This is a genomic window from Stenotrophomonas sp. YIM B13575 (assembly GCF_042787595.1).
GTDB lineage: Bacteria > Pseudomonadota > Gammaproteobacteria > Xanthomonadales > Xanthomonadaceae > Stenotrophomonas > Stenotrophomonas lactitubi_B.
In genome coordinates, this window is the sequence record NZ_JBHZOP010000030.1 from 1 (window position 1) to 55,286 (window position 55,286).

Here is a 55,286-nt window from a genome sequence, read left to right on the forward strand (position 1 = left end):
CGCGGGCGGACATCTTGTAGAGCCGAGCCCATGCTCGGCTCCGCACCAGAAGCAGCCGAGCATGGGCTCGGCTCTACAGCGTGCAGCGCACCCTCGGGCATGTGGGTGCCGCCGTCAGTGCACCGGTACCAGCGTCATCGTGTGCTGTGCCTTGCCGGGCAGGAACGGGGTGGGGCGACCATGCACCCAATCCTCATGCCCCGCGCCCCAGTACGGCGACAACGGATGGCCGCTCTGCCCACCCGGCATGTGCACGATGCCGTCGGCTTCGTGGCCGGGCGAGACCACCATCCGCTGCGAGGCACCGAAGGACGGCGTCTGTACACGCGGCATGTCACGGTCGCCGGGCAGCGGATCGGCCGGCATGCACAACCAGCGACTGGCGAAGGCGGGCAGGGCGCGCGCGACCGGATGGCAGATCGCTGCGGTATTGCGCTCGCCCCAGCTGCGGTGCGCCAGCGGTCCCTGCGTGGACAGCTCCGCTTCGGTGCGACGTGCAGCATCGGCCAGCAGCGCATCCCAGCTGGTGTACGCCGGCGGCAGCAGGTTGGCGGGTCGCTGTTCCAGCATCGGCCAGGCCACGCCTTCCAGCTGCGCCAGGCGTGGTGCCAGGAAATCCTCGCCCAGCTGCGCCCGGGCCGGCGCCAGCAGCGCATCGGTCAGCGTGTCGAGCACCTGTGTACGGAACTCGCGCACCGCCCGGTAGCTGGTCGAATTGATCGCGGCGCGTCCTTCCCAATGCGCGCTCGCAGCACCCAATCGCTTCAGTGCCGGATCGTCGCTGTGCTCGATCACCTCCTGCAGCAGCACCCACCAGCGCTGCAGGAACACCGCGCGCTCGTCCAGCTGGATCGCCAGCAGGTCGTGTTCGTCGAAGCGTTCCTGGGTGGCCAGCAGATCACGGATCTGCCGTCCGCGTGCGCCGAGGTCGTAGCCGCCATTGCCAACGGTGGCCAGGGTTGCCTCGTCCACCACGCGGCTGTTGGCGGTCCACAGCCGATGGCTGGGCGGATCGATCAGGCTCGGCGCCGCGTCGCTGCGGATCGGCCAGGGCGCGCAGCGCTGGTTGGCCTGATTGTCATTGAAACCCAGTGGCGCGCAGTGCGGGCCACGGTCGGGCCGTGCGCCGATGAGGCGCCACGCGATGCGTCCGCTGCGGTCGCCGATCACCAGGTTCTGCGCGGGAATGCCGGCATGGTCGGCAATCTGCAGGGCCTGGTCGAGATCGGCGGCGCGTGCCATGTCGGCGAAGTCCATGCGCACCGCGCCCGGCAACTGCGCGACCCAGCGCAGGGCGTCGCCGCTGCCATCGGCGTGGGTGTGCAGGATTGGCCCCCACGCGGTTTCGCGTACCGGAAAACGCACGTCGGCGCCGCCAGCCACCACGATCCGTTCCTCATGCACGGTCACCGCGGCGTCGGCGGGTTCGCTGCGGAAGTCGGCGGTGTCGATGTAGCTGTTGGTGAAGCCCCACGCGACATGGCCATTGCTGCCGACAATCACCGCCGGCACGCCCGGCAGCGAGAAGCCGCTGACGTCGACCTGGCCGCCTGCGGCCTGCGGATCGGGGTAGCGCAGGCGCACACGGAACCACAGGCTGGGCGCGCGCAGGCCCAGATGCATGTCGTCGGCGACGATCGCACGGCCATCGGCGGTCAGCGCACCGGCAACGGCGAAATTGTTGCTGCCGACCGCGTCGGCATCTTCGGCAGCTGCGCCGCTCGCAGCCTTCAGTGTGTGCAGGTCCAGCTGGCTGGCGTCGGGCAGGGTGGCATTGCCGCGGGGAGCGCCGGCCAGCGGCGCGTCCCACTCGCTGCCGTCGTGCGCCAGCAGGGCGTACAGGGCCGGCGGCACCACCGCGCGGATGCGCTGCAGGGCCAGTTCGGACGGGTTGCTGGGGTCCTGCAGGTCGGCGTACATGGCCAGGCCCGCCAGCACGCTGTCGCTGGCCTGCCACGGTTGCGGCGCCTGCCGCAGCAGCAGGTAGGCCCACGGGCGTACCGCCAGGCTGTCCAGGCCCTGGTTGACCCCGTCCACATAGGCGCGCACGGCTGCAGGGTCGCTGCCCAGCGCATCCTGCAGATGGGCCTCGGTGCGCGCGCGCAGGCGGTGCACCCGCATGCGCTTGTCGGCCTCGATCGCCTTCGCCCCGAACAGCGCGGACAGTTCACCGGCGGCACTGCGCCGCATCAGGTCCATTTCGAAATAACGTTCCTGCGCATGAATACGGCCGAGCGCCCGCAGCGCATCGGCCTTGTTGCCGGCGGTGATGGTGACCACCCCCAGCGCATCGCGCTCCACGGTGACCTTGCCGGCCAGCCCGGGCAAAGGGCGCTCGCCGTCCAGCTCGGCCAGGCTGCCGCGCAGCAGCAACCACAGGACCAGTACCGCGAGCAGCACGATCGCGACCAGCGCACCCAGAATCCACCGCCACGTACGACGCATTGCAGGTCCTTCCCGAGCATGTCGACCGATTGTAGCCGCAGGCGCAACTGCGACTGATTCCGATTAGATCACCGTATTTCCAGATGGGGCACCATGGGCGCCATCGATTCACAGGAGCTCCCCCCATGAAAGGCAACCCGGACGTCATCGCCTGCCTGAAGGAACTGCTGCGCGGCGAACTCGCCGCCCGCGACCAGTACTTCATCCACTCCCGCCGCTACGAGGACCAGGGCCTGTTCGCGCTGTACGAACGCCTGAACCACGAGATGGAAGAGGAGACCCAGCATGCCGATGCGCTGCTGCGCCGGATCCTGTTCCTGGGCGGCGACCCGGACATGCGCCCGCACGCCACCGAGCCGGGCAAGACCGTGGAGGAGATGCTGCGCAAGGACCTGGACACCGAATACGCCGTTCGCAACAACCTCGCCGCCGGCATGAAGCTGTGCGAGGAGAAGGGTGACTACGTGAGCCGCGACATGCTGCTGGCGCAGTTGAAGGACACCGAGGAAGACCACGCCTGGTGGCTGGAGCAGCAGTTGGGTCTGATCAAGCGCATCGGCCTGGAGCTGTACCAGCTGAGCAAGATCGACGGCAGCGGCGCCCCGGCGCACTGACCGACGCCGCTTTCGGTAGAGCCGACCGCTGGTCGGCTGCTGTACCTGATGTAGAGCCAAGCCGTGCTTGGCTGCTTTCCGCAGAATCACAACGTCCCGTCGCCTGCCAGCACCGGAGCACCGCCAGCCAGCCTTCGCCAGCCAGCTGCTCCACCGCCCGCCAGCCGACAAACAAAGAAGCCGGGGAATGCCCCGGCTTTTTTGTGTCTGACGTCCGGGGTCGGATCCGTTTTCGAAGAAAACGGCTCTGACCCCATCGGGTGAGGCGTGCCAACCAAGGTTGGCATCTACCAGAGGCGTTGCATGGGTCGGAGCCCTTTCCGCTGGAAAGGGATCCGACCCCGCGCCTCATTCGACCGACAGCCCTTCCACCTTCTGCCAGCCGCGCGGCAGCAGGTGGCCACGGGTGGCGCGGGCGCCCAGATAGGCCTCGAGCTCGCTGAACTTCAGGCCCATGGTGCGCTGGCCGCTGCGGACCTGCAGGGTCTGCCCGGGGCTGATCGCCACGATTGCCACCACGCGCTCGGTGGCGAGCTTGGCCTTGGGGATCTCGATGATCTTGTTGCCCTTGCCCTTGTCCAGTTCCGGCAGGTCGTTGGCGGCGATCGCCAGCAGGTTGCCCGAACTGGTCACCGCGACGATGCGGTCGGTGGCCACGTTGGCCACCACCGACGGCGTAAGCACCGACGAGCCCGCCGACAGATTCAGCATCGCCTTGCCGGCCTTGTTGCGGCCGATCAGGTTCTCGAAGCGGGTGACGAAACCATAGCCGTGGGTCGAGGCCAGCACGAAGCGGGTATCCGGCTCGGCGCTGGCCAGGGTCACGAAGCTGGTGCCCGCGGCCGGTGAGAAGCGGCCGGTCAGCGGTTCACCGTTGCCGCGTGCCGAGGGCAGGGTATGCACCGGCGTGGAGTAGGCGCGGCCTTCGCTGTCCAGGAACGCGACCTGCTGGGTGCTGCGTGCACGCACTGCGCCCTGCAGGGCATCACCATCGCGATAGGACAGGGTCGAGGCGTCGATGTCGTGGCCCTTGGCCGCGCGGATCCAGCCCTTCTCGGACATCACCACCGTCATCGGCTCGCTCGGCACCAGCTCGGTCTCGTCGATGGCCTGCGCGGCCTGGCGCTGCACCAGCGGCGAACGGCGCGCGTCACCGAACTTCTTGGCATCGGCCTGCAGCTCGTCGCGGATCAGCTTCTTCAGCTTGGTCTTGCTGTCGAGGATGGCGATGATCTTGTCGCGCTCCTTGGCCAGCTCGTCCTGCTCGCCACGGATCTTCATCTCCTCCAGGCGGGCCAGCTGCTTCAGCTTGGTTTCCAGAATGTACTCGGCCTGGTCTTCGGACAGGCCGAAGCGCGCGATCAACGCCGCCTTCGGTTCGTCCTCGGTACGGATGATGTGGATCACCTCGTCCAGGTTGAGGAACGCCACCAGCAGGCCTTCCAACAGGTGCAGGCGACGCTCGACCTTCTGCAGGCGGTGCTGCAGGCGGCGGGTGACGGTGCTGCTGCGGAACGCCAGCCATTCGCTGAGCAGCGTCTTCAGGTTCTTCACCTGCGGACGGCCGTCCAGCCCGATCACGTTGAGGTTGACGCGGTAGCTGCGCTCCATGTCCGTGGTCGCGAACAGGTGGCCCATCAGCTGCTCGGCGTCGACGCGGTTCGAGCGCGGCACCAGCACCACGCGCACCGGGTTGGCGTGGTCGGACTCATCGCGGATGTCTTCCAGCCACGGCAGCTTCTTGGCGCGCATCTGCGCGGCGATCTGCTCGATCACCTTCGACGGCGACACCTGGAACGGCAGCGCGGTGACCACCACGTTGTGCGCTTCCTTGATGTAGGTCGCACGCGCACGCACGCTGCCGTTGCCGGTCTCGTACATGTTCCGCAGGTCGTTGGCCGGGGTGATGATCTCGGCGTTGGACGGGTAGTCCGGGCCCTTCACGTGCTCGCACAGGTCGCGCACGCTGGCGTCCGGATCGTCCAGCAGGTGCAGCAGCGCGCTGACGATCTCATTGAGGTTGTGCGGCGGCACATCGGTGGCCATGCCCACGGCGATGCCGGTGGTGCCGTTCAGCAGCAGATGCGGCAGGCGTGCCGGCATCCAGGTCGGCTCCTGCAGGGTGCCGTCGAAGTTCGGCGCCCAGTCGGTGGTGCCCTGGCCCAGTTCGCCCAGCAGTACTTCGGCGATCGGGGTCAGCTTGGATTCGGTGTAACGCATCGCCGCGAACGACTTCGGGTCATCGCTGGAACCGAAGTTGCCCTGGCCTTCGATCAGCGGGTAACGGTACGAGAACGGCTGCGCCATCAGCACCAGCGCTTCGTAGCACGCGCTGTCGCCATGCGGGTGGTACTTACCAATGACGTCACCGACGGTACGCGCGGACTTCTTCGGCTTGGACGCGGCATTCAGGCCCAGCTCGCTCATCGCGTAGATGATGCGGCGCTGCACGGGCTTCAGGCCGTCGCCCAGGAACGGCAGGGCGCGATCCAGGACCACGTACATCGAGTAGTCGAGGTAGGCGCGTTCGGCGTACTCGCGCAGCGGCAGTTGTTCGAAACCGTGGAACACGGGGCGGGCAAGATCGGTCATGCGGCGTTGTTACCTATGTCGGGAGGCGGTGACGGCGGTCGCCGCTCTCAATCCAGTGATTATCCGGATGCGGCGGGGGATGCCAAGCCGCGTGCAGGATCCAGGCCCGGTTCCAGGCCGTGGCCGGCCCGTGCCAGGTAGCGTCCGGGCGGTAGCCCGAAGTGTCGCCGGAACACGGTGACGAAGGCGCTGGCGCTGCTGAAGCCCAGTGCGTGGGCGATGTCGGCCACGCTGCGGCCCTCGCTGAGCTGGCGAAGCGCCTCGGCCAGCCGCGCCTGCTGGCGCCACTGGGCGAAGCTGAGGGTGGTCTCGTCGCGGAAATGGCGGGTCAGGCTGCGCGGCGACAGGCCGGCCCAATGCGCCCACTGCGCCAGGCCGCGCTCGTCGGCCGGGTCGGCCAGCAGCTGCGAGGCGATCTTCAGCAGGCGCCGGTCGCGTGGCATCGGCAGATGCATGCGCTGGCGCGGCGCGGCGCGGATCTCGTCCAGCAGCACGTTGATGATGTGCTGCCGTTCGGTGGTGCTCTCGTAGTCCTGCGGCCAGTCGCAGATGCGTTCGGCCACCGCCTGCGCCAGGCGGGAGATGCCCAGCACGCACGGATCGGCCGGCAGTTCGGCGCACAGCGGTGCGGCCAGCACCATGCCCCAGCCGCGCAGGGGGCCATCGATGTGGACCGTATGTGGTTCGGCCGGTGGCATCCAGCCCGCCGAGCCGGGCGCCAGCGACCAGGTGCCATGCGAGGTGCGGGTGGTCAGCAGGCCACGTTCAACGCAGATCAGCTGCGCGCGGACGTGGTGATGCCAGTCCACTTCGCGGGCCAGGCCCTGCGGGCTGTCGAAGCGGAAGGCGATGACCGGCGGGCCGTCATTGCGCTCGAACCAGTCCAGCGCTTCTTCACGCAGCAGGGTGGCCGGTCCAGGTTCGCCCGCCTTCACGTGGGCTGGCGGTGGCTTGAATGTGACATTCATTGGCTGGATTGTACTACCGGGCCAGTTGGGAGCGCCATTAAGGTGACGCCTTCACCTGATCCAGCCCATTGCTGCAACACAGCATTCGATGCCAGATCGAATATTTCCATTGAGAAATATTTTTTTTGGAAGAGAATGCTCCCCCATGATCTGTCCTGCAACCACTCCCCCCAGCTTCGGCCTGCTGCTGCGCCAGGTGCGCGACGGCCTGGTCCGCCAGCTCGACGCGTCCATGGCCGAAGAAGACCTCGGCATCGGCTTCACCCACTACATCGGGCTGAAGGTGCTCTCGAACATGGCGCCGTGCACGGCCAACGAACTGGCCCAGGCCATCGACCAGGTGCCCAGCGCGGTCACCCGCCTGCTGGACAAGCTGGAAGCGCTCGGTTGCGTGCGCCGCGAGCCGCATGCCCAGGACCGGCGTGCGCTGCAGATCGTATTGACCGATGAAGGCCGCGCGCTGTGGGCGCGGTTGAAGCTGCGCGGCGACGCAGTGATGGATTACGCCCTGCGTGATCTGTCCGCCGACGAACGCACCCAGCTGCTGTCCCTCCTGACCCGAATCCGCGATTCCCTGACGACCCCATGAACCCGATCCCGCATCCCACTCTCCGCCGGTCCGGGCGCGCGCTGTTGGTTTCAGCGCTGGCCCTGGCCCTGGCCGCCTGCGCCAGCAGCCGTGGCCTCACCCCGCAGGGCCACGTGCTTGACGTGGACAGCCTGCACAGCGAACGCACCCTGGCCGACAGCGACCTGAGCGCCGCCGGTTTTCCCGCCCAGGACTGGTGGAAGGCACTGGGCGATGCGCAGCTGGATGCGCTGATCGCCGAAGGCCTGGCCGGCCATCCGAGCCTGGACGCCGCCGACGCCCGCCTGCGCCAGGCACAGTCGCAGGTCGGCACCGCGCGCGCCGATCGCCTGCCCAGCCTGTCCGTGTCCGGTGGCTACACCGGCCTGCGCCTGCCCGAATCGATGGCCGGCGATGAGATCGGTGGTCATTACGCCGGCAGCAGCCAGGTCGCCTTCGATTTCAGCTACGGCATCGACCTCTGGGGTGGCAAGCGCGCCGCCTGGGAGGCCGCCGTGGACGGCGCCCACGCCGCTACCGTCGAGGCCCAGGCCGCACGCCTGAACCTGTCCACCGGCATCGCCCAGGCCTATACCGACCTGGCCTACGCCTGGCAGCTCAACGATGTTGCCGAAGAAGAACTGGCGCGCTCGCAGAAGTCGCTGGAGTTGACCCGCCAGCGTCGCAGCGCCGGCATCGACAGCGACCTGCAGGTGCGCCAGGCCGAAGCCCGCGTGCCAGCCGCACAGCAGCAGTTGCTGGCGGCACAGCAGCGCATCGACGCGGGCCGCACCGCGTTGGCCGCGCTGGTCGGCAAGGGCCCGGACCGGGGCCTGTCGATCGAACGCCCGCGGGCGATGAACCCCCTGGCCCTGCAGCTGCCGGGCGTAGTGCCCAGTGAGCTGCTCGGCCGTCGCCCCGACATCGTCGCCGCGCGCTGGCGGGTGGAAGCGGCCGACAAGCAGATCAAAGTGGCCAAGACCAGGTTCTACCCGAGCCTCAACCTGACCGCGCTGGCCGGCGTGGTCGCACCGAATGTCGGCGACCTGCTGCAGAGCAGCTCCAGCTTCGCCTATATCGGCCCGGCGCTGAGCATGCCGATCTTCGAAGGCGGCAAGCTGCGCGCCAACCTGGCCAACACCGATGCGCAGTACGACCTGGCCGTAGCGAACTACAACCAGGCGGTGCTCGATGCACTGCGCGACGTCGCCGACCAGGTCAACGCAGTGCGCTCGTTGGCGCAGCAGTCGCAGTCGCAGCAGCAGGCGGTGGATACCGCACATGCCGCGTTCGACCTGGCCCAGCAGCGCTACCGCGCCGGCATCGGCAGCTACCTGGACGTGCTGACCGCGCAGTCCATCCTGCTGCAATCGCAGCAGCAGCTGGCCGGCCTGCAGTCGCAGCAGCTGCAGAGCTCGGTGCGCCTGAGCAAGGCCCTCGGCGGTGGTTTCCAGCCCAGTGACGCCGATGCCGCACCGCTTGCCTCCCATTCCGATTCCTCGCATTCCTGAAGACGCCTGCCATGAGCCAGACCCAAGACACTGCGGCCCCCGCCGCCCCCAACCGTCGCGGCAAGCTGCTGCGCGGCCTGTTCGTGATCGTCGTGCTGCTGCTGGCGGCCCTGGCGTTGTGGTACTTCATGTTCGGCCGTTGGTTCGAAGAGACCGACGACGCCTACGTGCAGGGCAACCAGGTGCAGATCACCCCGCTGGTGGCCGGTACCGTGGTCGCCATCAACGCCGATGACGGCATGCGCGTGGAGCGCGGCCAACTGCTGGTGCAGCTGGACCCGGCCGACACGTCGGTAGCCCTGCAGCAGGCTGAAGCCAACCTGGCCAAGACCGTGCGCCAGACCCGCGGCCTGTACCGCAGCGTCGAAGGCGCGCAGGCAGACCTGAACGCGCGTCAGGTGACCCTGAAGCGCGTGCGCGACGACTTCGCACGCCGCAAGGGCCTGGCCGCCACCGGCGCCATTTCCAACGAAGAACTGGCCCACGCCCGTGATGAGCTGGCGGCTGCCGAAGCGGCCGTGGCCGGTTCGCGCGAGACCGTCGAGCGCAACCGTGCGCTGGTCGATGACACCGTGATCGCCACCCAGCCGGATGTGCAGGCGGCTGCCGCGCAGCTGCGCCAGGCCTTCCTCAACAATGCGCGTTCGGGCATCGTCGCGCCGGTCACCGGCTATGTCGCCCGTCGTTCGGTGCAGGTCGGCCAGCGCGTGCAGCCGGGCAATGCCCTGATGGCGGTGGTACCGACCGAGCAGATGTGGGTCGAGGCCAACTTCAAGGAAACCCAGCTGCGCCACATGCGCCTGGGCCAGGAAGTGGAGCTGAAGTCTGACCTGTACGCCGGTGACGTGAAGTACAAGGGCCGCATCGACAGCCTCGGCCTGGGCACCGGTTCGGCGTTCTCGCTGCTGCCGGCGCAGAACGCCAGCGGCAACTGGATCAAGATCGTGCAGCGCGTGCCGGTACGCATCGCCATCGATGCCAAGCAGCTGGCCGAACACCCGCTGCGCATCGGTCTGTCGATGAAGGCCGAAGTGAGCCTGCGCGACCAGAAGGGCGAAGTGCTGCCGAGCGCGGCCGCCAAGGGCACGGTGTTCGACACCGACGTGTACGCCAAGCAGCTGCACGATGCCGATGAGGTGATCCACACGATCATCCAGGGCAACCTGCCGCAGCAGGGCAAGGCGAGCTGAGGCCGGCCATGTCCGCACAAGCTCCAGCTGCGCCCGGCTCTCCGGGCGCACCGGCGGCGCCGGGTGCGGCCGCCGGCTTCCTGCCCCCCAGTGTGGCCCTGTGCACCGTGGGCCTGGCGATGGCCTCGTTCATGCAGGTGCTCGACACCACCATCGCCAACGTCTCGTTGCCGACCATCGCCGGTAATCTTGGCGCCAGTTCGCAGCAGGCAACGTGGGTGATCACCTCGTTCGCGGTGAGCACCGCGATCGCACTGCCGTTGACCGGCTGGCTCAGTCGTCGCTTCGGTGAGCGCAAGCTGTTCGTGTGGGCCACGCTGGCCTTCGTGATCACCTCGCTGCTGTGTGGCCTGGCCCAGAGCATGGGCATGCTGGTGCTGTCGCGCGCGCTGCAGGGCTTCGTCGCCGGCCCGATGTACCCGATCACCCAGTCGCTGCTGGTCTCGATCTATCCCAGAGAAAAGCGCGGACAGGCGCTCGCGCTGCTGGCGATGATCACCGTGGTGGCGCCGATCTGCGGGCCGATCCTCGGTGGCTGGATCACCGACAACTACAGTTGGGAATGGATCTTCCTGATCAACGTGCCGCTGGGTATCTTCGCTGCGCTGGTGGTGGGTAACCAGTTGAAGGGGCGCCCGGAACACGTCGAAAAGCCGAAGATGGACTACGTTGGCCTGGTCACCCTGGTGATCGGCGTAGGTGCATTGCAGCTGGTGCTCGACCTCGGCAACGACGAGGACTGGTTCTCGTCGATGAAGATCGTGGTGCTGGCCTGCGTGGCGGTGGTGGCGCTGACCGTGTTCCTGATCTGGGAACTGACCGACAAGGACCCGATCGTCGACCTGAAGCTGTTCCGGCACCGCAACTTCCGCGCCGGTACGCTGGCGATGGTGGTGGCCTACGCCGCGTTCTTCAGCGTGGCCCTGCTGATTCCGCAGTGGCTGCAGCGCGACATGGGCTACACCGCGATCTGGGCAGGCCTGGCGACGGCGCCGATCGGCATCCTGCCGGTGATCATGACCCCGTTCGTGGGCAAGTACGCATCGCGCTTCGACATGCGCATGCTGGCCACGATCGCGTTCGTGGTGCTGTCGATGACCAGCTTCCTGCGGTCGGGGTTCAACCTGCAGGTGGACTTCCAGCACGTGGCCGGCGTGCAGCTGATCATGGGCATTGGTGTCGCGCTGTTCTTCATGCCGGTGCTGCAGATCCTGCTGTCGGACCTGGATGGTCGCGAGATCGCGGCCGGCTCGGGCCTGGCCACGTTCCTGCGTACGCTGGGTGGCAGCTTCGCCGCGTCGCTCACCACCTGGCTGTGGGCGCGTCGCACGCAGGTGCATCACGCAGACCTGACCGAACACATCTCGGTGTATCAGCCGGGCATGCAGGACCAGGTCGCGGCGATGGGGCAGGGCGATCTGCAACATGGTGCGGCGGTGTTGAACAACATGATCAACCATCAGGCATCGCAGATGGGCTTCAACGACATCTTCTTCCTGCTGGGCTGGATCTTCCTGGCGATCATCACCTTCCTGTGGCTGGCCAAGCCGCCGTTCGGTGCAGGCGCGGGTGCCGCCGCCGGTGGCGGGCACTGATCGATCGTTGTTGTTGAAACGCAGAAACCCCGCCGGAAGGCGGGGTTTTTTTTGCAGTAGATCCACGCCATGCGTGGATGAACCGCCGCGATAACGATCGCGTTTCAAATTCCGGACATGAAAAAACCCGCTTGCGCGGGTTTGATCATTGTCTGAGTCATGGTGCCCAGGAGAGGACTCGAACCTCCACGAAGTTGCCCCCGCTAGCACCTGAAGCTAGTGCGTCTACCAATTCCGCCACCTGGGCGACTCAGGAGGAGAATTTTGCAGGAAGCTTGGATATGTGTCAACACCATTTCACACATTTTTTTCTGCACCGGCTTCCGCGTCCACATCCAGATGCAGCAGCAGGCTGCGCATCGGCGGCGAGAGTGTTTTCCAGTCGGCAAACGCGGCGCACAGCCGGCGCTGTGCCCATGCGTTGCCGAGTGCAACGGCGACGATGCCGGTGGCCCGTCGGTGCTGACGTGCGATCGTGCGAGGCGCGATGCCCACGCCGATGCCATGGCCCACCATCGTGCACAGGCCTTCGAAGGTCTTCATGCGGATGCGTACGTCGAGCGTGCGTCCGGCCTCTGCCGCCAGTTCTTCGATATAGGTCTGCAGTGCATTGCCGTCGGCCAGCGCGACGAAGGTCTCGCCCAGCACATCGCTGAAATCGAGCGAGCGCCGCGCGGCGAAGCGATGCCCGGCCGGCAGCAGCATCATCAGCGGGTCTTCCGCAACCACATGACGGCGCAGCCCATCGGCGGGGACGGCGTCGCTGATGATGCCGGCCTCTGCCTGTCCGGCACGGATCGCACGCACGACTTCAGTGCTGGTGCGTTCGTGCAGTTCGACGCGCAGGCGAGGGCGTTCGGCGAGCCATGGCGCCAGTCGCGCGGGCAGATAGTTGGTCAATGCCGCAGTGTTGGCATACAGGTGCAGGGTGCCGCGCGCGCCGTGGGCGAAGGCCTGCAGTTCGCCGCGCAGCTGTGCCTGCTGCTGCAGGATCAGGCGCGCGTGATGGGCCAGTGCAGCGCCGGCTTCGGTGAGGCTGACGCCGCGCGGGTGGCGGGTCAGCAGCGCGGTGCCGGCGTCGGTTTCAATGGCGCGCAGGCGTTCGCTGGCCGATCCCAGTGCCAGATTCGCCTCCACGGCGCCGGCGGTGATGCTGCCGGCGTCGGCTACTGCCAGGAACAGGCGCAGATCGGCAATGTCCAGGCGCATGTCGTGACCTCGCAACGTGGCCGCTGCCTTCGGAGCAGCCGAAGGGTGGGGCGGGAATGCCGCATTGTGCGCTGAAGTGCCGGCGGCTCCAATGAAGGCATGAACGAAACGATCTACTTCTATGTGTTGCTGGTGGTGGTGTTCCTGTTGGCCGGGGTGGTCAAGGGGGTGACCGGCATGGGCCTGCCGACCGTGGCGATGGGGCTGCTGGGTGGCGCGTTGTCGCCGGTTGCGGCGGCCTCGATGCTGTTCATTCCGACCTTCGTCACCAATGCCTGGCAGCTGCTGTCCGGGCCATCAGTGGGGCAGATCGTGCGGCGGCTGTGGCCGATGATGCTGGCGGTGGTGATCGCCACGCTCGGTGCCGCCGCGCTGCTGGTGCGGGTGGATCGTGATGTGTCACGGGCCGCGTTGGGCGTGGCGCTGGTGGTCTACGCCGGGTACGCGTTGCTGGCGCCGGTGTTGCGGGTGCCGGCCCGGCGCGAGCGCTGGCTCGGACCGCTGGTGGGCGCGATGTCCGGCGTGGTGACCGGTGCAACCGGCGTGTTCGTGATGCCGGCGGTGCCTTACCTGCAGTCGCTGGGGTTGCAGCGCGACGAGCTGGTGCAGGCGCTGGGCCTGGCATTCACGGTGTCCACGATCTCGCTGACCACGGGGCTTGTGCTGCATGGTGCGTTCGGTGTGCAGCAGCTCGGTCTCAGTGCGTTGGCGGTGGTGCCGTCGCTGGCCGGCATGTGGCTGGGGCAGGTGATCCGCCAGCGCATCAGTGCGCGGGTATTCCGTGCCTGCTTCCTCGGCTTCCTGTTGTTGCTGGGCCTGGAGCTGGTGCTGCGTTCGTGGTGGTGATGCTGGCTGGACGCCAGACAAGAAAAAACCCGCTTTCGCGGGTGTTTTTCATTCTCGACATGGTGCCCAGGAGAGGACTCGAACCTCCACGAAGTTGCCCCCGCTAGCACCTGAAGCTAGTGCGTCTACCAATTCCGCCACCTGGGCGTCGAGGAGGAGAATTATGCGGTGCCGTGACGGAGGTGTCAACACCCCTGTGAAATCCCTGCGACCGCAGCGTCCGGTAGATCCACGCCATGCGTGGATGGGGCGCCGCATCCGGATTACAGGCAAAAAAAATCCCCGCCGAAGCGAGGAGTTTTTTCGTTGGTGCCCAGAAGAGGACTCGAACCTCCACGGTTTTACCCGCTAGTACCTGAAACTAGTGCGTCTACCAATTCCGCCATCTGGGCGTTCCAGAGGCGCAATTGTGAAGATGAACCGGGGGGCTGTCAACGATTTCCTGAAAATTCTTAATGGGGAGGCTTCAACCGGTCTGCTGACCCGTTCTGCACGCCCGCAACGGCTACCATGGAGGGCGATGACTACCAAAAAACCAAGCAAGGGCGGGAGCAAGTCCCGCAGTGAAGCCCCCAACAAGGGCACCAAGCAGGGCACTGCCCGCAACAACAAGCCGGGCAAGCCGTTGCCGGGCTGGCTCCCCGCACTGGCCGAAGGCGGTGCACCGCTTCCAGGGCGTGGCCGCCGCAACGCAGAGACACCTGGCCCCGCGCCGGGCCGCAAGCTGCCGCCGACGGGCAAGGTGATCGACGATCCCTATGCGTCCCGCGAAGCGGAAAAGTACGAACAACCCATCGCCAGCCGCGAGGCCATCCTGGCCCTGCTGGAACGTTGCGAAGGGCCGCAGACGGCTGAAGAACTCGGCGCGCGCCTTGGCCTGACCGCACCGGACCGTGCCGAAGCGCTGTCGCGCCGGCTCGGCGCCATGGTCCGCGATGGCCAGCTGGTGCAGAACCGCCGCGGTGGCTTCGCACCCATCCAGACGTTGAACCTGGTCACCGGCGTGGTGATTGCCAATCCGGAAGGGTTCGGCTTCCTGCGCCCGGTCGAGGGCGGTGACGATCTGTTCCTGCCGCCGTATGAAATGCGCAAGGTGATGCACGGCGACAAGGTGTTGGCGCGGGTCACCGGCATCGATCATCGCGGCCGTCGCGAAGGCAGCATCGCCCGCGTGCTCGAGCGCGGCATGACGCGCCTGATCGGCCGCTTCAGCGTCGAGATGGGCATCAACTACGTGGTGCCAGACGACAAGCGCATCCAGCGCAACGTGCAGGTGCCGCCGGACCAGACCGGCGGCGCGCGCGATGGCCAGCTGGTCGTCTGCGAACTGACCCAGGCACCGGACAGCCGCCGCCCGCCGATCGGCCGCATCATCGCCGTGCTTGGTGACAAGCTGACCGCCTCGCTGGTGGTGGAGACCGCGATTCACGGCCACGAACTGCCGTTCGAGTTCCCGCAGGAGGTGCTGGACGAAGCCGCCTCGGTGCCGCTGGTGGTCGAACCAGCGATGATCGGCGACCGCGTCGACCTGCGCAGCACGCCGCTGGTCACCATCGATGGCGAGGACGCCAAGGACTTCGACGACGCGGTGTACTGCGAGCCGAACGCCGACGGTTTCCGCCTGGTGGTGGCCATTGCCGATGTCTCCAACTACGTTCGTCCCGGTACGCCGCTGGACGATGAAGCGCAGAAGCGCGCCACCTCGGTGTACTTCCCGGGCTTCGTGGTGCCGATGCTGCCGGAAACGCTGTCCAACGGCATCTGTTCGCTGATGCCGAAGGTCGACCGCATGTGCTTCGTCTGCGACATGCAGATCGACCGCGAAGGCGTCGTCACCCACTCGCGCTTCTACGAAGCGGTGATGAATTCGCACGCGCGCCTGACCTACACCCAGGTGTGGCAGGCGGTGGGCGAGGATGATGCCGGCGCCAAGGCGTTCATCGGTGACCTGCTGCCGCAGGTGCAGCGCCTGCACCAGCTGTACAAGGTGCTGTCGAAGGCGCGCAGCAAGCGTGGCGCGATCGAGTTTGAAAGCAGCGAAGTCCGCTTCGTGCTCGACAACCGCGGCGAAGTCACCCAGGCCGGCATGCTGGTGCGCAACGATGCGCACAAGCTGATCGAGGAATGCATGATCGCGGCCAACGTGGAGGCGGCCAAGTACCTGCTGTCGCGCCATGTGCCGGCGCCTTACCGCGTGCATGAGAAGCCGCCGGAGACCAAGTACGCCGATCTGCTGGAATTCCTCAAGGAGTTCAAGCTGAGTCTGCCGCCGTGGTCGAAGGTGCGCCCGGGTGATTACACCAAGCTGCTGAAGAAGATCCGCGACCGTCCCGATGCCACGCTGCTGGAATCGGTGCTGCTGCGCAGCCAGAGCCTGGCCGTGTACAGCCCCGACAACAACGGCCACTTCGGCCTGGCGCTGGAGGCGTACGCGCACTTCACCTCGCCGATCCGTCGTTACCCGGATCTGCTGGTGCACCGTGCGATCAAGCATGCGCTGTCGGGCAAGCCGCTGGACAAGTTCACCTACAACGCCCGCGAGATGGCCGCACTGGCTCTGCAGTGCTCCGAGCGTGAGCGTCGTGCCGATGAGGCCGAGCGTGAAGTCGATGAGCGTTACCGCGCGGCGTGGATGGAGAAGCACGTCGGTGGCCAGTTCGATGGCGTGATCAGCGGTGTGACCAGCTTCGGCCTGTTCGTGGAACTGGCCGACTCGAAGGTACAGGGCCTGGTGCACGTGACCCAGCTGCCGCAGGACTATTACAAGTTCGACGCGACCCGCAAGACGTTGACCGGTGAGCGCCGTGGCAGCAGTTACCGCCTGGGCGATCAGGTGCGCATCCTGGTGCTGAAGGCCAGCATGGAAGAGCGCAAGATCGACTTCCGTCTGGTCGAGCACAAGGGCGAGGAAGAGGCGGCAAGCCCGGCTCCGCTGCCCGAGCGCGGCAAGCCGGCCAAGCGCACGAAAAAGCAGTATTGAAAGGTGTGCTGACCAACGGTCGGCACCCACCTCGCCCGGTAGGTGCCAACCAACGGTCGGCACCCACCTCACCCGGTAGGTGCTAACCAACGGTCGGCACCCACCTCACCCGGTAGGTGCCAACCGTTGGTTGGCACGACGTTTCGGAGAAATCCACCATGCAGGGCCAACCCGAATACAGCGGCGGCTGCCAGTGCGGTGCGATCCGCTTCCAGGCGCGGGGCGAGCTGACCGACAGATCGATCTGCCACTGCCGGATGTGCCAGAAGGCCTTCGGCGCCTACTACGCGCCGCTGGTCTCGGTGCGCGGCGTGCAGTTCAGCTGGACCCGCGGCCAACCGCGCTATTTCCAGTCCTCCAACGTCGTGCGGCGCGGGTTCTGCGCCGACTGCGGCACGCCGTTGACCTATGAAGCCCCTGATGGCGTGGCGGTGGCCGCCGGTGCCTTCGACCAGCCTGAGCGCCTGCCGCCGACCCTCCAGTATGGCGTCGAGCGCAAGCTGCCCTTCGTCGACGGGCTGGGCAGGCTGCCGGCACGCCGCACCGAAGAGGATGTCGCCGCGCTGGAGTTCCTGGCCACGATCGTGTCCCACCAGCACCCCGACCACGACACCCCGCACTGGCCACCGCGCAGCCGTTCGGCCGAAGGGTGAACGGCGGGTAGCGCCGGGCCATGCCCGGCGAGCGCGAAGCGCGGCCGCCCCTGATGCTCTACCATAGCCACCCCCTTTCCGGTCCTGCCCGCATGAGCAAGAACAGCCAGTGGATCGTCGGCGTCAACGCCGTCGCCTCCTCCATCGAGAACGACGCCGAGAACGTCCGCGAAGTGCTGGTCGAGGCCGGTGCGAAAAACCCGCGCCTGACCGAGATCGAGGAAAACGCCCGCCGCAAGGGCATCGACGTGCGCAAGGTCAACAGCCAGGCGCTGGACGGCGTGGGCGGTTCGGTGCGCCACCAGGGCGTGGCCGCGCGTTATGCCGCCGCCCGCACCTACAACGAGAACGAGCTGGAAGGCCTGGTCACTGCTGCGGAAGGCAAGGCCCTGCTGCTGGTGCTGGACGAGGTGCAGGACCCGCACAACCTCGGTGCCTGCCTGCGCTCGGCCGCTGCGGCCGGTGCCACCGCCGTGATCATCCCCAAGGACAAGTCGGCCACGGTCAATGCCACCGTGCGCAAGACCTCGGCCGGTGCTGCCGACCGCATCCCGGTGGTGGCGGTGACCAACCTGTCGCGCTGCCTGAAGGACCTGCAGAAGCAGGGCGTGTGGATCTACGGCTTGGCCGGTGAGGCCACCGCGTCGCTGTATCAGCTGGACCTGAAGGGCAACATCGCCCTGGTGCTGGGCGGCGAAGCCGATGGCCTGCGCCGCCTGACCCGCGAGAACTGCGACGGTCTGGTCAAGATTCCGATGCCGGGCGAGATCGAGAGCCTGAACGTTTCGGTCGCCGCCGGCGTCAGCCTGTTCGAGGTCGTGCGCCAGCGCGGTTGATCAGACAACCGTCCCTGTGGAGCCGAGCCCACGCTCGGCTGCCGCGCACCGCGCGGCATCGGCATCGGGACGAAAAGCAGCCGAGCGTGGGCTCGGCTCTACAGAAGACGTCACCCCGCGCTACCGCCCAGCGCCTTGAACAGCGTCACGTCGTTGTTCAACTGGCTCTGCCGCACCCGCGCCAGTGACAGTTCTGCATCGCGCCGGGTCTGCTGCGCTTCCAGCCAGGTGCGCAGATCGGTGGCGCCCACGCGATAACGCACTTCCTGCGCGCGCTCCACTTCCACCGCTTCGTCGTAGGACGCCTGTGAGGCGGTCACCTGGCGCAGCAGCTGCTCACGTGCGGACAGGGCGTTGTCCACCTCCGACAGCGCGGTGTACAGCGTCTTGCGGAAGGTGGTGGCGGCGATCTGGTAGTTGGTACCGGCCACGTCCGTATCCAGCTGCGCACGCTGCAGGTTGAGGAAGGGCAGCGACAGGCCAGCCCCCAGCGTCGCCACCGGATTGCGCAGTACATCGCCCAGCGAGGTCGCGCTGGAACCGAGGCTGCCGGTCAGGCTCAATGCCGGGTAGTACTGGGTGGCGGTCACCCGGATCGTCTTCAGGCTGTTGCGCAACCGCAGCTCGGCCGCGCGCAGGTCGGAACGGCGGCCGAGCAGGTCGGCCGGCAGGCCTTCGGCAATGGTCGGGCTCTGCGCCTCCAGCAGGTTCTGCGGCTCGTCCTGCTGCGGCCATGGCGTGCCATCCAGCAGCACGGTCAGCGCATTGCGCACTTCCACCCGCTGCTGTTCCAGCGCGCTCTGCGCTGAACGCTGCGACTGCAGGTTCTGCAGTGCCTGGCGGACTTCCAGCCGCGAAACCGCACCGGCATCGAAGCGTGCCTGCACCAGTTCATGCGTGCGTTGCAGCCGCTCGAGGTTGGCCTGGCCGGTGGCGATGGACTGGTTGAGATAGGCCAGTGCCCAGTACTGGTTGATGACATCGCCGATCACCAGCAGGGCGGTGTTCTGCCGGTCTTCTTCGCTGGCGTCGGCTTCCCAGCGGGCGATGTCGCGCTGGGTGCGCAGGCGGCCCCACAGGTCGATTTCCCACCCCAGCGACACTCCGGTGGAATAGCTGCGGCGCCAGTCGTCAGCCTGGTCGGTGGCGCGGCTGCCACTGCCGCTGACGCCGGACGACGAAGGCTGCGGCCACAGCGCGTTGCTGGCCAGCCCGGCCTGCAGGCGTGCACGCTGCACGGCCAGGCCGGCAGCGCCGAGGTCACTGTTGGCGGTCAATGCCTGCGCGACCAGGCGGTCCAGGCGCGCATCGCCAAAGCCGGTCCACCAGCGGTCCTGGCGGATGTCGCGGGCCGGGGTGTCCAGGCCACTGCGCGGGTCGTCGGCCGGCGCGTTGAGGGTCGCATCGCCACGACCGTAGGTGGCGGCAACGCTGGGGTCCTCAACCGGATAGCGGCCTACCGAAGCGCAGGCCGAGAGTGCAAGCAGCACGGCGCCGGCAAGCAGCAGGCGCGAGGGAGCAGGGAACGGCAGTCGGGTCATCATCTTCATTCGCGGGCCAGGGCCTCCACCGGGTCGAGCTGGGCGGCACTGCGTGCCGGCAGGAAGCCGAACGCCACGCCGATCAGGGTTGAACAGGCGAAGGCGGCAATGATGGAAGCGGTGGAGAACAGCACCTGGAAATCGCTTGCGAAACGGCCGATCAACACGCCCATCAGCAGGGCCAGGCCGATGCCGAGCACGCCGCCGAGCAGGCACACCAGCACCGCTTCGATCAGGAACTGCTGGCGGATGTCGCTCTGCCGCGCACCCACCGCCATGCGCACGCCGATCTCGCGGGTACGCTCGGTCACCGAGACCAGCATGATGTTCATCACGCCGATGCCACCGACCAGCAACGCGATGGCGGCAATGGCGCCGATCAGCAGGGTCATCGTGCGCGTGGTCTGTTCGATGGTGTCGCGGATCTCGGCGCTGTTGCTGAGGAAGAAGTCCTCGGTGCCGTGGCGCATGGTCAGCAGCCGGGTGATCGCTTCCTGCGCCGCATCCATCGGTGTTTCATCGTTCACCCGCACGGTGATGCTGGAAACATGGCTCTGACCGAGCATGCGCGACATCACCGTGGTGTAGGGCACGAACACGCTCAGGCTGGTGCTGCCGCCGAAACCGAAGCTCTGCTTCTTGGCCACCCCGACCACGCGCACCGGCACGTTGCCCAGCAGGATCACCTGGCCGATCGGGTCGCTGTCGGGGAAGAACTGGGTCCTGGTGTTCTCATCGATCACCGCTACCTGGCCGAGTCCCTTCACCGCATCGGTGTCGAAGAAGCTGCCGCTGAGCAGGCTCACGCCCTTCACCCGGAAGTACTGCTCGCCAACGCCGCTGATCTGCGCGGTGGCCGACTGGTTGCGGTAGCGCGCGGTGACCGAGCTGGACACGCTGGGGGTGGCGCTGTCGACGTAGCTTTGCCGCGAAAGGGCATCGGCATCGCTGGCCTTGAGGGTCTGCACCCGCGCCGAGCGCATGTCGCCGAATCCGCGACCGGGGTAGACGTCGATGGTGTTGGTACCCAGTGCGCTGATGTTCTGCAGGATCTGCTGCTGCGAGCCATTGCCCAGCGCCACCACCGATACCACCGAAGCGATGCCGATGATGATGCCGAGCATGGTCAGGAAGGTACGCAGGCGGTGGGCGTTCATCGCCAGCAGGGCCATCCGGAACGCTTCGGTGAAGCGGTCGCGGGCAGCCAGCCAGCTGCTGCCATGGGCGACGCCCGCGCTCGGTTCGCGTTGCGCTCGGTAGCTGGGCGCGGCCGGATTGGCGCGGTCGGCAATGATCTCGCCGTCGCGGATCTCGATGATGCGCTGTGCGTGCTCGGCGACGCTCATGTCGTGGGTGACGATGATGATGGTATGGCCTTCGGCATGCAGCTCACCAAGGATGGCCATCACCTCTTCGCCGGATTTCGTATCCAGGGCGCCGGTCGGTTCGTCGGCCAGGATCACCTCGCCACCGTTCATCAACGCACGCGCGATCGACACGCGCTGCTGCTGGCCACCGGACAGCTGCCCGGGCTTGTGGTGCATGCGGTCGGCCAGGCCGAGGCGCTGCAGCAGCTGCTCGGCACGCGCGGTGCGCACCGGGCCGGGGCTGCCGGCATACACCGCTGGCACGGCCACATTGCCACGCGCGTCGAGATCGCCCAGCAGGTGGTAGCGCTGGAAGATGAAACCGAAGTGCTCGCGGCGCAGCTCGGCCAGCTCGTCGGGCGCCATTTTCCCGGTCTCGCGGCCCGCTACCTGGTAGCTGCCACGGGTCGGGCGGTCCAGGCAGCCGAGGATGTTCATCAGCGTGGACTTGCCCGAGCCGGACTGGCCGACGATGGCCACCATCTCACCAGCATGGATGTCCAGGTTGACGTCGCGCAGCACGGCGATGACGTCCTCGCCGGCCGGGAATTCGCGTCGCAGGTCGCGCAGGCGCAGCAGCGGCGCCGTCGTGCTCATCGGCGCCCCATGCCCGGGCCGCCGACCCGCATCTGCATGCCGCCGCGGTTGCCGCCACCCGCGGCTGCCGCAGCGCCGCCTTCGCCGACCACGACCCGCTCGCCTTCCTGCAGGCCGGACAGGATCTCGACGTTGGCGCCGTTGTTGATGCCGACCTTGACCTTGCGCGGCTGCGGCTGGCCCTTGTCATCGACCACCCGCACGATGCGCTCGCCGTCGCGCGACTTCGGGCCGAGTGCAACGGCCGGCACCATCAGCACGCCCTTGGCCTGCTTCAGCAGCACCGAGACCTGTGCGGTCATGTCGATGCGCAGGGTGCCATCGGGGTTTTCCACGTCGAACAACGCGTTGTAGTAGACCGCGCTGCTGGAGCTGGAACTGGACGAGCTGCTGGAACTGGACGAGCTCTCGTTGGCGATCGACGCCGGCGCCGGATTGATCTGCCGCAGCGTGGCGTGGTACTTGCGGTCCGGGTCGCCCAGCGTGGTGAAGTACACCGGCATGCCGGCCTTGATCTTGACCACGTCGGCCTCGGAGACCTCGGCGTTGACGGTCACCACGTCCAGCCGCGCCAGCATCACGATGGTCGGTGCGGTCTGGTTGGCGTTCACCGTACGGCCTTCCTCGGCCACCACCGCCACCACGGTGCCGTCCATCGGCGCGACGATGCGGGTGTAGGCCAGGTTGGCACGGGCGGTGCCCAGTTCGGTTTCGCGGCCCTTGATCTGCGCTTCGTAGGACTGCAGCTGCGCACGCGCGGTCTTCAGCTGGGCCTCGGCGGCATCATATTCCTGGCGCGAGGTGGCTTCGGCCGCCAGCATCTGCTGCTGGCGTGCGAACTCCAGTTCGGCCTGCCGCAGGGTGGCCTGCTGCACCGCGCGCTGCGCGGTCACCTGGTCCAGCGAGGCCTGGGCATTGAGTACCTGGTTCTGCTGGGTGGTGGCGTCGATCTCGGCGATCAGGTCGCCTTCCTTCACCGTATCGCCCAGCTGCACCTTCAGCGACTTGATCTGGCCGGAGGCCTGCGCACCGACGCTGACCAGCTTGTAGGCGTCGATCACGCCGGTCGCTTCCACCGTCTGCTCGATGTCGCCGCGGCTGACCGGGGTGGTTGCCAGGGCCGGTGCGGCCGGCTTGCGCAGCAGCCACCAGGCGGACACGGCGGCGATCAGGACAAGCAGGGCGATCAACATCAGGCGACCCTTGCGGGTCGCGGGCAACAGGCGGGAGATCACGTGGCGGCTTCACTCTGGGGGCCGCAGTGGCGGCGTTGGTGGGCATTGTGAAGATCGAGCGACGCTGTGCTCAATCCTCGGGGTGTGTCTCTATGTAACACTGTCTGCGAGACGGCGTATCAGCAGGTATCCCGCACTGCGGGGGATACAGTGGTACGCATTGGCCTGGATGCGGTTCAGCTGCCGACACGGGATGATTCGCGACATGGAGACTGAAAACCCGATGCACCGTTTGCTGATCGTCGATGACGACAACGATATCCGCACGCTGCTGGCCGAGCAGCTCGGCCGCGCTGGCTACCAGGTCAGCACCGCCGCCGATGGCACCAGCATGCGCCAGCTGCTGGAACGCGAGCACGTGGACCTGATCGTGCTCGACCTCAACCTGCCACGCGAAGATGGCCTGACCCTGTGCCGCGACCTTCGCGCGCGCTCGAACACGCCGGTGATCATGCTCACCGCGCGCGCCGAGCCGATCGACCGCGTGCTCGGCCTGGAAATGGGCGCCGATGACTACCTGGCCAAGCCGTTCGAACCACGCGAACTGCTGGCGCGCATCCGCAACGTGCTGCGCCGTACCGAAGCGCTGCCGGCCAACCTGGAACCGCTGGCGGTGCGCCGTGCGCGTTTCTCGCGCTGGATCTTCGACCTGGAGCATCGCCACCTGGTCGATCCGGACGGGCGCGTGGTGGTGCTGTCCGGCGCCGAGTTCCGCCTGCTGCGGGTGTTCATCGCCCATGCCAACAAGGTGCTCTCGCGCGAGCAGCTGGTGGCCCTCAGCAGTGGCCGCAACTATGAAGCGCAGGACCGCGCCATCGACCTGCAGGTCAGCCGGCTGCGCAACAAGCTGGCCGATGACGGTGGCCCCGATGGCCTGATCAAGACCGTTCGCAACGAAGGCTACGTGCTGGCCTCGGCCGTCAACCTGGAATAAGCCGCGATGAAGCGCCTGCGCCACTTCCTGTCCTCGATGGTCGGACGGCTGTTCGTGATCCTGCTGCTGGGCATGAGCGTGGCCGCGATCGGCGCGACCATGCTGGCCAGTTCCAAGCGGCAGCAGGAGTTCGAGCGGCAGAACCTGAACCGCATCGCCGATCGCCTGCAGGGCTACATCAACCTGCTCGACGGCAACCCGGAGCTGCGCGAGCGGCTGCTGGAGATCGGTGGCCCCAGCGTGCGCGCACTGCAGCCCGGCGCCCGCATCGGGCGCGCCGACAAGGCGCTGATGGAAGTGCTGGAGGACCGCCCCGGCCCGGTGTCGCGCGCACATGTGCACTTCGCCTCGTTCCGTTCGTGCATTCCCAAGCTGCAGGACCTGCTGCCGCCGCCGCCGCCGGGCCACCACAAGCCGCCGCGCGAACGCGATCCCACCTTCATCCCGCCCAAGTGCCGGGCGGTGGACGTGGTGCTCAACGACGGCACGTTGCTGAAGCTCGCCCTGGATTCGCCAGCGATCGCGCACAACGGCATCCTCGCCGTGGACCCGCTGTTCCTGACCCTGCTGGTGCTGGCCATTGCCGTGCTGGCGTATGTGGTCGCACGCATGGCCAGTGCGCCGCTGCAGGAGCTGGCGGCCGCTGCCGAGGACCTGGGCGATGACCTGCAGCGAGCGCCATTGCCGCTGCGTGGGCCACGCGAAGTGCAGCGCGCCGCCGAGGCCTTCAATGCCATGCAGCATCGGCTGCAGCGCCACCTGGCCGAACGCACGCAGATGCTGGCCGCGATCACCCACGACCTGCAGACGCCTCTGACCCGGCTGCGCCTGCGTTTGGAAAACGTGACCGACGAGACCCTGCGCGAGCGCCTGATCGGCGACCTGGCCGCGATGCAGGCGCTGGTACGCGAGGGTCTGGAACTGGCCCGCAGTGCGGAGAGTGCCGAACAGCGCGCCGCGCTGGACCTGGATTCGTTGCTGGAGAGCATCGTCGAGGACACTGCCGAGGACGGCGCCGACGTCGTCTTCGAAGGCCGCAGCGGCGCGGTGCTGATGCTGCGCCCGCTGGCGATGCATCGCCTGTTCTCCAACCTGGTGGACAACGCGGTGATGTACGCGCAACGCGCCCGGGTACGTGTCGAGCGCGGCGAGGGCACGATCACGGTGGTCATCGCCGATGATGGTCCCGGGCTGGCGGATGACCAGCTGGAAGCCGTGTTCGACCCGTTCGTGCGGGTGGAGACCTCACGTTCGCGCGAGACCGGCGGTGCCGGCCTGGGCCTGACCATCGCCCGCGCGCTGGCCGAAAAGGACGGTGGCCGGTTGTGGCTGCGCAACCGCCCCGAAGGCGGGCTGGAAGCAGTGGTGCAGTGGTCGACCAGCGCCGAGGCCCGGTAGCAGCGACGATCCCCGACCCGGTTGCGCCGGGCTGCCCCGGCCGCGGTGACGCCAATGGTGGGGTTTGCCCTATCATCTGCGTACTTCCCCATTCTTCGTCCGATGAGCCTGCCTGTTCCTGCCGGCATGCCGCCCTGCGCGGTGCGGCTGTCCCCGTTCGCGTCTGCTGCCGCCACCGGCATCCGCAGCTGGCCGCCGCCGCTGCGCTGATGGGCGGGCAGGGGGCGGGCAGGCGCCGGGCGGGGCGCCACGCGGAGAGGATCGGTCGCCTGCTGCGACTGGGCATGCTGTGGCTGCTGCTGGCGATGGCCGCGCCGCTGGCTGCGCAGAGTGGCGCACCGCCGCTGCGCGACTACGCCATCGACGTGTGGACCTCGCGCAATGGTCTTCCGCACAACTCGCTGCGCGACATCGCGCAGACCCCGGAAGGCCACCTGTGGTTCGCCACGTGGGAAGGCCTGGTGCGCTACAACGGCCTGGATTTCACCGTGTTCGACCGCAGCACCCGGCCGGGGCTGCGCGACAACGGCATCGGCGCGCTGCTGGTCGACACGCAGGGTGGTCTGTGGATCAGCGACTCGCGGGGTAATGTCAGCCACCGCGGCAGCGATGGCCAGTGGCGGGTCTGGGAGCATCAACCGGATACGCCGCAGGTACTGATCCAGTCCATGCAGATGGACAGCCAGGGACGCCTGTGGCTGCTGTATGAAGGCAAGGGCATCGCCTATCTGACCCCGGACAAGGGCATCGTCTACCAGCGTCCACCGCCGGACCTGCCGCTGGCGATGAGCTTCACCAAGATGGCGGTCGACGCGCAGGACCGGGTCTGGATCGGCACCCTCGACGGCCTGGTGCTGCGTGACAACGACGGCGTGCTGCAGCGCGCGCCGGCGGCCTGGGGCGTGGACAAGGGGCTGTCGTGGCCCTACCGCGCACCCGATGGTGCGCTCTGGATCGTCGCGGGTGAGCGCCTGTACCGGGTGGAGGATGATCGCCTGGTGCTGGTGCACCGGCTGCCCGGCCAGCTGCACTTGACCGCGATGCTGCAGGACCGCCATGGCGACCTGTGGCTGGGTACCGAGAACCAGGGCCTGCTGCGCATTTCGGCGCATGGCCTGGAGCGCCTGCCAGCCGGTCTGAACCTGCCCGGCGGGCGTGTGGTCAGCCTGCGCGAGGATGCCGAGGGCAGCATCTGGGTGGGTGCCAACGGCGGCCTGTATCGCCTGCGCGAAACCCTGTTCAGCAGCTACACCGAACGCGACGGCCTCAGCGGCGACTACGTCCGCACGGTGCTCGAAGACCGTGATCGCCGCCTGTGGGTGGGCAGTGCCAGCGGCCTGGACCTGCAGACCGCCGACGGTCGATTCCGCGCGATGCCGCTGCACAACCGCGGTGGCAAGGCGCCCTCGGTACTGAGCCTGGCCCAGGATGCCGGCGGCGATCTGTGGGTGGGTACCTTCGGCGACGGCATCTACCGCTTGCACGCCGATGGACGCCTTCGCCACAACTACGCGGCGGCCGATGGCCTGCCCGGCGGCAACATCCGTGCGATCAGCATCGCGCCTGACGGCGTGGTCTGGGCGGGGACGCAGAAGGGCGTGGTCCGTATCGAGGGTGACAAGGTAACCGTGCCCACGATTGCGGGCATGCCGGCAGGCCTGACCACGGCGCTGGAACACGATCACCAGGGAAATCTGTGGATCGGCACCATCGAAGGCATCCGCGTGCTGCGCGGTGATCGTGTGCAGTCGATCGACCTGGCGCCGCTGGGCGGGGGGCGCAGCGTGTTCGGCTTCCACCAGATCGGCGATGCGATGTGGATCAGCAGTGATCGTGGGCTGTACCGCTGGCAGCGCGGCACGCTGGCGCGCGTGGGGTTGGAGCAGGGCATGCCGGTCGATGCGGTGTTCCAGCTGGTACCCGACCGGCTGGGCAATGTGTGGATCAGCAGCAACCGCGGCGTGCTGCGCACCGATATGGCCACGCTCAACGCCGTGGCCGACGGACGCGCGCCGCGGGTAACCGTGGAGCGTTACAACGAAATCGACGGCATGGCCAATGCGCAGGCCAACGGCAGTTCCGGTCCCTCGGCGATCCTGCGCCAGGACGGCACGTTCTGGGTGGTGACCGCCGGTGGCCTGAGCATGGTCGACCCGCAGCGGCTGCAGCGTTTCCGTGAACGCCCGGCACCGCCTGCGGCAATCGAGAACGTGCAGGTCGACGGTGCGCCGGTGCACTGGGAAGGCTCCGAGCGCAACCTGATTCCCGGTGGGCGACGGCTTGCGGTGAGCTACGTGGGCCTGAGCTACCTGATGTCCGATCGCATCCGCTACCGCACGCGGCTGGAGGGTCTGGACAACGGCTGGGTGGAGCGAGGCCCGCAGCGCAGCGTGGAGTTCGTCGGCCTGCCGCCTGGCGATTACACGCTGCACGTGGCCGCCTCGCACCCGGGCGGCAGCTGGGGCCATCAGGAAGCGCTGTGGAGCTTCACCGTCGAGCCGTTCTGGTGGCAGCGGCACAGCGTGCAGGCATTGATCGCGCTGGTGCTGCTGGCCGCGCTGGTGGCGCTGTACCGCTTCCTGCTGCAGCAGTACAAGGCCAGCAACCTGCGCCTGGCGCGCCGCGTGGATGAGGCGACCTTCGACCTGCAGGCGCAAACCGTGCACCTGCAGGCGTTGAACCAGGAAAAGACCGAGCTGGCCGAGCGCCTGGCGCGGCAGGCCGAGGCATTCGAACGACAGGCCCGCGAGGACGCGCTGACCCGGCTGGCCAACCGTCGTGGTTTCGACGAGGCGCTGGCCCGTGACTTCGCCCGCGCCCAGCGCAGCGGCCATCCGCTGTGCCTGGTGGTGCTGGACATCGACCACTTCAAGGACGTCAACGATCGGCACAGCCACAGCATCGGTGATGCAGTACTGGTGGAAGTGGCGCAGGTGATCGCCGCGGCCAGTCGCGATTCGGACCTGCCGGCACGCACCGGCGGCGAAGAATTCGCGCTGCTGCTCAACGACACCCGGCTGGAGGAGGCGGCGCAGCTGTGCGCGCGCCTGCGTGGCCTGTTCCACGACCATCCGGACTGGGCCGGCATACCCGGCCTGCGGGTGACCTTCAGCGCCGGCCTGGTGGAACTGGATGGCGACGACCGCACCCCGGCGCTGCTGTACCAGCGTGCCGACCGTGCGTTGTACCGCGCGAAGAGCGACGGCCGCGATCGCACGAGCATCGGTTGATCCAGTGCGAAGCATCCACGCATGGCGTGGATCTACTGGAGTGCCGCATCAACGGTTGGCACCCATCGAGCGCAGCGACCCGCTGTTGCTCCCGCGTTTCTGATCTTCCCGTGGCGCCCAGCAACGTGTCCGTGGCCGGGCGGGTGGGCCGCGCAGGGGCGTGAGCCGCATGGATGCGGCGACCGAGCTTACAGGGACGTACTTGCAGCGTCCCCTGCGCAGTCCACCCGCCCGGCCTTGACCGGAATCGCTGTCAGCCCGCCACGAGGGGCTCCGCCGTTGGCCGCCTTACCGCGGCCAGGCGTTGGCGATCGTGCAGAACAACCGCGCCGTCTGCTCGGTGTCATACACCGCGCTGTGCGCCTCGTTGGCATCCCAGCCCAGCCCGGCCGCCGTGGCCGCGCGCGCCAGCACGGTCTGACCGTAGGCGATGCCCGCCAGGGTGACCGTATCGAACACGCTGAACGGGTGGAACGGATTGCGCTTGTGCCCGGTACGGGCGACGGCCGCGTTGACGAAGCCCAGGTCGAAATGGGCGTTGTGGCCGACCAGGATCGCGCGCTGGCAGCCGTACTTCTTCATCGCCGCACGCACCGGAGTGAAGACGTGATCGAGCGCCGCCTTCTCTTCCTTGGCCAGCCGGAATGGATGGTCGAGGATGATGCCGGTCACTTCCAGCGACTTCGGGTCGATCTCCAGGCCCTCGGCCGGCACCACATGGGCGCTGGCGGTCTGGCCGGGGTAGAGCAGGCCGCTCTCGTCCATCTCGATCGGTACGGCGGCGATTTCCAGCAGCGCGTTGCGCTGGCTGTCGAAGCCGCCGGTTTCAACATCCACCACCACCGGCAGGAAGCCGCGGAAGCGTTGTGACATCGCGCGCTGCGCCTGGGGTACGTCGGGAACAGGGGCGGCGGCAGGTGCGGAAGTGGGGTCAGTCATGTACGGATTCTAGCAGAGCGGCCCTGAGCGCCCGGGATCCTGGCAGGTGCCAACCTTGGTTGGCACACCGCGCGCCGACCAAGGTCGGCGTCTACCGGACCGCGCGACGTGCGCCAGGGCGCCCGGGATCCTGGTAGGTGCCAACCTTGGTTGGCACACTGTGCGCCGACCGAGGTCGGCGTCTACCGGACCGCGCGACGTGCGCCGACCAAGGTCGGCATCTACCGGACCGCGGGCTGCGCCGTGGGCCCCGACGGATACCACCGCGCCAGCACGGCATCCACGCTCAGGCGCCCGGCGCCGGTGAACAGCAGCGGCAGCAGCATCGCCATGAACAGCAGCGGCAGTTTGAAGTTGCCAAAGCCCTGGTCGCTGATCGCATAACCCATCGCCAGGTCGCCCAGCGAGCCCCATTCGGCTGGCCAGTGCACCGCGTACGTTGCCACGACCGTCAGCACCAGCAGGCTGGCGGCGGCAAAGCGGGTGCCAAAGCCGAACAGCAGGCAGGCTGCGCCCACCAGTTCGAACCAGGTGGCCAATTGCCAGTTCAGCGCGGCGGGCAACTGGTCGAAGGGGAACGGGAATGCGCCCTGCAGGTCGGCGAACCAGTTCTCGCCGTGCAGCTTCTCGCGCCCGGATTCGAAGAATTCCCAGGCAAGCAGCAGGCGCAGGCCAAGCGGGGCCAACCACGGGGCGAAACGGTCCAGCTGGCCGCGGGTTGCGGCCAGGATCGGGGTCTTCATCGGTGAATCTCCTGGAAGAGGGCGTCAGGGTGAAGCGCGGAGCGGACCGATCACGCCGGCACGCAGGAACTGCTGCAGCAGTTGCGCACCCGGGGCGGCCAAGGTCTCGGGATCGAGGTGGTGCAGGGCGGCCAGTTGCTGCAGCTGTTGTTGGCCGGTGGCCCCGGGCGCCTCGCCGATCAGCGTCAGCAGATGCACCGCCAGGCTGGTCAGGGTGGCAAAGCGCACTGCGCCATCGGCATCGCGCCGTACCAGCAGGCCGGTGGGCTCTGCTGGCGGTTGCGACGGTGCATCGTCGCTACCCAGTTGATGCACCGGCCAGCGATACAGCAGCGGCCAGGCCAGTGGCGAGCGCTGCAACGGCACTTGCAACGGATCGATGTCGCCCGGTTCCGGCAGCGGATCAGCCTGCAGCTGGTACAGCGCAGTCTCCACCCACTCGTAGTGGGCCAGCTCGGCCAGCGCCGGATGCGGCAGTTCCGGTTGCACCTGCAGCCACTGCACGAACTCGGCAGCCAGCTCGGTGAACAACGGGGTGTGGCAACGGTGGCTGGCGAAATAGTGGCGCACCAGCGCACCCCAGGCCGGTTCGCCCAGCAGGCGCACGCAGACCGGGAAGCCGTTGCTCAACAATCCCAGCAGATTGTTGAACAGCAGGCGTTGGTACACCGCCACCCGGCGTGGGTCCATGCCGGGCGGCGCCGGCACCTGCGCCGGATCGCGCAGGTGTGCGGTGAACGCGTGCTGCTGCGCGCGCAGTCGTTCGGGGGCATCAGCCATGGGCGGCTCCGGCATGCACGGCCTGCAGGCGGTGGATGGTCTGCAGTTCGCCGCGCAGCTCGGCGTAAGGCGGGAAATTGAAGTCGCGTTCGAGCAGGGTAGGGCGCGGGCCGATGCGCGCGTAGGTGCGCGCCAGTAGATCCCACACCGGATCGATCACCGGGCTGCCGTGGGTGTCGATCTTCAGGTCCGGAGCGTCGTCCAGGTGCCCGGCCACATGCAGGCAGACGATGCGCTGCGCGGGCAGGCCGGTGATGAAGGCATCGGCGTCGTAGCCATGGTTGCAGGCATTGACGTAGACATTGTTGACGTCCAGCAGCAGATCACAGTCGGCCTCGGCCAGCACCGCATTGGTGAAGGCCAGTTCGTCCATCATCGGCTCCGGCGCCAGGTAGTACGAGACGTTTTCCACGGCGATGCGGCGTCCGAGGATGTCCTGCACGCGGGCGATGCGCGCAGCGGTGTGGCGTACGGCTTCATCGGTGAACGGAATCGGCAGCAGATCGTACAGATGGCCCTCGTCGCTGCAGTAGCTGAGGTGTTCGCTGTACAGCGGCACCCGGTGTTGCTCAAGAAAGGCACCCACCTGTGCCAGCAGCTGGGTATCCAGCGCTGCGCTGCCACCCAGTGACAACGACAGGCCGTGGCAGCTCAACGGATGGCGCGTGGCCAGTTCGGCCAGCGCGTCACCGGCGGGGCCGCCGACACCGATCCAGTTCTCCGGCGCGCACTCGAGGAAATCGAAATCGCCGGCGGGTGCGTCGCGCAGGTCCGGCAGCAGGGCGCGGCGCAGGCCCAGGCCCACGGCCGCCGCGGGAAGCGGCGACCGCGGGTGGACGACGCCGGCGCAGACGTCAGTGCTTGCCACCGCACTTGCCTTCGCCGCACTTGCCTTCGGCCGACTTCTTGTCGCCGCCGGTCTTGGCCTTGGCGTCGGCACCGGCCGCTGCCTTGCCCTTGTCGCCGCCGCACTTGCCTTCAGCGCTCTTGCCGTCGGCGCCACACTTGCCTTCTGCATGCTTGGCCGCGTCGGCGGATTTCGCATCGGCCGCCTTCGCGTCGGTGGCCTTGGCCGCCTGGCCGGCAACCAGATAGCCCTGGGCGAGATCGCTCATGCTCAGGGCCGAGGCGGAGGCGGTCATGCCGAGGCCTGCGGCCAGGGCGGTGGCGGTCAGCAGGGACAGCGTCTTGTTGGAGGTGCTCATCGGTCGTGCTCCTGGGTGGTGGGCGGGTGCCCGTGGTGAAGCGATGGTGCAGCGATCCTACTCAACGAATCCTCGCCGGGAGTTCAAATTTTCGTGAGAAGTATTGCGACGCCAACAAAATGGCCGCTGTCACGAGGACAGCGGCCACCCTGGAGTCGAATCCGGTGTTGCAGTGCAGTATCAGATGTCGCCGGCGCTGGAGGTCTCGTCGCGCTTCTGGCGCGGCGGCAGCGGCTGTTCGCCGTGCACCAGGAACCACACGTTTTCGGCGATGTTGGTGGCGTGGTCGCCCACGCGCTCCAGGTTCTTGGCCATGAACAGCAGATGGGTGCACGGGGTGATATTGCGCGGGTCTTCCATCATGTAGGTCAGCAGCTCGCGGAACAGCGCGGTGTACTGCGCATCCAGGCGGGCATCGTCCTCGCGCAGTTCCAGCGCGGCATCGGCATCGTTGTCACGGTAGGCGGCGATGGCACGGCGGACCTGCTGCGCAGCCAGACGGCCGAGCGCGCGCAGGCCCTGGATCTGCGGCAGCGGCGGCACCTTGCCCAGCGCGATGGAGCGCTTGGCGACGTTGGCCGCGTAGTCGCCGATGCGTTCGATGTCGGCCGGAATGCGCAGGCCGGCGAGGATCTCGCGCAGGTCGCGTGCCATCGGGCCACGCAGCGCCAGGCGCATCACGTCGTGGCTGATCTGCTGTTCCAGCGCATCGATCGCTTCATCGTTGGCGATGATGCGGTGGGCGGCGTTCTCGTCGCGCTTCTCGATGACGTCCATCGACGCCTCCAGCTGGGCGACGGCCATCTCGCCCATGCGCACGATTTCGGCCACCAGGCGCTGCTGCTCTTCGTCGTAGCTTTTGACGATGTGGTCGTTGGGAAGGTTCATGGTCTGCAATCCAGGTAGAGCCAGGCCGCGCCTGGCTGGGACATGTGGCGAAGCGTCAGCGCCGATCAGCCAAAGCGACCGGTGATGTAATCCTCGGTCTGCTGCTTGGACGGCTGCGAGAAGATCACTTCGGTGCGGTCGTGCTCGATCAGGTCGCCCAGGTACATGAAGGCGGTGTAATCGGACACGCGCGCGGCCTGCTGCATGTTGTGGGTGACGATCACGATGGTGTACTCGTGCTTCAGTTCTTCCACCAGTTGCTCGATGCGGCTGGTGGAGATCGGGTCCAGCGCCGAGGTCGGCTCGTCCAGCAGCAGCACCGACGGCCGCAGGGCGACGGCGCGGGCGATGCACAGACGCTGCTGCTGGCCGCCGGACAGGCCCAGCGCGCTCTGGTTGAGCTTGTCCTTCACTTCGTCCCACAGCGCGCCCTGGCGCAGCGCGTGCTCGACACGGTTGGCCATGTCCGCCTTGGACAGCTTCTCGTGGTGGCGGATGCCGTAGGCCACGTTCTCGAAGATGGTCATCGGGAACGGCACCGGCTTCTGGAACACCATGCCGACCTTGCTGCGCAGGCGGTTCATCGGGTACTTCGGCGACAGGATGTTCTCGCCGTCGAGGATCACTTCACCGCGTGCTTCCAGCTTCGGATACAGCGCGTAGATGCGGTTGAAGATGCGCAGCAGGGTCGACTTGCCACAACCGGAGGGACCGATCAGCGCGGTCACGCGCTTTTCCGGGATCTCCAGGTTGATGCCCTTCAGGGCGTGGAACTTGTCGTAGTAGAAGTCCAGTCCACGCGCGGCGAGCTTGACCGGTGCCGGAGCGTGCAGGTTCTCGTGCGAGGCCGGCACCACGATGCGCTGCATCGGCACGGCGTTGGAAAGGTCGTTCATGGCGGTATCCACGGAAAGGTCAGTCATGGGAGATACGGTTGCGCAGCAGGATGCCGCGTGCAGAGAGGCTGACCAGCAGCACGAACACGGTCAGCACCAGCGCGCCGGCCCAGGCCAGCACCTGCCAGGATTCATAGGGGCTGCCGGCGAACTGGTTCATCACCACCGGCACCGAGGCCATCGGCTGGAACACGTTGCTGTTCCAGTACTGGTTGCCAAAGGCGGTGAACAGCAGCGGTGCGGTCTCGCCGGAAATGCGCGCCAGCGCCAGCAGGATGCCGGTGATGATGCCGGCCGAGGCACTGCGGTACAGCACCTGCACGATCACCTTCCACTGCGGGATGCCCAGCGACAGGGCGGCTTCGCGCATCTGCGAAGGCACCAGGCGCAGCATCTCGTCGGTGGTACGCACCACCACTGGCAGCACGATGAAGGCCAGCGACAGCGCACCTGCGAAGGCGGAGAAGCTGCCGCCGGTCTGCATCACGTACAGGGTGTAGACGAACAGGCCCAGCACGATGGACGGCGCCGACAGCAGGATGTCGTTGACGAAGCGGACCACGGTGCCGGCCTTGCGGGCGTTGCCGTACTCGGCCAGCCAGGTGCCGGCCAGCACACCCAGCGGAGTGCCGATGCCGATCGCCAGCGCACACATCACTGCGCTGCCGAAGAAGGCGTTGGCCAGACCGCCTTCCTGCATCGGCGGCGGTGTCATCTTGGTGAACAGATCCAGGTTGATGCCGGCCAGACCCTTCGAGGCCAAGGTGAACAGGATCCAGCCGAGGAAGAACAGGCCGAACAGCGCGGTGGCGCAGGACATCGCGATGGCGATGACGTTGCCGATGCGGCGGCGCAGGTACAGGGAGTCAGCGGTGCTGGACATCAGTTGCCCTCCTTGCGGGACAGGCGCATCAGCATCAGGCGGGCGATGGCGAGCACCACGAAGGTGACGATGAAGAGGACGAAGCCGAGCAGCAGCAACGCCGAGCGGTAGGTTTCAGTGGCTTCGCCGAAGTCGTTGGCGATCAGCGCGGCGATGGTGGTGCCCGGTTCCAGCAGCGACGGCGACAGGCGCACGCTGTTGCCGATCACGAAGGCCACGGCCATCGTCTCGCCCAGTGCGCGGCCGAGGCCGAGGAACACGCCACCGATCACCGCCGAGCGGGTGTAGGGCAGCACGATGTCCCAGCTCACTTCCCACTTGGTGGAACCCAGCGCGTAGGCCGATTCCTTCAGGCGGGTCGGCACGGTCAGGAACACTTCGCGCATCACCGAGGAGATGAACGGGATGACCATGATCGCCAGCACGAAACCGGCGGTGAGCATGCCGATGCCCAGAGGCGGGCCCTGGAACACCGGGCCGATGATCGGCCATTCGCCCAGGGTTTCGTTGAGGAACGGGGTGACGTACTCGGTCATCACCGGCACCAGCACGAACAGGCCCCACATGCCGTAGATGATCGAGGGAATGCCCGCCAGCAGTTCGATGGCGGTACCGACCGGGCCCCGCAGCCAGCGCGGTGCCACTTCGGTGAGGAAGAAGGCGATGCCGAAGCTGACCGGCACGGCGATGACCATCGCGATCAGTGCGGTGACCAGGGTGCCGTAGATCGGGGCGAGGGCACCGAACTTGTTTTCGACCGGATTCCAGTCGGAAGAGAAGAAGAAGCTCAGGCCCTGCACCTGCAGGGCGTGGCGACCACCCCACAGCATCGACAGTGCGGCGCAGGCCAGTGCGATCAGGACGAAGATGACGGTGCCGACCAGCACCCATCGGAACAGTTTGTCGTTGCGGGCATCACGCGTGTCACGCGTGGACGGGGCGGCTACAGGCTGGGCGATGGCATTCATGGGGACGGCAGGGCCAGGAAGGGGCGGGGCAGCACGATGTTCAGGAGGCGGTGCCCGCACGTGGCGGGCACCGTCGGGTCCATCACTTCAGTTCGGTCGCCCAGTAGGCTTCGATCTGCTTGACCAGCTCGGCCGGCAGCGGCACGTAGTGCAGTTCGTTGGCCTGGGTCTGGCCGCTTTCGAAGGCCCACTTGAAGAAGGCCAGCGCATCCTGGTTGCGCTTGGCATCCTTCGGCTTCTTCTGCATCAGCATGAAGTTGGTGGCGGTGATCGGCCACGCCTGCTCGCCCGGTGCGTTGGTGATGACCAGGTTGAAGTCCTTGGCGCTGGCCCAGTCGGCGCTGGCGGCAGCGGCGGCGAAGGTCTCAGCGTTCGGCTGCACCCAGGTGCCGGCCGCGTTCTGCAGCGAGGTGTAGGGCATCGCGTTCTGCAGGGCGTAGGCCAGTTCGACGTAGCCGATCGAGCCCTTGATCTGCTTCACGTACGAGGCGACGCCTTCATTGCCCTTGCCACCCACGCCGTCCGGCCACTGCACCGAGGTGCCTTCGCCGACTTTGCTCTTCCACTCCGGGCTGACCTTGGACAGGTAGTTGGAGAAGTTGAAGGTGGTGCCCGAACCGTCCGAACGGTGGACGATGGTGATCTTGCCGTCCGGCAGGGTCACGCCCGGGTTGGCGGCGACGATGGCCGGGTCGTTCCAGGTCTTGACCTTGCCCAGGAAGATGTCGGCGAGCAGGGCGCCACTGAGGCGCAGCTTGCCGGCTTCCAGGCCGTCGATGTTGACCACCGGCACCACGCCGCCGATGGCCGACGGGAACTGGGCCAGGCCGGCCTGGGCCAGCTCGTCGCTGCTCAGCGGCTTGTCCGACGAACCGAAATCAACGGTGCCGGCCTTGATCTGGGCGATGCCACCGCCGGAACCGATCGACTGGTAGTTGATCTTGGCGCCGGTGGCGGTGTTGTAGTCGGCCGACCACTTGGACACCAGCGGGAAGATGAAGGAGGCGCCGGCACCGGAGACCTCAGCGGTCACCTTGTCGCCGGCAGCGGCCGGAGCAGCGGCGCCGTCAGCGGCCGGCTGCTGTGCGGCCTGCTTGTCGCCACCGCAGGCAGACAGGCCCAGGGCGATGGCCAGGGAAAGGGCGGCAAGGCTGGCCGAGTGCAGTTTCATGGTCACTCCATAGCGGGGTAGAGCCGACGGTGTCGGCGGATGCGGCTATGAAATGATGTTTTTGTTACAACCGTATGACGTCCATGACAGAGGTGTCTTGGATCACGTTCTGGCAAGGGTTTCACAGGGGTGGCGTGCCCCCGGCGGGGGCCCGGAGACCACGGATCTGCGCACCGATATGACGATGGAGGCAGGGTGGAGCCGAGCCCATGCTCGGCTGCCCGCGAGGGCAGGCCAGAAGCAGCCGAGCATGGGCTCGGCTCTACAGATGCTCCTGCATGACCCCATCGCCGCAACAACAGATCAACGGAAGCGCGGCGCCTTTCACGACCAACCCTACAAAAAAGAAGAGCGCCGGACCCCGAAGGATCCAGCGCCCGGTGGGGCCGGCGGGGGAGAGAGGACCCGCCGACCCCGTTCCTGCGGGGGAACGCCTTGCAACGAAACTCAGTACTTCAGGTTCTGCGTCCAGTAGGTCTCGATCTGGCGCACCAGCGCGTCCGGCAGCGGCACGTAGTCCAGCTGCTTGGCCTGCGCATCGCCATTCTTGTAGACCCAGCGGAAGAACTCCTGGGTGGCCTTGGCGCCCGCCACGTTCTTCGGCTGCTTGCGCACCAGGATGAAGTTGGTGGCGGTGATCGGCCACGCATCAGCGCCCGGGGCGTTGGTCATCACCAGGTAGAAGTCGCGGGCGTTGGCCCAGTCGGCGCTGGCCGCAGCGGCCGAGAACGATGCGTCCGACGGCTGCACGATCTTGCCGGCCGCGTTCTTCATCGCCGCGTAGGACATCTTGTTCTGCAGCGCATAGGACAGTTCGACGTAGCCGATGCCGCCCTTGATCTGCTTCACGTAGGCAGCAACGCCTTCGTTGCCCTTGCCGCCGATGCCGGCCGGCCACTGCACCGAGGTGCCTTCACCGACCTTGCTCTTCCACTCCGGGCTGACCTTGGACAGGTAGTTGACGAAGTTGAAGGTGGTGCCCGAGCCGTCCGAACGATGGACGATGGTGATCTTGCCGCTGGGCAGGGTCAGGCCGCTGTTCAAGGCGGCAATGGCCGGGTCGTTCCAGGTGGTGATCTTGCCCAGGAAGATGTTGGCCAGGGTCGGACCGTCCAGCTTCAGCGCGCCCGGGGCGACGCCCGCGACGTTGATCACCGGCACCACGCCGCCGATCACCGACGGGAACTGGGCCAGGCCGGCGGCCGCCAGCTCTTCCGGCTTCAGCGGCGCATCGGACGAACCGAAGTCCACGGTCGCAGCCTTGATCTGGGCGATACCACCGCCGGAACCGATCGACTGGTAGTTGACCTTCTTGCCGGTGGCGGTGCTGTAGTCGGCCGACCACTTGGACATCACCGGGTAGATGAACGAGGCGCCCGCGCCGGTGACATCGGCGGCGTTGGCGGCGAACACGGACGACGCGGCCAGAATGGCGACGGCGGCGCGCGACTTGAAGGCGTGGATCACGGGAGAGACTCCTGGGGTGGTCGAGGGGCGGCTGCCCGACGTTTCGGTGCACATTCCATAACGGTTCCATGACACGCCCGCGTCTGTCATATGACGCGGACGTGACAGCCGTCATGGCGCTGCCGATGCCTCCCATTCAGAGCCCGCGCAACGCCTCTGGAACGGCATAGCGGCCGTCGCTGGGCAGCAGTGTCCAGCGCTGCGCCGGTGCCGTCGTGTCGGTTGCATGGCAGTCGTCGCCCGCAGCGACGCTGATCGTATCGATGCGCTTTTCGCGCACCAGGATCGGTGCCGGACCCGCGGAAGTGCTATCGCCCATTTCCAGCGTGCGCTCGAAGCGGCTGAACTCGCCGGCGCATCGCGTATCCCATTCGCCGCGACTACCGCTGACCGCCAGCGGCGCAAGCACCCGGCGCAGTTGCCGGCCATCGCGCACGAACAACTGCAGTTCGGTCTGCGCGAACGGGTTGGGCCCTGAGCTGCCGCTGTAGTCCATGCGCACGCCAAACGCGCGGGTGGCCGGGTCCAGCTGCCAGCGTGCGGTGTCCAGGTGGAGCCCGGTGAAGCGCAGCGCATCGCTGCTGACCGCATCGGCCACGCGGGTCCAGGCCAGCGGCCGGCCACTGGCGGTGTCGATCAGCAACAGATCCAGGTCGCCGCCGCGCACGTCTTCCGAGGCCGGCTCTGTCCATTGCGCGACGGCCAGCAGGGTCGTGCCGGGTTGCGCGGGCCACGCACGGCAGGCGCTGCTGTCGGCATCGGTAAAGCGTGCCGTCACTGGCAAGGCGCCAGCCGGCAACTGCCGATACGCGGCCTCGCGCACGGCCTCTGCATCGTCACAGGCGAGCGCGGTGGCGGGCAGGGCGGCGAGCAGGGCAGCGCACAGCAGGCGGCGCAGGCGAAGGGAAGGGGGCATCCCGAAGGTCCATGTCGACAGGGCAGGGCATCATCGCGCGGCCACCGCCTGCCCACAACGACGAAGGCACGGCCGGAGCCGTGCCTTCGTTCGAACGCGTGCTTCCGGTCTTACCAGAAGAACTGCGCGCGGGCTTCCAGGATGTTCGGATCGTCGTTGACGAAGCCACGGGCGGTCGAGTTGTACTTCTTGCTGTCGACCATCACGTAGTTGAGCATCAGCTTGAAGTTCGAGCGCCAGTACCAGTTGGCGCCGACGGTCCAGATGTCCATCTTGCCGCCGAGCACGCCATCGACGATCGGCGGACGGCCGGCCACCGGGTTGGCGGCGAGGTTGCCGTCGTTCAGGTCCATGTGGTCGTAACGCACGCCCAGCTGCCACTGGCCGCCGGCCGGGTTGTTCGGCAGGCCGGTGCCCGGGGTGCCGCCCTTGTAGCTCCAGCTTTCGCCGGTGACATTCCACACGCCGCTGACGTAGTAGCCGTCACTGGTGTAGTTGTCGTTGGCCATGCGCTTGGCCTTGCTGGTGTAGTACTCGGCCTGGGCCTTGAACGGACCCTGGAAGTACATCGCTTCGGCACCGATGGTGCTGACGCGGTCGGTGTCGACCAGGTTGCCGCTGTCGACCAGGCGCGCGGTGGCCAGGTCAGCGTTCGGGCGGGCACGCACGCGCAGGGTGTCTGCGTCGGTGTCGTAGTTCACGTAGCTCAGGCCGAAGTGCAGGACCTGGCCCTTCTCGTTGATCGGGGCCCAGGTACCACGTGCGCCGTAGCCGCTGCCGTGGGCCAGGTTGCGGGTCAGTTCGCGGCCGAAGGCGCTGGCGGTGACCGACCAGTTGTCCTGGCCGTAGCTGTAGGCACCGCCGAGGCGACGGGCGACGGCGTAGGTGTTGGTGACCGCAGCCTTGGAGATGAAGTCGTTGTTCTTGGTGCTGGACAGCTCTTCCAGGCTGTTGGGCTGCTTGAACTGGCCGACCTGGATGAAGTGGTTGGCGTTGCCCAGCAGCTTGTACTTCACGTTGGTGTCGAGGAACTTGTCGGCCTTGGCGTCATAGCCGACCACCCACTCCACGTTGCCCGGGCCCTTGCCCTTCAGCACCAGCTCGGCGCGACGCAGTTCGAATTCGCTGTTCTTGCCGTTGCCGGCGTCACCGCCGTTGAGGTCCACGACGTCATTGTCGTACCAGTTGCCGTCGGCCTGGACCAGGCCTTCGAAGGTGATTTCCGAACCGCCGATCACATCGATGGCGACTTCGGCGTGGGCGGCCGGCACATACAGCGCAGCAGCCACGGCGACCGTCAGGAGTTGGTGATGCAGTTTCATGGAGAGGAGCCTTGCAGGCAGGTGGGAAGATGCGCGCAGGCTAAAACGTGAAGATTGCGTAAATGTGACAGTTCGCGCACGGCCGCGATCCGCCGCAGGCCCCGTCACGGCTGGGCCTGCCATTGAAACCGGTTACGTATGACGCCCGGATTGCGTCCCGGTTGCAGTAGATCCACGCCCTGCGAGGATGGTGTTTCCGTGCATCCACGTCGTGCGCGGATGCCGCCATCACTCGGCGAGGGTCTTGTCCTTGAACCGGCAGAGATCGGCAATCACGCACCCCGGACAATCCGGCTTGCGCGCTTTGCACACGTACCGCCCGTGCAGGATCAGCCAGTGATGCGCATCGAGCAGGAACTCGGCGGGAATCGCTTTGACCAATCGATCTTCCACCTCGCGCACGTTCTTTCCTGGCGCAAGTCCAGTGCGGTTGGCGACACGGAAGATATGCGTGTCCACCGCCATCACCGGTTCGCCGAAGGCGGTGTTGAGCACCACGTTGGCAGTCTTGCGACCGACACCGGGCAGGGCCTCCAGTGCATCGCGATCGCGTGGCACTTCGCCGCCGTGCTTCTCCAGCAGCAACGCGCAGGTGGCGATCACGTTCTTCGCCTTCGCATTAAACAGGCCGATGGTGGCGATGTACTTCTTCAGTCCCTCTTCGCCCAGGGCGAGGATTTTCGCCGGCGTGTTGGCAACCGGGAACAGGCGACGGGTGGCCTTGTTGACGCCGACGTCGGTGGCCTGCGCCGACAGTGCGACCGCCACCAGCAGTTCGAACGGCGAACTGTATTCCAGCTCGGTCTTCGGATGCGGGTTGAGTTCGCGCAGGCGGGTGAACATCTCCACCACGTCGGCGCGCGGCATCGTACCGCCGCGGCGCGCAGGTGCGCGCGCGGTCTTCTTCGTGGTCGCCATTACTGCTCCTTGCCGGCGGCGCGGGCCTTGGCCCGGGCGAGGATGGCGGCCGCTGCCGCGGGCAGGGCGGGTTTGGCGTCCGGTGCCGGCGCGGGCGTGCGACGTGCATCACGCTCGGCCTCGCGGCGGGCCAGGCGCACCGCGCGTGCACGGAAACGTTCGCGCGCGGCCCAGGCACGCTGCAGTTGCAGTTGCATCTGGCAGAGGCGGTCGGGCAGGTCCGGATGATCGGGCAGCAGCCGGTCATCGCCAGCGCGCACGACGTAGTCCATCAGTCCAGCCTGCAGCGCGCCATCGGGATCGTCTGCCTGGACCCGGGCGAACAGCAGCACGGGGTTGGGTCGGGATGCCATGGCAATCAGCGGTTCTGGAAGGCGGGTGGACGGCGCTGCAGGAAGGCGCTGGTGCCCTCGCGCATGTCCTCGGTGGCGAACAGCAGGCCGAACTGCGCACTTTCGTATTCCAGGCCGGCGTCCAGGCTGCATTCGCCGCCCACGTGCACTGCGTCGAGCAGGCCGCGCAGCGCCAGCGGCGCCGACTGTGCCAGCTGCCGGGCCAGGGCCTGTACGCGGGCGTCCAGCTCGGCGGCGGGCACCACCTCGTTGACGATGCCCAGGGCCAGCGCGCGCGCGGCGTCGATCGGGGTGCCCAGCAGGCACAGTTCCAGCGTGGCCGCGCGGCCACACAGGCGCAGCAGTCGCTGGCTGCCGCCGAAGCCGGGAATCAGGCCGAGATTGATCTCCGGTTGGCCGACCTTGGCCGAATCGGCCGCAATGCGCAGGTGGCAGGCCATTGCCAGTTCCAGCCCGCCGCCCAGCGCAAAACCGTTCACGCGGGCGATCACCGGCTTGGGCATGCGTTCGATGCGGCGCATCAGGGCCTGGCCGAGCAGGGAGAAGTCACGTCCCTGAACCGCGCTCAATGTGTTCATTTCCGCGATGTCGGCCCCAGCCACGAAGGCCTTGGGGCCTGCGCCGGTCAGCACCACCACCCGTACCGCCGGATCGGTGGCCGCGTCGCTGAACGCCCCGGCCAGAGCCTGCAGGGTCGCGGCATTGAGGGCGTTGAGTTTGTCCGGACGCTGCACGGTAATGGTGCGGATGGCGCCGTCGTCGCTGACGCCGACCGGGTGGGGAGTGGGGGCCTCGGCCACGGGAAACTCCTGGAACGTTAAAAAAAAGTGAGATTGAACTCTGTAAACGCAGACAGGTCATAGCCTGCGTGGTGAGTAGCGGTTACACGTTGTGGCCGTTATCCTAACCCGTCGCCTCAGGGCGGCGCAGAACGTCCCTGAGTTACCACCCCTGGAGAACTGTTTGATGAAGTTGCGTTCTATCGCGGTCGCCGTCGCGGCCCTGGCCCTGACGGGCAATGCCTTCGCCCAGGACATCGCGTCCGAGAAGGGCAAGCTGAGCTACTACTTCGGTTACGACTACGGCAACAACCTGGCGGAGCTGACCGGTCGCGGTGAGCAGCTGGACATCAACTCGGTGGTGAAGGGTCTGCAGGACGCCTACGCCAAGAAGCAGCCGGCGATCACCGCCGAGCAGCTGAAGCCGGCCGTTGAAGCGTTCCAGAAGCGCGAGCAGGGCCGTGCCCAGGCCGCCAAGGCCGAGTACGAAAAGGCTGCTGCCGACAACAAGACCAAGAGCGATCAGTTCATGGCGCAGAACAAGGCAAAGGCGGGCGTGCAGACCCTGCCGAGCGGCGTTCAGTACCGTGTGATCGAAGCCGGCAAGGGTGCCAAGCCGACCCAGGCCAGCACCGTGCAGCTGGAAGTGGCCGGTCCGTTCCCGTACGGCCAGCGTCCGACCGAGGCTCGTCCGGCCCAGCAGATTCCGTCGATCAAGGTCAGCGAAGTCGAAATGAAGGCCATGCGCGAGACCCTGCTGCAGATGCCGGCTGGCTCGAAGTGGGAAGTGTCCCTGCCGCCGGATCAGGCCTATGGCGCCGACCCGCGCACCCCGTTCCCGCCGAACGTGGCTGTGCAGTTCGAGATCAAGCTGATCAGCGTCAAGTAAGAAGAAACTGCATCAACATCAACGCGCCGGTGATCCCACCGGCGCGTTTTTGTTTCTGCAGCATGCAGCAGCCGTATGGGCCCCATCCCAAATCCGGTCCATTCGCGCTACTGTTGACCGGTGCAAATAATGGAAGAAACGGCGCGTGCTGTCGCAAGTCCCTGCATCAACGTGTGCAAGCTGGATCGCAACCGGCTGTGCGCCGGCTGCGGGCGGCATATCGACGAAATCGCGGGGTGGTCGTCGATGAGCGACAGCGAGCGCACCCACATCCTGCAGCGCGTGCTGCCATTGCGGCAACAGCTGCAGCAGTCGCTGCGAGGCTCGCTGGCCGATCATGAGCGCCTGCTGCGCGCCCTGCACCCGCTGGCCGAGCCGCCGGCAGGCGACGGCTGGAACCGCAGTGAACTGGATGATCTGCTGCCCCCGGGCCCACCGGTCGAGGCGGCGGTGCTGGCCGGCATCGTGCCGCGTGCCAACGGTGCGCAGGTGATCCTGACCCGGCGTACCGAAACCCTGCGGCAACATGGTGGCCAGGTCGGTTTTCCCGGTGGCCGTACCGAGCCGGATGATCGTGATGCGCTGGCCGCCGCACTGCGCGAAAGCCAGGAAGAAATCGCATTGGCGCCGACGCAGGTGCAGGCACTGGGTTATCTCGATCCGTTCGTGACCATCACCGGCTACCGGGTCACCCCGGTGGTGGCGGTGATCGATCCTGACTTCGTGGCGGTACCGCAGCCCAGCGAAGTAGCCGAGGTGTTCGAAGTGCCGCTGGACTACCTGATGGCCGCCGACAACCTGCGCCAGGTCGAAATCAACCATCGCGGCCGCGTCCGCCACGTCCTCGAATACGGCTGGCCCGGCCAGCGCATCTGGGGCGCCACTGCGGCCATCCTGTACAACCTGCGTCGCCGCCTGGAGCAAGTGCAATGAAATCGATCGACCCGCCGTGGACCACCCTCGTTGATGTTGCGACCCTGGCTGCGGCCCTGGGCGACGGAGTACGCGTGGTCGATGCCCGCGCAACTGCAAGCACTGTCGTACGCGTGGTCGATGCACGTGCATCGCTGGCCGATCCGCAGGCGGGCAATGGCCTCTACGCACAGGGACATATTCCCGGTGCGGTGCATGCCGATCTCAACCGCGACCTGTCCGACCTTGCACGGGTCGGCCATGGCCGCCACCCACTGCCGGACAGCGATACGTTCGCCGCGCGGCTGGGGCACTGGGGCATCGGCCCCGATACGCAGGTGGTCGTGTATGACGGCAGCGATGGCAGCATGGCCGCCGCGCGCCTGTGGTGGCTGCTGCGCCTGATCGGGCACACGAAGGTGGCCGTGCTCGATGGCGGCATCGCCGCCTGGCAGGCCGCCGGCCAACCGCTGGCGACCGGCAGCAGCGAAGTCGCGGCGTTGCCGGCGTATCCGGGGCGTTTCGATACCAGCCAGGTTGCCAGCGCGGACGAGATCGAATCGCGTCTCAAGCACGCGCCGGGCTGGCTGGTCGACGCCCGCGCAGGCGAGCGTTTCCGTGGCGAGGTGGAACCGCTGGATCCGGTGGCCGGCCATGTGCCGGGAGCGGTCAATCGACCGTTCGCGCTGAACGTGCTGGACGGCCGCCTGCGCGATGCACAGGAACTGCGCTCCGAACTGCAGGGCGTGATCGGCAACCAGGATCCCCAGCGCGTGGTGCTGATGTGCGGCTCGGGCGTGACCGCCTGCCATCTGCTGCTGGCGATGGAAAGCGCGGGCCTGTCCGGCGCGCGCATCTATGCCGATTCCTGGAGTGGCTGGGTCAGCGACAGCAGCCGCCCGGTCGCTACCGGCGCCTGAAGCCGCTTCCTGGACCTGCGCCACTGTAGAGCCGAGCCCACGCTCGGCTGCTTCCGCCTGCAATGCCGTGGAACTGCACCATCCAAGCCGAGCATGGGCTCGGCTCTACGGGACGCGTGCATTGCCTGGCAGCATCACCCCAGCGGCTGCAGCGGCACCTTGGCCAGGATCCGCTGCCACGGGAACAACGGGCCCGGATCCCGCTTGCGCGCCACGGTCACGGCCGGGTCGTCACTGGCAGGTACCTGCTCCAGGTCCAACTGGTCGTGGCCGGCGATCTGCCGCAGCGAGGGGTACTGCAGCACCAGCGCCTGCAGCAACCGTTCCAGCGCCAGCAACTGCGCTTCGGTGTAGGGCTCGTCCATCGCCTGGTGGCGGCTGTCGAGCCAGTGCGGGTAGCGCCCCGAATTGACCAGTTCGATGCCCACCGAGTCGGCATTCATGCCGCGCACGTGGTGGGCGATGCGCTCCGGCGCCACGTACTGCACCACGCTGCCGTCGCGGTCGATGTAGAAATGCCCGCTGTTGCCGGCGCCGCTGTCGTACAGCACGCGCTCGCCGTACTCACGGGCAGTCGCCAGGTCGGGCAGTTCGGTACAGTGGATCACCACCATCGCCAGGCTGGATGGATCGCGCACGGGCAGGCGGTCGTGGTAGGGCAGCGGCTGCAGCTGCAGGCCGGGCAGGAGCGGGTTGGGCATGCGGCGATGCTAGCATTGCCGAATGAAACTGCCTTCCTTCCTGCTGTCGGTCCGCTCCGTGGGAGCGCACGCATGAGCCGCGGTCACTGCATCCTGTCGCACGGTTTCGAGAGCGGCCCGGAGGCGACCAAGGTCACCGCCCTGGCCGAAGTCGCCGAGCGCCTGGGCTGGACCCATGAGCGCCCCGATTACACCGACCTGGACGCGATGAGCGAGGTCAGCCGCGTTGGCGACGTGCGCACCCGCCTGCAGCGCCTGATCGAGCGCACGGCCGCTGCCGCCGCGCAGGGTCCGGTGGTGCTGGCGGGCTCCAGCCTGGGCGCCTACATCTCCGCCATTGCCTCGCTGCAGGTGCCGGTGGCCGGCCTGTTCCTGATGGTGCCGCCCACCACCATGGGCCCGATGCCGGCGCTGGATGCCGCGCCGGTGCCGACCACGGTGGTACAGGCGTGGCATGACGAGGTGGTGCCGGCCGCTGGGGTCATCGCCTGGGCGCAGGCGCGCTCGGCGCAGCTGCTGCTGGTGGACGACGGCCATCGCCTGGAAAACCACGTCGAGGCCTCCGCGCAGGCCTTTGAGCGCCTGCTGCGGCAGCTGTGAAGCCCGGGCGCACGGCGCGCCCGCCCGCATTGACTACAATGGCAGCCCCGCCGCCCCTGGCGCGGGCCTGCCGGCCGTGCCTACGGCCCTCCCTTCCGAATGGCCCGGCTCCCTGCCGTGCCTGACCACCTGCGAACCGATCCCGTGAAATTTTTTGTCTCCTGCGCCAAGGGCCTGGAATACCTGCTTGCCGATGAGTTGTCGGCCCTCGGCCTGGAAAAGGCCACTGCCACCATCGCCGGCGTCAACGCCGAGGGCGAACTGGAGCAGGCGCTGCGGATCGTCATGTGGTCGCGGCTGGCCAGCCGCGTACTGTGGCCGATCGACGAGTTCGAATGCCCGGACGAGCAGGCGCTGTATGACGGCGTGCGCGCGCTGCCGTGGCACGAGCACATCAAGCCGGAGATGACCCTGGCGGTGGACGCGCACGTGTCCGGCGACAAGATCACCCATGCCCGTTTCGCCGCGCAGCGGATCAAGGACGCCATCGTCGATCGCATGCGTGACGAAGGGCTCGAGCGCCCCTCGGTCAACACCGATCTGCCGGACGTGCGCGTCAACCTGTCGCTGCGCAAGGGCCGCGCCTCGCTGTCGATCGACCTCGGTGGTGGCCCGCTGCACCGCCGCGGCTGGCGTGGTGCCGCGCATGACGCGCCGTTGAAGGAAAACCTGGCTGCCGCGCTGCTGATGCGTGCGCAGTGGCCGCGCCTGCATGCTGCCGGTGGCGGCCTGCTGGATCCGATGTGCGGCAGCGGCACCCTGCTGATCGAAGGCGCGCTGATGGCCGCCGACGTCGCTCCCGGCCTGATGCGCCATGGCAGTCTGCCGCCGAGCCGCTGGTTGGGCTTCGACAAGGCGGCCTGGAAAACCATCCAGAGCGAAGCGCGTGATCGCGAAGCGGCCGGCTTGGCCGCGCTGAAGCCGGTCGTCCACGGCAGCGACATCGACCCGGTGGCGATCCAGGCGGCGCGCGAGAACGCGGAAGTGGCCGGCGTCGCCCATGCCATCCGCTTCACCCGCGCCGATGTGGCTGACCTGCCCACCCCGGAGCAGGAGATCGGCGCGGTGGTCTGCAACCCGCCGTATGACGAACGCCTGGCCGCCGATCCGGCGCTGTACCGCAAGCTCGGCAATGCCCTGCAGAAGGCGGTGCCGCAGTGGCGCGCCAGCCTGCTGTGCGGCAATGACGAACTGGCCTTTGCCACCGGACTGCGTGCCGGCAAGAAATACCAGATGTTCAATGGTGCACTGGAATGTGCACTGATCGTCTGCGATCCGATCGCGGTGCCGGGTCGCGATCCGGCACAGGTGCGCGAGCTGAGCGAAGGCGCGCAGATGGTGGCCAACCGCCTGCGCAAGAACCTGAAGAAGTTCAAGAGCTGGCGTGCCCGCGAGAACATCACCTGTTTCCGCGCCTACGACGCCGATCTGCCGGAGTACGCGGCCGCCATCGACGTCTACGAGGAAGACGGCGGCCAGCGCCGCACCTTCCTGCACGTGCAGGAATACGCTGCACCGGCCGCGATTCCCGAGAACGACGTGCGCCGCCGCCGCAATGAACTGCTGGCTGCTGCGCGCGAGGTGTTCGCCGTACCGCCGGAACAGGTGTCGATGAAGTCGCGCGAACGTGGCAAGGGCGGCAGCAAGTACGGCCGTTTCGAGCAGCGTGATGAGTTCCTCGTGGTACGCGAGAACAACGCGCTGCTGCAGGTGAACCTGTTCGATTACCTCGATACCGGCCTGTTCCTCGACCATCGCCCGCTGCGCCGCCTGATGGCCGAGCAGGCGCGCGGCAAGCGCTTCCTCAACCTGTTCTGTTACACCGGCGTGGCCAGTGTGCAGGCGGCGGTGGCCGATGCGGCCAGCACCACCAGCGTCGACCTGTCGGCGACCTACCTGCAGTGGTGCTACGACAACCTGGCCTTGAACGGGCAGGGCGGCAACCAGCACCTGCTGGTGCAGGCCGATGCGATGGCCTGGCTGGAAGGCGATCGCGGCCAGTACGACGTGATCTTCTGCGACCCGCCGACGTTCTCCAACTCGGCCCGTGCCGAGGACTTCGACGTGCAGCGCGAACAGGTGAAGATGCTGCGTGCGGCCGTCGCCCGACTGGCGCCGGGCGGCGTGCTGTATTTCTCCAACAACTTCCGCCGCTTCAAGCTGGAAGAGAACGCCATCGCCGAATTCGCCCAGTGCCGCGAGATCAGCGCCAGCACCATCGGCCCGGATTTCGAGCGCAACGCACGCATCCATCGTGCGTGGGAGCTGAAGCGCCTGGCGTGAACCGACGTCCGGGGTCGGATCCCCTGCGCGCAGCGCAGGGGCTCTGACCCCATCAAGGTCGGAGGATCCACGCCATGCATCGATGGCGGTACGTGCCTGGGTCAGAGCCCTTGCGCTGTGCGCAAGGGATCCGACCCCGGTGGCTTCGGCTACACCAACGCCACCACCAGCCCGATCACCGGCAACGCGACCGCCAGCGGTGCGATCCATTTCGGCCGGTACGGATACAGGCCGAACGCCAGCACGATGCCACCCAGCGTAAGCGCGCCGAGCCACAGCACCGGGCCCATCGCCCAGCCCTGGTCGACCACGCACAGGGCGAACGCCACGGTCAGCAGCACCCAGCCCAGCACCCGCCATTGCGTGCGCCGTACTGGTGACGCCGCTGCCTTGCCGTGCAGTTCCTGCTGGTGCTTCTCCATCGCCAGCGACAGCGCGGTGAACGCTGTGAACGACAATCCCAGTACCAGCAGCATCATGCGCTGGCCTCCGCTTCCACTGCATCGGCCGGTGCCTTCGTCGCTGCAGCGGCCGCCGCGCGCTTCTTTTTCTCGGCGGCACTCAGCGGCGGCGTCCAGCGCTGCATGCGCCAGCCGCACAGGGCCAGCATCGCGCCGAAGGCGATCATCGACAGGTCGAAGCCAGCCAATGCCCAGTCACCGTTGAACAGGGTCACGCCCAGGTGTGCGTGGGTGGTCAATGCGTTCACTACCGGGATCAGCGCGAACGCGGCCGCGCCGATGTACAGCTGCCACGCCCACATCATCCGCTTGGGCCAGATGAAGGCCGCCAGCAGCGAGGCGCCCCATGCGTAGAAGAACACGTTCGCCTCGGCGTTGGAGCGCTCGGCCAGGCCCAGCGGCAGCAGCCGGTTGCCCCAGAAATAGGCGGCAAAGGCGATTGGCAGGCCGGCCACGGCGCCGATGTTCAGCGCATCGACCAGGCGCAGGCCGAAGCCGGTGCGACCGCTCTTGGCATGCTTCGGACGCTCCTTCACCGCCCACAGCACCACGCCGCTGGCCACCATCAGGCAGCCGGTCAGGCCGGACAGGAAGAACAGGGCGCGCACGCCCCAGTCGGCGAAGCGCGCCAGGTGCAGGCCGTACAGCACGCCACGGGTGGCGGTGGCGCCACCGGAAGGCGGGGTTTCCTGCAGCAGCGCGCCAGTGACCATGTCATAGCGCAGCGCGGGCGTGTCGATGGACAAACGCTTGCCGTCGCGCTGGCGGATGTCGATCACCGCATTGGCGGCACCGGGATTGGCAACGCTGAAACCGGCGACCTCGGTGCCGTGCCAATGCGTGCGGGCACTGTCCAGCAGCTGCCGCAGCGGCAGCGGGGCTGCCTTGCCTTCGGCGGGCGCGGTGACCTCGGGCAGGCCACCAAAGGCCTCCGAATAGAACGCATCCTGATCGGTGCCGTAGGCCACGTTCACTCCCCACGGCAGGTACATGATCATCAACGTGACGATGCCGGTGTAGGTGATCATTGCGTGGTAGGGCAGGGCCATCACCGCGCTGACGTTGTGGAAGTCCAGCCAGGAGCGCAGGCCCTTGTCCTTCCGGAAGGTGAAGAAGTCCTTGAAGATCTTCTTGTGGGTGATCACGCCGGTGATGATCGCCACCAGCATGAACATCGCGCAGAAGCCCACCAGGTAGCGCGCCCACAGCACGGGAATGTAGTGCAGGTCGAAATGCAGGCGGTAGAAGAAGTCGCCGCCACGGGTCTCGCGGGCCTTCAGCTCGGTGCCGGTGTTGGGGTCCAGGGTGGCATCGCCAAAGGCGCCGCGGCGTCCCTTGCTCGGATCGGCCAGTGCCTCTGGCAACCGCCAGAACATCTGCATGGCCGGATTGCGCGGCTGCGGCAGGGTGACGAACCAGCTCTCGGCCTGGGGGGCATTGGCCAGCAGGTAGTCGGCCGCGCGCTGCGCCGCTTCGTCGGTGCTGACCGCGCTGCGCGGCAGTTCCGGGCGCATCCAGCGGCTGATTTCCTCGCGGTAGTAGCTGGCAGTGCCGGCCATGAAGATCAGCAGCAGCAGCCAGCCGACCAGCAGGCCGGTCCAGGTGTGCAGCCAGGCCATGGATTGGCGGAATCCATTCTTCATGCCCACGCTCCCAGCAGGCGCGAAATGCCGGCCATCAGCAGGGTGGGGGCGAGAATGCCGACCCAGGCGCGCAGCGCACTGCGGGTGGCGAACGCCCACAGCGCCGCACAGGCAGCGACCAGGATCGCCAGCAGCATGCCGGTCAATACGGCCTGGCCGCGCGCGCCCGGCAGGGTCAGTGCGCAGAACACGGTGGTCATCGAGGCAAGCGCGTAGCCGCCGAAGATGGCGGCAAGGGATCGGGACAGCACGCCCCATCGCGGGTTGGCGAAGAAGGTGCTGAGGCGGGGGCTGGCGGTTGCGGGCGAGCGGTCCACGGCGGTCCTGCAGGTTGAATGAAAGAGGACCGGCGCACCAAAGCGCGCCGGGGTTGGCCATCCGTGGCCGGTGCCGGTCGCAGAACCGGCGCCATCCATCAGATCGTCAGAGCTTCCAGCGCAGCGTCATCATCACGTTGCGCGGTTCGCCCCAGTACACGCCGTCGTAGAAACCGACGCGGTTGTAGTACTTCTTGTCCAGCAGGTTGTTCACGTTCACCTGGGCGGTGAAGTTCTCGTTGAAGCGATAGCCGGCCGACAGGTTGAGCAGGTAGATGTCACCCTGTTCAATCGCCACGCGGTCGCGCTTGCCGCTGACCAGGAAGTCCTCGCGCGGCTTGTTGCTCAGGCTCCAGATGCCGCTCTGCCAGGTCGCGCCGCCACCGATCCAGAAGCGGCCTTCGGCACCACCCGGGCGCCAGCTGGCGTTGAGGCGGAACAGATCGACCGGAACGGTGGTGTTCTGGCGAACGCCCAGCGCATTGCGGCTGACGGTATGGGTGAACCCGGTCGACAGGTTCCAGTGCTCGCCCAGGCTGCCCTGTGCTTCGATTTCCCAGCCCTTCACCTTGTTGCCCTTGCCGGTGGAGCGGTAGGCACTGATGCCACCGGGCAACGAGTTTTCCGGCACCGAATCATCGAGCTCGGCGACGTTGTCCTTCTCGCCCTTGAACACCGCGACCGAGGTGTTGAGCAGGCCATCGAAGAACTCGGCCTTGAGCCCGGCTTCCCACATGTCACCGACGACCGGTTCGAGGTAGTTGTTGGCCTTGTCGCGGTAGTTCTGCGGCTGGAAGATGTCGGTGTAGCTGACGTAGCCGCTGAAGTAACGGTTGAAGTCGTAGATGAAGCCGGCGTACGGGGTAAGCGAGTCGTCGGGCTTGTAGCCACCGCGCGCGGTACCGGTCAGGCGCCCGGCGTCGTCGTGGGTGTAGTTCCAGCTGCGTGTTTCCCAGCTGCCGTAGCGGGCGCCGAGCACGGCGGTCAGCGGCTCGGCCAGCTGCAGGCGCGCGGCCAGGTAGGCGGCACGCTGGCGCAGTTCGTCTTCCGAGGCGAGATAGCCCAGGCGGGTGACCTGCAGCGGTGCGATGTCGCCGTTCCAGCTGCGCCAGTCCGGCACGCGGGTGTAGCTGTCCGGGTAGTCTGCGGTTTCACTCGCAGGCACTTCGCCCTTGCGCACCGACTGGCCGAAGCCGAATACCAGTTCGTGTTCGCGGCCGAACAACTGGAACGGACCGCCGACGTTGAAGTCGAACACCTGCATGTCGCCGTTTTCACCGAAGCTGCCGACGAAGGCAGAGATGCCGCTGCCATCGGCACGCGGGTAACCGGACGCGCCATACCAGACCGCGCCGTCGGTCTCGCGCTTGGAGCGGGTGTAGGCGAATTTCGCGGCCCAGCCATGGCCCAGCTGCTGTTCGAGGCGGGCGAACGCGCTCTTTTCGATGATCGGCCAGCTGCTCCAGCGCGCCGACAGGTTGGTCGAGCGCGGCAGGTTGGCCGGCTTGCCATCGGCGCCCCAGTACGGCACCACGCCCCAGGTCACGCCGGTGGTGCGCGGCGACTGGTACTCGTAGCCAGCTTCCAGCAGGGTGGTGTCGGTGATGTCGGCCTGGACGATGCCGTAGAAGACGTCCTTGTCCAGCTTGTACACATCGCGGAACGAATCGCTCTGCTGCTTGGCGGCGACCACGCGGGCGCGGATGCGGCCATCCAGGGCGATGGGGCCGCCGAGGTCGGCTTCCAGGCGCTGGTTGCCCCAGCGCCCGAGCGTCAGGTTGGCGCTCATCTGGAACGTATCGGTGGGGCGCTTGCGGACGAAGTTGATGGTGCCCGACGGATCACCGGCACCGGTGGTCAGGCCGGTGGCACCACGCACCACTTCGATGCGGTCGTAGATCACGCTGTCGGTGTTGGTCTTGATGTAGCCACCGAAGGTGTTGAGCATGCCATCGACCTGGAAATTGGTGATGTTGTACCCGCGCGAAACGTAGTTGATGCGTTCGCTGTCGGTGACCGACACCGCCACGCCGGTTACCTGGCCCATCACGTCGGACAGCGAGAACAGGCCCATGTCGTCCAGCCGCTGCCGGGTCACCACGGTCATCGACTGCGGGGTGTGGCGCAGCGACAGGCCGAGCTTGGTCGCCGTGCTGGCCCGCTTCACGGTGTAGCTGTCAGCAATGTCGCCATCGGCGGTTACCTGGACGGTGTCCAGGGTGCGCGCGGACGGTTCGGCAGAACCTTCCTCTGCGTGTGCCAACGGTGCGGTCAACAGTGCGGTCACGGCCAGGGCCAGCAGGGTTGGGCGGGGAGTAGTCAGGAGCGAAGCCATCGGTGCGATTCCATGCAGGACAAAAAACAGGCGATGGCAAACGCACCCATGGCAGCCATGCGCTCCGCGCACGTCACCCAGCGTGATTCCCATCGACGGTGCGCCACCTGCGGCAGGCAGGCGACCCAGTGGTCGGGGGATGTACACGGGCGAAGGGGCGGGTGGGCGCGTGCTTCCGTGCCCCGCTTGGCTAAGCGTACAACCGATCAGTAAATGATAGGCATTCGCATTTCGTTAAGCAAGCGTGACAGCTCCCCTCATCCACGCGTGGCGTGGATCTACTGGCCAGGGCTCCGGAATCTCAGTCTAGAAACGGAACAGAACAGTCGCTGCATGCAGCAGCAGGCCGATCAGGCCGCCCACCAGGGTGCCGTTGAAGCGGATGAACTGCAGGTCGCGGCCCACGCTCAGTTCCAGCTGCTCGACCAGGTGGCGCTCGTCCCAGCTCTTCACGGTCTGCGCGATATGGGTGGTGACGCCCTCGCGCAGGCGCCCGGTGAGGCGCTGTGCGCCTTCCAGCAGGTGCTGGTTCAATGCCTCGCGCAACGCCGGGTCCGATTGCAGGCTGTCGCCCAGCGAGGCCAGGCTGCGCTGCAGATGACCGACCAGGGCCGAATCCTCACGCTGCAGATCGCCGCGCAGGCTGGCATGGATGCGCGACCACAGGCCCTGTACGTACTCCTGCAGGGCAGGGTGGTCGATCATTTCCTGCTTGAGCTGCTCGATGCGCTCGGCCAGCGCCGGGTCTTCGCGCAGACGCTGCACGTAGTTGCCCAGCCATTGTTCGTAATCCTGGCGCAGCGAATGCTGCGGCTCGGCCAGCACCTGCTGCAGTTCTTCCAGCACCGCCCGGGCCAGGCGTTCGGCAAGGTTGTCGCCGATCTCATCAATCGGCTTGATCCAGTTCACCGTGCTCGACAGTGTCGGCCATTCACGCTGGATGTAGCGCACGATCAGCTGCGAAGCGCGCTCCTTCACTTCCGGTTGTTCCAGCCAACGCCCCAGCCGTTGCAGGCCTTCGTCCAGCACCCGCTGGTGGCGCCCATCGGCGGTCAGCAGGCCCAGCAGTTCGCCGGCGGTGGCCGATGCATTCCACTGCCGCAGCTGCTGCACCACGAAGGCATGCAGTTGCCGCCGGACTGCGGTCTCGTCGAAGAAGTCCAGCGCCTGCAGTGCCCAGCCGCGGGCCATGTCGGCCAGCATCCGGGAACGCGCGGGATCGGCCAGCCAGCTGCCGAGGCGGCTGGCCGGGTCGAACACCTGCAGCTTGGCCAGCAGCACCGTCGGTTCCAGGAACTGGTCGCGCACGAACAGGGCCAGACTGTCGCCGATGCGTTCCTTGCTGCGGGGGATGATCGCCGTATGCGGAATCGGCAGGCCCATCGGCCGCCGGAACAGAGCGACCACCGCGAACCAGTCCGCGAGCGCGCCGACCGCGGCAGCTTCGCAGAAGGCCGACACCCAGGCCCAGATACCGCGCTCACCCTGCCAGTGGCTGACCGCGAAGCCGGCCAGCATAAACAGCAACAGGCCAAGAGCGAGGGCTTTCAGGCGCCGCAGCTGGGCGCGGCGCGGATCGATGGCAGACGTCATGCCTGAAGTCTACCCGCAGGCCGGTGATGCCTACCTGTAGAGCCGAGCCCATGCTCGGCTGCCCTTTGCCGCGCGCAAGGCAGCCGAGCATGGGC

46 protein-coding genes and 3 tRNA genes are annotated in these 55,286 nt (G+C 67.2%); 17 read left to right on the top strand and 32 right to left on the bottom strand.

The genetic code is table 11. From position 1 onward, the window contains the following. Nucleotides 1–114: 114 nt before the first annotated feature. A complete protein-coding gene (locus ACFX4F_RS06500; protein ID WP_380653367.1) occupies nt 115–2,445 on the bottom strand; it encodes a penicillin acylase family protein in 2,331 nt (776 codons plus the stop codon). Nucleotides 2,446–2,570: 125 nt separating this feature from the next. Between ACFX4F_RS06500 and bfr the strand changes: the two genes are divergently transcribed. Next, nucleotides 2,571–3,059 carry a bacterioferritin gene (gene bfr / locus ACFX4F_RS06505; RefSeq protein WP_025877631.1) on the top strand — a complete coding sequence of 163 codons (489 nt, stop codon included), beginning with the start codon at nt 2,571–2,573 and terminating at the stop codon, nt 3,057–3,059. 348 nt (nt 3,060–3,407) lie between these two features. Here bfr and parC read toward each other — a convergent pair whose 3' ends face one another. Continuing rightward, nucleotides 3,408–5,651 (bottom strand): DNA topoisomerase IV subunit A, encoded by a 2,244-nt coding sequence (gene parC / locus ACFX4F_RS06510; protein ID WP_099819965.1) that lies wholly within the window; start codon nt 5,649–5,651, stop codon nt 3,408–3,410. Between the two features lie 59 nt (nt 5,652–5,710). Next, on the bottom strand, nt 5,711–6,619 hold the full coding sequence (locus ACFX4F_RS06515; protein WP_099819966.1) for a helix-turn-helix domain-containing protein: 909 nt from the start codon (nt 6,617–6,619) through the stop codon (nt 5,711–5,713). Between the two features lie 145 nt (nt 6,620–6,764). On the opposite strand from ACFX4F_RS06515, the gene emrR reads away from it, so the two are divergent. From emrR to emrB, 4 genes are read left to right on the top strand one after another with little or no spacing between them, the layout of a single operon-like run. Further along, nucleotides 6,765–7,208: a multidrug efflux system transcriptional regulator EmrR gene (gene emrR / locus ACFX4F_RS06520; RefSeq protein WP_025877626.1), complete on the top strand. Its 444-nt coding sequence runs from the start codon at nt 6,765–6,767 to the stop codon at nt 7,206–7,208. Then, complete coding sequence (gene emrC, locus ACFX4F_RS06525) at nt 7,205–8,698, top strand: multidrug efflux transporter outer membrane subunit EmrC (protein WP_380653373.1); 1,494 nt, start codon at nt 7,205–7,207, stop codon at nt 8,696–8,698. Before emrR ends, emrC begins: the two co-directional genes overlap by 4 nt. 11 nt (nt 8,699–8,709) lie before the next feature. Next, nucleotides 8,710–9,888: a multidrug efflux MFS transporter periplasmic adaptor subunit EmrA gene (emrA, locus tag ACFX4F_RS06530; protein WP_099819968.1), complete on the top strand. Its 1,179-nt coding sequence runs from the start codon at nt 8,710–8,712 to the stop codon at nt 9,886–9,888. 8 nt (nt 9,889–9,896) lie between these two features. Beyond that, the gene (gene emrB / locus ACFX4F_RS06535) at nt 9,897–11,483 is read left to right on the top strand and encodes a multidrug efflux MFS transporter permease subunit EmrB (RefSeq protein ID WP_099819969.1); all 1,587 of its coding nucleotides are present in this window, start codon (nt 9,897–9,899) and stop codon (nt 11,481–11,483) included. A 160-nt stretch (nt 11,484–11,643) separates the two neighbouring features. On the opposite strand, the gene ACFX4F_RS06540 is transcribed toward emrB, so the two are convergent. Both ACFX4F_RS06540 and ACFX4F_RS06545 read right to left on the bottom strand, forming a co-directional pair. Next, nucleotides 11,644–11,730, bottom strand: a tRNA-Leu gene (locus ACFX4F_RS06540). Nucleotides 11,731–11,780: 50 nt separating this feature from the next. Then, the gene (locus ACFX4F_RS06545) at nt 11,781–12,692 is read right to left on the bottom strand and encodes a LysR substrate-binding domain-containing protein (protein ID WP_099819970.1); all 912 of its coding nucleotides are present in this window, start codon (nt 12,690–12,692) and stop codon (nt 11,781–11,783) included. 99 nt (nt 12,693–12,791) lie between these two features. Here ACFX4F_RS06545 and ACFX4F_RS06550 point away from each other — a divergent pair, with 99 nt between their 5' ends. Further along, a complete protein-coding gene (locus tag ACFX4F_RS06550) occupies nt 12,792–13,538 on the top strand; it encodes a sulfite exporter TauE/SafE family protein (RefSeq protein ID WP_099819971.1) in 747 nt (248 codons plus the stop codon). A 60-nt stretch (nt 13,539–13,598) separates the two neighbouring features. On the opposite strand, the gene ACFX4F_RS06555 is transcribed toward ACFX4F_RS06550, so the two are convergent. Both ACFX4F_RS06555 and ACFX4F_RS06560 read right to left on the bottom strand, forming a co-directional pair. Then, nucleotides 13,599–13,685 (bottom strand) — tRNA-Leu (locus ACFX4F_RS06555). A 160-nt stretch (nt 13,686–13,845) separates the two neighbouring features. After that, nucleotides 13,846–13,930, bottom strand: a tRNA-Leu gene (locus tag ACFX4F_RS06560). Between the two features lie 128 nt (nt 13,931–14,058). On the opposite strand from ACFX4F_RS06560, the gene rnr reads away from it, so the two are divergent. From rnr to rlmB, 3 genes are all read left to right on the top strand, one after another. Next, a complete protein-coding gene (gene rnr, locus ACFX4F_RS06565; protein ID WP_380653378.1) occupies nt 14,059–16,518 on the top strand; it encodes a ribonuclease R in 2,460 nt (819 codons plus the stop codon). A 158-nt stretch (nt 16,519–16,676) separates the two neighbouring features. Next, nucleotides 16,677–17,171, top strand: a complete 495-nt coding sequence (locus ACFX4F_RS06570; protein ID WP_380653381.1) for a GFA family protein — start codon at nt 16,677–16,679, stop codon at nt 17,169–17,171. A 92-nt stretch (nt 17,172–17,263) separates the two neighbouring features. Then, nucleotides 17,264–18,007 carry a 23S rRNA (guanosine(2251)-2'-O)-methyltransferase RlmB gene (gene rlmB / locus ACFX4F_RS06575; protein WP_089239900.1) on the top strand — a complete coding sequence of 248 codons (744 nt, stop codon included), beginning with the start codon at nt 17,264–17,266 and terminating at the stop codon, nt 18,005–18,007. Nucleotides 18,008–18,117: 110 nt separating this feature from the next. Here rlmB and ACFX4F_RS06580 read toward each other — a convergent pair whose 3' ends face one another. Genes ACFX4F_RS06580 through ACFX4F_RS06590 form a run of 3 tightly spaced genes read right to left on the bottom strand, consistent with a single transcriptional unit; the run spans nt 18,118 to nt 22,747 of the window. Beyond that, nucleotides 18,118–19,557: an efflux transporter outer membrane subunit gene (locus tag ACFX4F_RS06580; RefSeq protein ID WP_380653385.1), complete on the bottom strand. Its 1,440-nt coding sequence runs from the start codon at nt 19,555–19,557 to the stop codon at nt 18,118–18,120. Beyond that, entirely contained in the window at nt 19,554–21,512 is a 1,959-nt protein-coding gene (locus ACFX4F_RS06585; protein ID WP_099819975.1) for a MacB family efflux pump subunit, read from the bottom strand. Before ACFX4F_RS06585 ends, ACFX4F_RS06580 begins: the two co-directional genes overlap by 4 nt. Next, nucleotides 21,509–22,747 carry an efflux RND transporter periplasmic adaptor subunit gene (locus tag ACFX4F_RS06590; protein ID WP_099819976.1) on the bottom strand — a complete coding sequence of 413 codons (1,239 nt, stop codon included), beginning with the start codon at nt 22,745–22,747 and terminating at the stop codon, nt 21,509–21,511. Before ACFX4F_RS06590 ends, ACFX4F_RS06585 begins: the two co-directional genes overlap by 4 nt. Before the next feature lie 205 nt (nt 22,748–22,952). On the opposite strand from ACFX4F_RS06590, the gene ACFX4F_RS06595 reads away from it, so the two are divergent. The 3 genes from ACFX4F_RS06595 (at nt 22,953) to ACFX4F_RS06605 (ending at nt 28,309) form a co-directional block, all read left to right on the top strand. Beyond that, nucleotides 22,953–23,681, top strand: a complete 729-nt coding sequence (locus ACFX4F_RS06595) for a response regulator (RefSeq protein WP_025875399.1) — start codon at nt 22,953–22,955, stop codon at nt 23,679–23,681. Between the two features lie 6 nt (nt 23,682–23,687). Beyond that, complete coding sequence (locus ACFX4F_RS06600) at nt 23,688–25,079, top strand: ATP-binding protein (protein ID WP_099819977.1); 1,392 nt, start codon at nt 23,688–23,690, stop codon at nt 25,077–25,079. Nucleotides 25,080–25,288: 209 nt separating this feature from the next. Beyond that, nucleotides 25,289–28,309, top strand: coding sequence for a two-component regulator propeller domain-containing protein (locus ACFX4F_RS06605; RefSeq protein WP_380653391.1), 3,021 nt, complete (start codon nt 25,289–25,291; stop codon nt 28,307–28,309). Between the two features lie 288 nt (nt 28,310–28,597). On the opposite strand, the gene rnt is transcribed toward ACFX4F_RS06605, so the two are convergent. The 16 genes from rnt to ACFX4F_RS06685 all read right to left on the bottom strand — a co-directional run bounded on the left by rnt (nt 28,598) and on the right by ACFX4F_RS06685 (nt 42,558). Next, nucleotides 28,598–29,182 carry a ribonuclease T gene (rnt, locus tag ACFX4F_RS06610; protein ID WP_099819979.1) on the bottom strand — a complete coding sequence of 195 codons (585 nt, stop codon included), beginning with the start codon at nt 29,180–29,182 and terminating at the stop codon, nt 28,598–28,600. A 287-nt stretch (nt 29,183–29,469) separates the two neighbouring features. After that, nucleotides 29,470–29,991, bottom strand: a complete 522-nt coding sequence (locus ACFX4F_RS06615; RefSeq protein WP_380653394.1) for a DoxX family protein — start codon at nt 29,989–29,991, stop codon at nt 29,470–29,472. Between the two features lie 24 nt (nt 29,992–30,015). After that, nucleotides 30,016–30,771 carry a DUF2063 domain-containing protein gene (locus ACFX4F_RS06620; RefSeq protein ID WP_380653397.1) on the bottom strand — a complete coding sequence of 252 codons (756 nt, stop codon included), beginning with the start codon at nt 30,769–30,771 and terminating at the stop codon, nt 30,016–30,018. Then, entirely contained in the window at nt 30,764–31,639 is an 876-nt protein-coding gene (locus ACFX4F_RS06625; RefSeq protein WP_380653400.1) for a DUF692 domain-containing protein, read from the bottom strand. Before ACFX4F_RS06625 ends, ACFX4F_RS06620 begins: the two co-directional genes overlap by 8 nt. Beyond that, the gene (locus ACFX4F_RS06630) at nt 31,626–31,976 is read right to left on the bottom strand and encodes a hypothetical protein (protein WP_205403988.1); all 351 of its coding nucleotides are present in this window, start codon (nt 31,974–31,976) and stop codon (nt 31,626–31,628) included. The genes ACFX4F_RS06625 and ACFX4F_RS06630 overlap by 14 nt, the downstream gene beginning before the upstream one ends. Before the next feature lie 180 nt (nt 31,977–32,156). After that, on the bottom strand, nt 32,157–32,864 hold the full coding sequence (phoU, locus tag ACFX4F_RS06635) for a phosphate signaling complex protein PhoU (protein ID WP_049465163.1): 708 nt from the start codon (nt 32,862–32,864) through the stop codon (nt 32,157–32,159). A 65-nt stretch (nt 32,865–32,929) separates the two neighbouring features. Next, the gene (gene pstB / locus ACFX4F_RS06640; RefSeq protein WP_099819983.1) at nt 32,930–33,760 is read right to left on the bottom strand and encodes a phosphate ABC transporter ATP-binding protein PstB; all 831 of its coding nucleotides are present in this window, start codon (nt 33,758–33,760) and stop codon (nt 32,930–32,932) included. Nucleotides 33,761–33,779: 19 nt separating this feature from the next. Then, the gene (pstA, locus tag ACFX4F_RS06645) at nt 33,780–34,643 is read right to left on the bottom strand and encodes a phosphate ABC transporter permease PstA (protein WP_032951813.1); all 864 of its coding nucleotides are present in this window, start codon (nt 34,641–34,643) and stop codon (nt 33,780–33,782) included. Beyond that, entirely contained in the window at nt 34,643–35,611 is a 969-nt protein-coding gene (pstC, locus tag ACFX4F_RS06650) for a phosphate ABC transporter permease subunit PstC (RefSeq protein WP_033830733.1), read from the bottom strand. Before pstC ends, pstA begins: the two co-directional genes overlap by 1 nt. Before the next feature lie 82 nt (nt 35,612–35,693). Further along, on the bottom strand, nt 35,694–36,782 hold the full coding sequence (gene pstS / locus ACFX4F_RS06655) for a phosphate ABC transporter substrate-binding protein PstS (RefSeq protein WP_025875376.1): 1,089 nt from the start codon (nt 36,780–36,782) through the stop codon (nt 35,694–35,696). A 447-nt stretch (nt 36,783–37,229) separates the two neighbouring features. After that, entirely contained in the window at nt 37,230–38,249 is a 1,020-nt protein-coding gene (gene pstS / locus ACFX4F_RS06660) for a phosphate ABC transporter substrate-binding protein PstS (protein WP_025875374.1), read from the bottom strand. 136 nt (nt 38,250–38,385) lie between these two features. Further along, nucleotides 38,386–39,165, bottom strand: a complete 780-nt coding sequence (locus ACFX4F_RS06665; protein ID WP_380653408.1) for a hypothetical protein — start codon at nt 39,163–39,165, stop codon at nt 38,386–38,388. A gap of 110 nt (nt 39,166–39,275) precedes the next feature. After that, nucleotides 39,276–40,487, bottom strand: a complete 1,212-nt coding sequence (locus ACFX4F_RS06670) for an OprO/OprP family phosphate-selective porin (protein WP_380653411.1) — start codon at nt 40,485–40,487, stop codon at nt 39,276–39,278. Nucleotides 40,488–40,715: 228 nt separating this feature from the next. Continuing rightward, a complete protein-coding gene (gene nth / locus ACFX4F_RS06675; RefSeq protein WP_380653414.1) occupies nt 40,716–41,405 on the bottom strand; it encodes an endonuclease III in 690 nt (229 codons plus the stop codon). Continuing rightward, nucleotides 41,405–41,758 (bottom strand): hypothetical protein, encoded by a 354-nt coding sequence (locus tag ACFX4F_RS06680; RefSeq protein WP_099819988.1) that lies wholly within the window; start codon nt 41,756–41,758, stop codon nt 41,405–41,407. The genes nth and ACFX4F_RS06680 overlap by 1 nt, the downstream gene beginning before the upstream one ends. A gap of 5 nt (nt 41,759–41,763) precedes the next feature. Continuing rightward, nucleotides 41,764–42,558 (bottom strand): enoyl-CoA hydratase/isomerase family protein, encoded by a 795-nt coding sequence (locus tag ACFX4F_RS06685; RefSeq protein ID WP_380653417.1) that lies wholly within the window; start codon nt 42,556–42,558, stop codon nt 41,764–41,766. Between the two features lie 166 nt (nt 42,559–42,724). Here ACFX4F_RS06685 and ACFX4F_RS06690 point away from each other — a divergent pair, with 166 nt between their 5' ends. The 3 genes from ACFX4F_RS06690 (at nt 42,725) to ACFX4F_RS06700 (ending at nt 45,258) form a co-directional block, all read left to right on the top strand. Beyond that, on the top strand, nt 42,725–43,426 hold the full coding sequence (locus tag ACFX4F_RS06690; protein WP_089239934.1) for an FKBP-type peptidyl-prolyl cis-trans isomerase N-terminal domain-containing protein: 702 nt from the start codon (nt 42,725–42,727) through the stop codon (nt 43,424–43,426). Between the two features lie 129 nt (nt 43,427–43,555). Continuing rightward, nucleotides 43,556–44,359 carry a CoA pyrophosphatase gene (locus ACFX4F_RS06695; protein ID WP_099819990.1) on the top strand — a complete coding sequence of 268 codons (804 nt, stop codon included), beginning with the start codon at nt 43,556–43,558 and terminating at the stop codon, nt 44,357–44,359. Beyond that, nucleotides 44,356–45,258 carry a sulfurtransferase gene (locus ACFX4F_RS06700; protein ID WP_380653421.1) on the top strand — a complete coding sequence of 301 codons (903 nt, stop codon included), beginning with the start codon at nt 44,356–44,358 and terminating at the stop codon, nt 45,256–45,258. Before ACFX4F_RS06695 ends, ACFX4F_RS06700 begins: the two co-directional genes overlap by 4 nt. Nucleotides 45,259–45,392: 134 nt before the next feature. On the opposite strand, the gene ACFX4F_RS06705 is transcribed toward ACFX4F_RS06700, so the two are convergent. Then, a complete protein-coding gene (locus ACFX4F_RS06705) occupies nt 45,393–45,959 on the bottom strand; it encodes an N-acetylmuramoyl-L-alanine amidase (RefSeq protein WP_089239939.1) in 567 nt (188 codons plus the stop codon). 72 nt (nt 45,960–46,031) lie between these two features. Between ACFX4F_RS06705 and ACFX4F_RS06710 the strand changes: the two genes are divergently transcribed. Together ACFX4F_RS06710 and rlmKL are read left to right on the top strand one after the other, a co-directional pair. Next, nucleotides 46,032–46,559, top strand: coding sequence for a hypothetical protein (locus ACFX4F_RS06710; protein WP_180164238.1), 528 nt, complete (start codon nt 46,032–46,034; stop codon nt 46,557–46,559). A 144-nt stretch (nt 46,560–46,703) separates the two neighbouring features. Beyond that, nucleotides 46,704–48,842, top strand: a complete 2,139-nt coding sequence (gene rlmKL / locus ACFX4F_RS06715; RefSeq protein WP_380653425.1) for a bifunctional 23S rRNA (guanine(2069)-N(7))-methyltransferase RlmK/23S rRNA (guanine(2445)-N(2))-methyltransferase RlmL — start codon at nt 46,704–46,706, stop codon at nt 48,840–48,842. A gap of 149 nt (nt 48,843–48,991) precedes the next feature. On the opposite strand, the gene ACFX4F_RS06720 is transcribed toward rlmKL, so the two are convergent. The 5 genes from ACFX4F_RS06720 to ACFX4F_RS06740 all read right to left on the bottom strand — a co-directional run bounded on the left by ACFX4F_RS06720 (nt 48,992) and on the right by ACFX4F_RS06740 (nt 55,191). Continuing rightward, complete coding sequence (locus ACFX4F_RS06720) at nt 48,992–49,321, bottom strand: DUF3325 domain-containing protein (RefSeq protein ID WP_380653428.1); 330 nt, start codon at nt 49,319–49,321, stop codon at nt 48,992–48,994. Continuing rightward, nucleotides 49,318–50,946 (bottom strand): PepSY-associated TM helix domain-containing protein, encoded by a 1,629-nt coding sequence (locus tag ACFX4F_RS06725; protein ID WP_380653431.1) that lies wholly within the window; start codon nt 50,944–50,946, stop codon nt 49,318–49,320. The genes ACFX4F_RS06720 and ACFX4F_RS06725 overlap by 4 nt, the downstream gene beginning before the upstream one ends. Beyond that, nucleotides 50,943–51,263 carry a DUF3649 domain-containing protein gene (locus ACFX4F_RS06730; protein WP_380653434.1) on the bottom strand — a complete coding sequence of 107 codons (321 nt, stop codon included), beginning with the start codon at nt 51,261–51,263 and terminating at the stop codon, nt 50,943–50,945. Before ACFX4F_RS06730 ends, ACFX4F_RS06725 begins: the two co-directional genes overlap by 4 nt. 106 nt (nt 51,264–51,369) lie before the next feature. Next, nucleotides 51,370–53,598, bottom strand: a complete 2,229-nt coding sequence (locus tag ACFX4F_RS06735) for a TonB-dependent siderophore receptor (protein WP_380653437.1) — start codon at nt 53,596–53,598, stop codon at nt 51,370–51,372. 306 nt (nt 53,599–53,904) lie between these two features. After that, the gene (locus ACFX4F_RS06740) at nt 53,905–55,191 is read right to left on the bottom strand and encodes a DUF445 domain-containing protein (RefSeq protein ID WP_099819996.1); all 1,287 of its coding nucleotides are present in this window, start codon (nt 55,189–55,191) and stop codon (nt 53,905–53,907) included. Nucleotides 55,192–55,286: the final 95 nt, after the last annotated feature.

What these genes read in the sequence shown, in the direction of transcription:
- ACFX4F_RS06500 (WP_380653367.1), bottom strand. Translation starts at nt 2,445, where the DNA reads ATGCGTCGTACGTGGCGGTGGATTCTGGGTGCGCTGGTCGCGATCGTG.
- bfr (WP_025877631.1), top strand. Translation starts at nt 2,571, where the DNA reads ATGAAAGGCAACCCGGACGTCATCGCCTGCCTGAAGGAACTGCTGCGC.
- parC (WP_099819965.1), bottom strand. Translation starts at nt 5,651, where the DNA reads ATGACCGATCTTGCCCGCCCCGTGTTCCACGGTTTCGAACAACTGCCG.
- ACFX4F_RS06515 (WP_099819966.1), bottom strand. Translation starts at nt 6,619, where the DNA reads ATGAATGTCACATTCAAGCCACCGCCAGCCCACGTGAAGGCGGGCGAA.
- emrR (WP_025877626.1), top strand. Translation starts at nt 6,765, where the DNA reads ATGATCTGTCCTGCAACCACTCCCCCCAGCTTCGGCCTGCTGCTGCGC.
- emrC (WP_380653373.1), top strand. Translation starts at nt 7,205, where the DNA reads ATGAACCCGATCCCGCATCCCACTCTCCGCCGGTCCGGGCGCGCGCTG.
- emrA (WP_099819968.1), top strand. Translation starts at nt 8,710, where the DNA reads ATGAGCCAGACCCAAGACACTGCGGCCCCCGCCGCCCCCAACCGTCGC.
- emrB (WP_099819969.1), top strand. Translation starts at nt 9,897, where the DNA reads ATGTCCGCACAAGCTCCAGCTGCGCCCGGCTCTCCGGGCGCACCGGCG.
- ACFX4F_RS06545 (WP_099819970.1), bottom strand. Translation starts at nt 12,692, where the DNA reads ATGCGCCTGGACATTGCCGATCTGCGCCTGTTCCTGGCAGTAGCCGAC.
- ACFX4F_RS06550 (WP_099819971.1), top strand. Translation starts at nt 12,792, where the DNA reads ATGAACGAAACGATCTACTTCTATGTGTTGCTGGTGGTGGTGTTCCTG.
- rnr (WP_380653378.1), top strand. Translation starts at nt 14,059, where the DNA reads ATGACTACCAAAAAACCAAGCAAGGGCGGGAGCAAGTCCCGCAGTGAA.
- ACFX4F_RS06570 (WP_380653381.1), top strand. Translation starts at nt 16,677, where the DNA reads ATGCAGGGCCAACCCGAATACAGCGGCGGCTGCCAGTGCGGTGCGATC.
- rlmB (WP_089239900.1), top strand. Translation starts at nt 17,264, where the DNA reads ATGAGCAAGAACAGCCAGTGGATCGTCGGCGTCAACGCCGTCGCCTCC.
- ACFX4F_RS06580 (WP_380653385.1), bottom strand. Translation starts at nt 19,557, where the DNA reads ATGAAGATGATGACCCGACTGCCGTTCCCTGCTCCCTCGCGCCTGCTG.
- ACFX4F_RS06585 (WP_099819975.1), bottom strand. Translation starts at nt 21,512, where the DNA reads ATGAGCACGACGGCGCCGCTGCTGCGCCTGCGCGACCTGCGACGCGAA.
- ACFX4F_RS06595 (WP_025875399.1), top strand. Translation starts at nt 22,953, where the DNA reads ATGGAGACTGAAAACCCGATGCACCGTTTGCTGATCGTCGATGACGAC.
- ACFX4F_RS06600 (WP_099819977.1), top strand. Translation starts at nt 23,688, where the DNA reads ATGAAGCGCCTGCGCCACTTCCTGTCCTCGATGGTCGGACGGCTGTTC.
- ACFX4F_RS06605 (WP_380653391.1), top strand. Translation starts at nt 25,289, where the DNA reads ATGGGCGGGCAGGGGGCGGGCAGGCGCCGGGCGGGGCGCCACGCGGAG.
- rnt (WP_099819979.1), bottom strand. Translation starts at nt 29,182, where the DNA reads ATGTCACAACGCTTCCGCGGCTTCCTGCCGGTGGTGGTGGATGTTGAA.
- ACFX4F_RS06615 (WP_380653394.1), bottom strand. Translation starts at nt 29,991, where the DNA reads ATGAAGACCCCGATCCTGGCCGCAACCCGCGGCCAGCTGGACCGTTTC.
- ACFX4F_RS06620 (WP_380653397.1), bottom strand. Translation starts at nt 30,771, where the DNA reads ATGGCTGATGCCCCCGAACGACTGCGCGCGCAGCAGCACGCGTTCACC.
- ACFX4F_RS06630 (WP_205403988.1), bottom strand. Translation starts at nt 31,976, where the DNA reads ATGAGCACCTCCAACAAGACGCTGTCCCTGCTGACCGCCACCGCCCTG.
- phoU (WP_049465163.1), bottom strand. Translation starts at nt 32,864, where the DNA reads ATGAACCTTCCCAACGACCACATCGTCAAAAGCTACGACGAAGAGCAG.
- pstB (WP_099819983.1), bottom strand. Translation starts at nt 33,760, where the DNA reads ATGAACGACCTTTCCAACGCCGTGCCGATGCAGCGCATCGTGGTGCCG.
- pstA (WP_032951813.1), bottom strand. Translation starts at nt 34,643, where the DNA reads ATGTCCAGCACCGCTGACTCCCTGTACCTGCGCCGCCGCATCGGCAAC.
- pstC (WP_033830733.1), bottom strand. Translation starts at nt 35,611, where the DNA reads ATGAATGCCATCGCCCAGCCTGTAGCCGCCCCGTCCACGCGTGACACG.
- pstS (WP_025875376.1), bottom strand. Translation starts at nt 36,782, where the DNA reads ATGAAACTGCACTCGGCCAGCCTTGCCGCCCTTTCCCTGGCCATCGCC.
- ACFX4F_RS06665 (WP_380653408.1), bottom strand. Translation starts at nt 39,165, where the DNA reads ATGCCCCCTTCCCTTCGCCTGCGCCGCCTGCTGTGCGCTGCCCTGCTC.
- ACFX4F_RS06670 (WP_380653411.1), bottom strand. Translation starts at nt 40,487, where the DNA reads ATGAAACTGCATCACCAACTCCTGACGGTCGCCGTGGCTGCTGCGCTG.
- nth (WP_380653414.1), bottom strand. Translation starts at nt 41,405, where the DNA reads ATGGCGACCACGAAGAAGACCGCGCGCGCACCTGCGCGCCGCGGCGGT.
- ACFX4F_RS06680 (WP_099819988.1), bottom strand. Translation starts at nt 41,758, where the DNA reads ATGGCATCCCGACCCAACCCCGTGCTGCTGTTCGCCCGGGTCCAGGCA.
- ACFX4F_RS06690 (WP_089239934.1), top strand. Translation starts at nt 42,725, where the DNA reads ATGAAGTTGCGTTCTATCGCGGTCGCCGTCGCGGCCCTGGCCCTGACG.
- ACFX4F_RS06695 (WP_099819990.1), top strand. Translation starts at nt 43,556, where the DNA reads ATGGAAGAAACGGCGCGTGCTGTCGCAAGTCCCTGCATCAACGTGTGC.
- ACFX4F_RS06700 (WP_380653421.1), top strand. Translation starts at nt 44,356, where the DNA reads ATGAAATCGATCGACCCGCCGTGGACCACCCTCGTTGATGTTGCGACC.
- ACFX4F_RS06705 (WP_089239939.1), bottom strand. Translation starts at nt 45,959, where the DNA reads ATGCCCAACCCGCTCCTGCCCGGCCTGCAGCTGCAGCCGCTGCCCTAC.
- ACFX4F_RS06710 (WP_180164238.1), top strand. Translation starts at nt 46,032, where the DNA reads ATGAGCCGCGGTCACTGCATCCTGTCGCACGGTTTCGAGAGCGGCCCG.
- ACFX4F_RS06720 (WP_380653428.1), bottom strand. Translation starts at nt 49,321, where the DNA reads ATGATGCTGCTGGTACTGGGATTGTCGTTCACAGCGTTCACCGCGCTG.
- ACFX4F_RS06725 (WP_380653431.1), bottom strand. Translation starts at nt 50,946, where the DNA reads ATGAAGAATGGATTCCGCCAATCCATGGCCTGGCTGCACACCTGGACC.
- ACFX4F_RS06735 (WP_380653437.1), bottom strand. Translation starts at nt 53,598, where the DNA reads ATGGCTTCGCTCCTGACTACTCCCCGCCCAACCCTGCTGGCCCTGGCC.
- ACFX4F_RS06740 (WP_099819996.1), bottom strand. Translation starts at nt 55,191, where the DNA reads ATGACGTCTGCCATCGATCCGCGCCGCGCCCAGCTGCGGCGCCTGAAA.